The following is a 55654-nucleotide window of genomic DNA, read 5'->3' on the forward strand; positions in this document are numbered from 1 at the left end:
TCCGAAAGTCGCCGACGACCTCCGGGAGGCCGCCCCCGACGACGTGACGTTCATGCTGTCGGGCCAGCCGTGTTACGGCGCGTGCGACCTCGACACGTACCTGATGCGCCGGACCGACGTGTTCGTCCACTTCGGTCACACGCCGATGAAGGAGTCCGACAGCATCGTCTACGTGCCGCTGTTCTCGAACGTCGACCCCTTCCCGATCATGGAGGAGTCGCTCGAGGAGCTGCCCGACCCCGAGGAGGACCCCGACGTGGGGCTCGTCACGACGGCCCAGCACATGAACCGCTTCGAGGAGATGACCGACTGGCTCGAGGAGCGCGGCTACGAGGTCCACACCCGCCGGGGCGACGACCGGCTCACGAAGGAGGGGCAGGTGCTCGGCTGTAACTACGCCTCCGCGGACATCCCCGCCGACCAGGTCCTGTACGTCGGCGGCGGCAAGTTCCACCCGGTCGGGCTCGCGATGGAACACCCCGAGAAGACGGTCGTCATCGCCGACCCCGTCAACAACGCGGTGTCGATCGCCGAACACGACCAGTTCCTCAAACAGCGGTACGCCTCGGTTCACAAGGCGATGGACGCCGAGAAGTGGGGCGTCATCTTCTGTACGAAGATCGGCCAGGGCCGCTGGGAGACCGCCCAGGAGATCGTCGAGAACAACGACGACGCCTACCTCATCACGATGGACGAGGTGACGCCGGACCGCCTGCGGAACTTCGACATGGACGCGTTCGTCAACACCGGCTGTCCCCGGATCACCACCGACGACGGCCCCCGGTTCCACAAGCCCATGTTGACGCCGGGCGAGTACGAGGCCGCGATCGGCGAGCGACCGCTCGACCAGATCGAGTTCGACACGTTCCACGACACCTGGTAGGCGGCCGCCCCGACCGACCCGTCACTCGAATCCCGGCGGGTCGTGGTCGTCCCGGAGGAAGTAACTGTCCGCGTCGGGGTCGAAGTACACCTGTAGTGCCCGGATCGACCCGGCGAACGCGGCGAACGCCACCAGTCCGAACCCGACGACGCCGTAGAGGAGGACTATCGCGATCGACATCGGGTCGACTTCTCGGTCGAGCCGATCATTTTTTCCGCCGATCCGGTCACGGGCCCGGTCCCGTCTCCGTGACGGCCCGTTCGGCGTACTCCGCCGCGGCCGCCGGCGAGTCGACCGCCTCCACGCCCTCCACGTCGTGGGTGTCGAGTCCGGCCACCGGTCGCCCGTGCGCGAGCGCGAGGCCGATCTCCGAGAGCGTCCCCGGACCGCCGTTCACCGCGATCGCGGCGTCGCCATTCATCACGACGAGCGCGTTGCGCGCGTGACCCAGCCCGGTCGCGATGGGGGTCGTGACGTGCGGGTTCGCGTCCGTCCGCCGGTCGGTCGGGAGGATCCCGATCGTCTCGACCCCGTCTCCTGGCTCGGCCTCGTCTCCAGTCTCGCTCCCGTCTCCCCCCTCGCGAGCGCCACGACACACCGCCTCCATCACGCCGCCGAGGCCGCCGCAGACGACGGTGTGGCCGCGTTCTGCGAGTTCGATCCCCAACTCCTCCGCGACCGCGGCCGTGTCCGGCGGAATCGAGCTTCCTCCGATGACGCTCACGCGCATGTCGGAACTCCCCCGCGGAGGCACAAAAACCGGCGGTTTCACCGGACCGCCTCGATCGGCGTCGGCCGCGTCACTCCGGCCCGATCGGCACGGGGTCGTCGACCGGGCACGCGACGCGACTACGAGTCGACTACCCTGATCTCGACGTCGTGGACGCCGTCGCGGAGCGTCGCCCGTTCGACCTCGCGAAGCTCCTCCGCGGTCGCGTCGACCGTCGCGAAGTGGTTGCCGGCGAGTTCGCCCGCGGGACTCTTGAAGCAGGTCGGTCCGCAGGGGAGGAGGATCTCCTGTTCGTTCCGATACCCCGGGTACAACAGGAGGTCGCCGCGCGACGGATAGACCGTGTGGTTCTCCCGGGGGATCTCCGGGAGGTCGATCTCGTCGATGTTGATCCAGGTGGCGATACCGCTCCAGCGAACGTGCATGAGCTCCGACTCCAGCGGCAGGAACTCGCGAACCGCCGCGACCGACTCGGGCGCTCGATCCTCGTGGAGTTCGGCCGTGAACGTGGTTCCGTCGATGTCGATCTCTATCATGGGTAGTTCGTGTCGTGTGTGCTGTCGGCGTCGCCGATCTTAACGGTGTCGTCGCCGTCGGTCACGGATCGTCGGGGTCGCTGGTGGTACCGTCGCCGTCGGTTACGGTGTCGCCGTCGGTCCCGGGCTCGTCGCCACCGGCGGTGCCGGTCGTCGCGAGCCGTGCGAGCGACTCCGCGAGTACGGTCGCCGCGGCGGCGCAGTCCGCCCAGTCGGCCCGCTCCTTCGGCGAGTGGGAGTGGCCGTCCTCGGACGCGACGAAGAGCAACGCCGCGTCGGTCACGTCGGCGACTCGCATCGTGTCGTGGCCGGCACCCGAATGGACGCTCAGCGTTTCGACGCCGGCGCGGCGCGCGGCCGCCTCGACGACCGCACGGCACCGGTCGGAAAGGGGCGTCGGCGGCACGTCGTACGGACACTCCAACGACGTGGAGACGCCGCGATCGGCCTCAACCGACTCCAGGACGCGCCGCACCGCGTCCAGCTGGCGGCGGATCTCCGAGCGATCCACGGAGCGAAGGTCGAGGCGAAGCGACGCCGACCCCGGAACGACGTTCACGGCGTTCGGGTCGACGTCGAACTCGCCGACCGTCCCGACCGCGGTCCCGCTCCCCGCCGCGGCCGTCTCGGCGGCACGCTCCTCCGTCGCGAGAACGACCTCGCTCGCCGCCGCGAGCGCGTCCGTCCGATCCGCCATGCTCGTCGTTCCGGCGTGGTCGGCCTCGCCCTCGATCCTCACGTGGCACCGGACGGTACCGGTGATGTCGGTCACGACGCCGAGCGGGACTCCCGCCTCCGCGAGTCGATCGGTCTGTTCGATGTGGACCTCCAGCCAGGCGTCCCACTCGCTCGCGTCGACTCGGCCGGTACCGCGGTAGCCGATCCGCTCGAGCGCCTCCTCGAGCGTCACGTCGCCGTCCGACAGGGCCATCGTCTCGTCGACGCGTCGCTTGCCGGCGGCCACGGAGGACCCGAGGACGCCGTCGGCGAAGCGAGTCCCCTCCTCGCCGGTGAAACAGACGACGTCCATCGGACGGGCGGGAGAGACGTCCGCGTCGTGGACCGCGCGAACCGCCTCCAGCGCGGCGTAGACGCCGAGCGGTCCGTCGAAGATGCCGCCGCGAGGGACCGAGTCCAGGTGGCTGCCGGCCGCGACCGGGGCCGCCGCGGGGTCCGCGGTCGGCGGCGTCCAGCGCCCGACGACGTTACCCACGGCGTCGATGCGGACGTCGAGGCCGGCTTCGTCGAGCCGATCGACGAGGTAGTCCCGGGCTCGCGCGTTCGCGGCGTCGGCCGGGAGGGCGGTCCGTCCCTGGCCGTCATCCGCGTCCACGGCCCCGAACGCGGCGGTTCGTTCGAGGTGCGTTCGAAGGCGCTCGCCGTCGACCCGAACGCGGGACGTCACGCGATCACCCGACGGAAAGCGGCCGATCCACGTCGGCCGGCGACCGGACGGCGATCCGCCCGCGAACCCACTCGTCGGCCGACCGAGGGCGGTCGCCTCGTCGACGGGTCACCGAAACCGGGACGCGACCGCGGGAGATGCCGGTTCACTCTATCACCGAAGCCAGCTATTTCAGCACGCACTGAAAAGGATACCGGCCATCCGCCTCCGAGCGGCACCCGTTGCCGAGATGAAACGCTTTTAAGTATCGAGCGAGGACGGACCGTATGAGATACGATACCGTCGTATTCGACAACGACGGTGTTCTCGTCGGTCGCACGCGCTTCGACGTGCTCCGGGAGGCGACCCGGGACGCGTTCGAGGAGTGCGGCGTCGACGACCCCGACCCCGACGACGTAGAGCGGATGACGATCGGCGCGACCCCCGGCAGCGTGGGGACCGTCTGTCAAACGTACGACCTCGACCCGGGGTCGTTCTGGCGGACGCGCGACGACGTGGTCTCGAGAGCCCAACAGCAGGAGGCGCGCGCGGGCCGTAAGACCCCCTACGACGACCTCGACACGCTCGACGACCTCGACGTGAAGATGGGCATCGTCTCCTCGAACCAGCAGGCGACCGTCGACTTCCTCGTCGACCACTTCGAGGGCTTCGAGGAGTTCGGCGCGGCCTACGGCCGCGAGCCCACGATCCACAGCCTCCAGCTCCGGAAGCCGAACCCGCACTATCTCGAGCAGGCGCTCGGCGACCTGGACGCCGACTCGGCGCTCTTCGTCGGCGACAACGAGTCCGACGTGAAGGCCGCACAGAACGCCGGCGTCGACTCCGCGTTCATCCGGCGGCCCCACCGTCGCGACTGGGAGCTCAACGTCTGGCCCACCTGGGAGATCGAGACGCTGGACGACCTCTTCGACGTCTGTGGCGTGTGACGGCCGGGAGGGTTCCCGGCGGGCCGTGACCGGCTCCGGAGCCCGCCGACCCCGACCGGCATGACGGGGAGGACCTTCGGCACGCTCTGCGGACTCGTTTTCCTCATCAATCTCGGACGCGTCGCGTTCGCGCCGCTCGTCCCGACGATCGGCTCGGAGTTCGGCGCGAGCCCCGCGGTCGTCGGCTCCGTCACGACGCTGGTGTGGGTAGGATCGGCGCTCCCGCGGATCCCGGTCGGCTACCTCCTCACGAGGGTCCCGAGACACTACGTCGTGTTGGGGTCCGGGATCGCGCTCGCCGCCGCCGCGACGGTCACCGGCAGCGCCGGCTCCATCCGGGCGCTCCAGGTCGGCGCCCTCTCCATCGGGCTCGCCTCGGGGGCGTACTTCGTCGCCGCGGTGCCGCTCGTCGCCGAGCTGTTCCCGAGCGGCCGCGGCCGCGCCATCGGGATCCACGGGGCCGCGAGCCAGCTCGCGGCCGTGATCGCTCCCGGCGTCGTGGTCGGTATCCTCCTCGTCGCGGGCTGGAACGACGTCTTTCGACTGCTCGCGATCACCGCGCTCGCCGTCACCGCCGTCCTGTTCGTCGTGCTCCGACGGGAACCGCTCCCCGAGAGCGCCGGCGCGGACCGCGACTTCCGGTCCGCGTTGCGCCACTGGCGGGTCATCCTCCTCGTGGTCGTCGTCGTGGCCGCACCGGGCTTCGTCTGGCAGGGCGTGTTCAACTTCTACGTCACGTATCTGACCGGGACCAAGGGGCTCTCCACGGGGTTCGCGAACGCGCTTCTCACGGTCGTCTTCGCGGCCGGATTGCCGGCGTTCTGGTTCGGCGGTCAACTCGCCGACCGGCTCCCGCAGATCCCGTATCTCCTCGGGATCCTCGTCTCCTTCGGCGGCTCGATCCTCGCGCTCGTCGTCGCCGAATCGGCCGTAACGCTGGTGGTCGCCACCGTCGCGATCGGCTTCGTGGCCCACGCGATGTTTCCCGCAGCCGACACGTTCCTGCTCGATTCGCTTCCCGCCGACAACCGCGCGAGCGCCTACGCCGTCTTCAGCGGGATCGCCCTGCTCTTCGAATCGACGGGTAGCGGCACGCTCGGCGTCGCAGCCGAGCGGATCGGGTTCGACGCCGCGTTCGTCGCGGGCGGGGCCGGAGTCCTCGTGGTCGCCGCCGTCCTCGGGGCGCTCCACGCCAGCAGGGGGCTCCCCGGCGGGCGCGGGACTGCCGAGTGAGTGACGTCGACCCGACGGACGTGCCTCTGAAGGTTTAACCGGAATCGGGCGTAACCCGGTCGTAGTGACGAACGATCCGCCGTGGGCCGACGTCTTCGGCCACGAGGAACCGTACCCCGAACAGGCGGACGGCATCGACGCCGCGGTCGACGCCGCCGAGGACGGCGGGTTCCTCGCGCTCGAGGGCGCGTGCGGGACCGGCAAGACGATGTTGGCGCTGACCGCCGGGATCGACCGCGTCCGTGACCCCGATTCCGACTTCGAGCGCGTGTTCGTGCTCACCAGCGTCAAACAGCAGCTCCGGCAGTTCGAGACGGACCTCGACACGATCAACGCGAACCTCCCCGACGACTACGACCCCGTCTCCGGGCTGACGCTCGTCGGCAAGGCGGACGTCTGCCCGTACGCCCGCGAGAACCGCGGCGGGATCGACCGCGAGAACGTCTACGAGCGGTGTGAGGGCCTCCGCGAACGCACCCGGAACCTCGTCGGCGAGGGCGGCGAGACGACCGCCGGAACCCTCGCGAGCGAGGCGCGCAGCCAGCAGGTCGGCCTGATGGACTCGGGGACCGCGAGCGGCTCCGACGGCGGCCCGACCGGCGGCGGAGCCGCAGCCGACTACCTGACCGTCGACGGCGAGCCGACGCCGTACCCTCCCGACACCGAGACGTTCGGGGAGACGGAGTTCTGTCCCTTTTACGCCGGCTTTCTCGACGACGTTCCCGACGACGGCGGCGATCCGGCCGAGGCGGTCCCGTTCGACGTGGCCGAGCTCGGCCACGTCGACGCCGACGAACTCGTCCGGCTCTCGGCGAGCCGCGGGTCGTGTCCCCACTCGGTGATGGGCGCGCTCGTGCCGGAAGTCGAGGTCGTGATCGGCAACTACTACCACGCGTTCGACCCGACCACGACCGCGACGTTCACGGGCGCGCTCATCGACGACGCGACGTTCCTCGTCTGTGACGAGGCGCACATGCTCGAGCCGCGCGTGCGTGACCTCGTCAGCGACGCGGTCGCCGACGCGAGCCTCAGGGACGCCGTCTCGGAGATCACCCGCGTCGTTCAGCCGCTCTCGTTCGAACGCGAGGGGGCGGAGTCCGACGACGCCGAACTCGTCCGCGGGGAACTCGAGGACGGCGACGTGACCGTCGAGGAACTGGAGGCGGTCAGGGAGTTCTACGCGACCCTCCGCGAGGAGCTGGACCGTCGAGTCACCGCCCACCTCGACCGCGAACGTCCGGACTGGCGCGCGTCGATGCGCGAACTCGACGACGACGAGATCCCGCTTCGGGACCCCGAGGAGCCCGGCGAGGACGCGATCACGACGTGGGCGAGCGAGGCGGGATACGGCGACCGGGTCTGGTCGCGCGCGCCCGCCGTCGGCGCGACCGTCAAGCGCGTCCTCGACTCGCTCTCCGATGAGGACAAACGGCGGGCCGCCCCCGGCGTCGGGCGGACGCTCAACGCGTGGTATCGCGAGGGACACACGGACTTCTTCCGCGCGATCGACCTCGAACGGACCTTCGACGAAACGGAGCCGCCCGACTCCTGGCGGCGCGCGTACAACGGGAGCCTCGCGCTGTACAACTGCCTCCCGAGCGAGCCGATCGGCGAGCGGCTCGGGGAGTTCGGCGGCGGCGTCGTGATGAGCGCGACGCTCGAACCGATGGACGTCTTCCGGGAGGTGACGGGTCTCGATCACCTCGCGGAGCGGGGTCGTCCCGTCGTCGAACGGACGTACGGGCTCTCGTTTCCCCCGGAGAACCGCGCGAGCTTCGCGGTCGACGCGCCGAAGTTCACCCACGCCAACCGCGGCGCGCCCGGCGAGCGGACCGATGCCCGGCTCGCCCATCTCGACGCGGCCGCGGCGGTCGCGAGCCGCGAGGGCAACGTGCTTGTCGGCGCGCCGAACTACGCCGAGGCGGCGTGGTTCGCCGAGGAGCTGGACGCGCGTCTCGAGAAGCCGGTGCTGCTCGACGAGTCCTCCGGCGACCGCGAGACCGAATCGCTCAAGGACGCCTTCTTCGCGGGCGAGGGGAAGGTCCTCGTCACCAGCCTCCGGGGAACGCTCACGGAAGGGGTCGACTACCGGGGCGACCGGCTCGCCGCGGCGGTCGTCTGTGGCGTCCCCCTCATCAACACCGCTCGGCCGCGAACGCGGGCGGTGATCGCGGCGTACGACCGACGCTTCGAGTCGGGCTTCGAGACCGCGCTCACCGTTCCCGCCGTTCGGAAGGCCCGACAGGCCGTCGGCAGGGTCATCCGCGGACCCGACGAGCGCGGCGTCCGCGTCCTCCTCGACGCGCGGTACGCTCGGGAGTCCTGGAATGGCGTCCGCGAATACCTCCCGGAACACGAACGCGAGGAGTTCCAGCCGGTCAGCACGGACATGCTCTCGGTCGCCCTCGACAGGTTCGAAACGGGGAGATAGGGTATGGTTACCGGCCGATAACGGGCGCTTAATTAATCGGGTCGAGGTCGGAAGGGCGCGTATGGAATCACCGAAGCGATCCCGATTGTACCACGCCGTCTGTCGCGAGTGTTTCCTCGAGGAGGTCTTCGACTCCGCGGACGCGGCCGACGCGTTCGTGACCCGCCACGTCGAGGAGACCGGCCACACGGCGCTCGCGGAACGGGTGGACTGACGAAAGACGGACTCGAGACGGAGTCGAAACGGATTCGAAAGGGTTCGGCCGCCGTCCCGACGCGTTCCGCGAGAGCCCTCAGTTCTCCCGGCGGGCGAACGCGAGGTTGCCCGAGACGTTCTTGATGTACGCTCGAACGGTGTCGCCCTCCTGCGCGCCGGGAACGAAGACGGTGTACTCGCCGCGCTCGGCGACGCCGTCGCCCTTGCGGCCCGTGCCGACGATCTCCAGCTCGTAGGTGTTGCCCTCCTCGATGGCTTCCTCCTGTCGCTGGGTGTTCGACGTCGTCTGTTTCGCGACCGGCCGGAACGCCCCGCAGGCCTCACACCGGAGCATGGGCGTCCGGTTCTCCGTCTCCAGTCGCGTGTCGGGCAGGCCACACTCGGAGCAAGTGACGAACGACTCGATGTACGAGTCGATCGCCGCCTGGAAGTCGCGCTCGCGGAAGTTCCCGCTGTAGCGCGCGCGACCGTCCTCGTACTGGCCGGCCGTCCCGAGCTCCTGTTGGATCTTCGAGTGGACGTGCTCGGGGTCGCGGCTCAACGCATCGGCGATGGCCGAGAGGTTCGTCAATCGGGTGAACGCGCCGTCCTTTTGCGTTTCGGGGTCGGGGACCGACAGCCGCTCGTCGGACCCGTCGAAGTCCGGAACCGCGTCCATCGCGCGGTCGAGGCTCGATTCGTATTCCATACGTGAGGGAACGCCGGGCCGACGGAAATCGCTTCCGGGTTTCGGAGGGGATCCTCGCTCACCTCGTCGCGTTCACAGGGCCGTCTGGAGCAGCCCGACGGCGAGGACGCAGGTGAGGAGGTAGGCGAGGACGACGAGGACGTTCCGCTTGGGAGCGTTCGTCGCCGCTCCGGGCACGTATCTCGTGAGCGAGCCGGGGGGAACTGGACGGTTCTCGGAGCGGTGATCCGGATCGTCGTTCCCGTTTTCGTCTATCACGTCCGTACGGTCCCGTCCGTGACGCTTAGCTATACACGGGGGTAATCCGGTCTAAGACGCCGTTAACGACCTCTACGCGCCGGCTCGTCTCTCTCCAACGGCTCGTTTCGTACGCCGTCCCCGAACGAGGGCCGGTCGGTCGACGATCCCGCCTCACGGGCGGTTAGGATCGGCTTTCACGGGATCCGTCCGGCGGCTTCCGCGTCGGAACCTTCGCTTACCGTCGAGTACGGTGACCCGGACGAAAAACAACCTCGGATTGGTGGCACAACAGGCTGCTCAGACTAGTAACGGTCCCTTCCCTCGTGTCTCGTGAGTGCTCGGGGTCGACACGGCGGATCGACCGTTCGGGCGTCGGTCCGCGTGCGGACCCGGGTGCTACACAGGTGACAACACCATGCAACGACGCAAACTCTTGGTCGGAATGGGATCGCTCGCCGCCGGTGGGGCGGCTACAATAGGTACTGGGGCGTTTTCATCAGCCACTGCCGAAAGGGCGATCAGCACCCAAGTTAGGACAGATAGCAATGCATATCTGGGAATCACTGGGGATTCTGACTACACCACAGAAACCAACGGGACGCTGGAGATCAATTTCGATAGCAACGGAAATGGAACCGGACTCAATGCGAATGCGACAACCGAATTCACCGATCTTCTTACCGTCACCAATCAGGGGACGGAGCTTGTGCTGGTCTGGTTGAATCTCAATGATTTGAACGCACTAATCGGTCCGGATCCCGGTACCAATGACGGTTCCTATGCCACGGCCTACCTCTCCATGCAGGCTAATGCGTTAGCAAACGGCACCGGGGGTGGCATGGATGGTGGAGATGGTACCTCCACAGGCCAAGGAACTAGCGGGGCTCCCGGGCAGTGGGGTGTGTTCGTCCCATCCGGTGAGAGCGTGGATATCGCGCTTGGGTTCTACAACATCCCTGCGGGTGATGTCGGTCAAGTATACAACGCCGATATTGAAGTGAACGCCGCTGCTGAAGATTCCGAGTACTTCAAAGACGTCGTTCCTGAGTACAGCTTCCCGAACAATCCCAGTCGACCGTACGTCCCGTAACGTACCGAAAATCATCCTTTATTCAATCCGTTCGGGCTAGTACTATTCTCGTTTGCTGTCTCAGACACTTGAAACGATCATGAGCGGAGATTCAGTTTGGACGGCCGTGTTGGATCACTGTGATCGTTTTCATAACTCGTGGGTAGGTAGTCGAGTAAACGTCCGTGAACGGCTTGAACAGTTCGCACACTGCTATAATCACCAACGACCGCATCAGTTACTGGATAAACGAACGCCATCTGTAGAGGTGCTGACCTAGACAGTACCTGTCTGAATATTGTCGAGAAAATTCGACATTTCCATGATAATCACTGTGAATTAGTGAGTATGGTTATCATGTTGAGAATAAATCTCTCCTTTCTGATTAAACGCGTTACATAACAATATGCGTCCACTTCGGATATTTCCCTGGACAGGGCGACTCGGTACAGTCGATGCCGACGACGAGTCGATCGGTCGTTGACGAGTCTCACCGGTCGAAACAGCGGTCCGGATCAGTGACGGAGGGGAGGAGAGAGGACGTGATTCAGGAGATACGGAGCCAACAACCGGACGATCCCGATCCGACATCCGATCGGGACACGACGACGGGAACAGCGCGCGAAACCGAACTCGACCGCGAGGACATCTTCGACGTACTGAGCAACGAGCGGCGGCGATACGCGATCGAGTATCTCAAGGGCCACGACGAGGGCGAGACGATCGAACTCGCCGACCTCGTCGACTACATCGCCGCCCGCGAGAACGACACCACCGTCGGGCGGGTGAGCTACAAACAGCGAAAGCGGGTGTACTCCTCGCTGCGCCAGACGCACCTGCCGAAGCTGAGCCACTGCGGACTGATCGAGTACGACCGAGACCGGGGCACGATCGCGCTCGCCGACGGAGTCAGAGAGGTCCAGATGCACTTGGAGTACGTCCCGGAGGACGACATCCCGTGGTGTTACCACTACCTCGGACTGGCGTCCGTTATGGGGGCGGTCGTCGCCCTCGTGTGGCTCGGCGTGTACCCGTTCAGCGACCTGACGACCGTCGGATTCGGGACGATCCTCACCTCGGTGTTCGGGATCTCGGCCGCGGTCCACACGATCCACACCAAGCGAAACGAACTGGGTTCGGATCTGGAGGTCGACCGATGAACCGGCGGCCGACGGACCGGCCTTCGACGCCATGACCGGCGCGTTCCGAACGCTCGCTACCGGCCTGCTCGCGGTCGGACTGGTGTTCGCTCTCGTCGGGACCGGCGGGTTCTCCTCGGCGATGACGGACCGCGAAGTGACGGTCGCGACCGCCGCCGACGAGCGCGCCTTCGTCGGCTACGACTCGCCCGACGAGATCGCGATCGGTACCGACGGGAACGCGACGAACGGAGGCGGAGCGAACCGGAGCGAAACCGTGACGCTCGTCACCGTGACGAACCGGTTCGACGTCGAGGTCGACGTCACCGAGGTCGATGTCGACGAGAAGCCCGACGACCTCAACGTTACCGTCCGACCCCCTCCGTCGGACGTGTCACCCGGCGAGTCGGGGTCCGAAGCCGTCGTGGCGGAGCTCGAATGTGCGGACGCCTTCGAAGCCGAGCGGCTGTCCGTGACGGTTCGCCTCCGGGGGAACGGCGTCGAGGCGGTCGTCTTCGGCGATACGGAGAGTCGAACCATCTCGGTTACCTGTCGGACGGGGTCCTGATACCCCGTCCGCTCCGTACCGTCCGACCCCGAGCTACTCTCGCCGTGACAGCCATCCCGAATCCCGACTCTCAAGGACGAGAGCGTTCAGAGGGCGGCTGATATCGGGGCGTCGAAGAGAAGTAGCGGGAGGTAGATTTGAACTACCGATCTCCGGGTTATGAGCCCGGCGGAATCTCCTGGCTATCCCATCCCGCTATCGTGATCAAACCGCGGTGAACTGTTAAGGGTTCTGATCCCGTCGCCGGTGTGCGGTTCGCTCCCGCACGAGTTATAAACGAATCGGGAGGGTTTCCGGCGTGAACGACGACCCTACTCCTCACCGAGCAGGCTGTCGACGAGCGCCTCCGGGTCGAACCGCGTCAGGTCGTCGTAGCCCTGGCCGGTCCCCAGAAAGAGGATCGGCTTGCCGGTGACGTACGCGACGGAGATCGCCGCGCCGCCGGAGGAGTCGGCGTCCGCCTTCGTCAACACCGCGCCGTCGATCTCGGCGGCCTCGTTGAACTCCTTCGCGCGGTTGACCGCGTCCTGTCCCGCGACCGCCTCGTCGACGAAGAGCGTCATGTCGGGGTCGACGACGCGGTCGATCTTCTCCAGTTGCGCCATCAGGTCGTCGCTCGTGTGGAGTCGACCGGCGGTGTCGCCGAGGACGACGTCAACGTCGTTCGCTCGCGCGTACTCGACGCCGTCGTAGATCACGGCCGCCGGGTCGCCGCCCTGGTCGTGGGAGATCAGCTCGCGGTCGAGCCGGTTCGCGTGCTCGGCGATCTGTTCGTTCGCGCCCGCCCGGTAGGTGTCCCCGTTCGCCAGCACCGACGAGTAGCCGCGATCCTCGAGCCACTCCGAGAGCTTGGCGATGGTCGTCGTCTTCCCGACGCCGTTGACGCCGGTGAAGACGATCGTCAACGGCTTTTCCGCCTCGGCGACTCGCTCCTCGAAGTCGAACTGCCCGACCGCGATCACGTCGAGGAGCGCGTCGTGAAGCGCCCGTTCGACCAGCTCGCCGGTCGTCTCGACCTGTTTTCGCGACTCGCCGAGCATCGTCTCACGCACCGTCTCGAGGATCTGCTCGGCGACGCTCATCTCCACGTCGCTCTCGAGAAGCGCCATCTCGAGGTCCCAGAGCGGTTCCTCCAGGTCCTCCTCCTCGATGATGATCCGGCCGGTCGCGAACGCCTTCGCGCGCTGGAAGGTGCTCGGTTCCGTCGAGCCGTCCGTCTCCTCGTCAGCCTCCTCTTCGGTCGAGGCGACGTCCGCGGAGGATCCGTCGGCGTCGGCGGCGGAGTCGGCCTCGGCCGCCGTGGCGGCGGAGTCGGACGCGGGTTCCGCGGCCGCGTCGGCTGCCGCGTCCTCTCCCTCCGGGACCTCCTCGGCGTCCGTGGATTCCTCTACGTCCTCACGAAAACTGCTCAGCTTGTCCTTCAGTCCGTCGAACACGGTCGGCTACCTCACTCGTCGCCGGACTGCTCCTGCATCTGTTGCATCTGCTGTTGTTGCATCTGCTGTTGCATCTGCTGGGCCTGCTGTTCGAGCTCCTGGCTCTCGTCTTCCAGCTCGTCGATCTCCGCTTCGGTCTCCTCGATGCGGTCATCGAGCGCGTCCTGCTTGCGGCGGAGCACGTCGATGGCGTCGTCCTGGTCCTGCTCGGCCGAGTAGTTGCCGCCGAGCGAGACGACGATCTCGTCGATGTCCTGGACTTCCGCACGGACGTACGCGCCGCCGCCGAGCGGCACCTGGACCGTCGCGCCGGTCTCGAGGGTCTCGATCGCCTCGACGGCCTCGTCGATGTCGGACTTCTCCTGGCGGTACTCCTCGACTTCCGTCTCGAGTGCCTCGATCTCCTCGTCGAGGGCCTGAAGCTCCTGGGAGAGCTGCTGGAGTTGCTGTTGTCCGCCACCCATCATGCCGCGGACACCTCCTCGATCTCGATCTGCGTGCGCTTCCGGTTGTGCTGGCTACCCACCTGCGTGTAGATGCGCTCGCGCGCGAGGTCCTCGTTCTCCGCGTCGACGTCCTTGGTGAACGGCTGGAAGCCGTCTCTGCTCTGGAACCGCCCGCTCACGGTGTAAGTACTCATGTCCCGTTATCCGGCAGGGACAGGGAAGTATCTTCCTAAAAACGGACGACGAAGCGGTGTCGGAGATCTCGGAGAGAACGGGGTCGAGAACCGCGCTATCGTCGGTCAGTCGATGAATCCGAGCGTCTCCTCGATGCGGCCCAACTCGGGGCCGGTCGTGTCCTCGCCGACGACGTAGCCGTCGTCGCTCGCGATGAGCCCGGAGCCGACGAGCGGCGCGCCGTAGTTGATCGTCCCGAGGTCGGCTCGGACGTCGAGGGCCTCCTCGACGGCCTGGAGCTCCGATTCGCGGGACTTTGGGTGACAGAGGACGCCCGTGTCGTTCGCGACCGCGGCGGTGCCGACCGTTCGAACGTCGGCCAGGTCGCCGCGATCGACGGGGACCGAGAGCGTCTCCTTGATCGTCGTGATCGCCTCGCGCGACAGGTCCGGGTGGACGTACGCGCCGTAGTCGTTGGCCAGAACGACGTTGCCGGCGGCGTTGATCCGGCCGGGGAGCTCGCTCACCTCGCGGTCGGCGGCCTCGGCGATGCGCTCCTTCTCGCGGTCGGTCGCACGTTCGGAGACGAGCACGCCGTTCTCGTTGCCGGCCGCGAGCGACCCGACGGTGTTGGAACCCCCGACGGTGGTCGCGAGCACGTCCGCGCCGAGCTCCGCACCGAGGTCCTCGGCGAGGTCGTCGTCGACGTCCGGCCTGACCAGGAGGAGGTCGTCGACGACGCGGGCGAAGACCCCCACGTACGACGAGCCGGTGAAGGTCGCCCGTAACACGTTATTCGGCGTGCTCGGCTTCGACGACCGGCTCGCCGTCCTCGACGAACCGGGCCGCGCGGACGCGGAGCTTGCTCGGCGGGTTCTGCCGGCCGTTCGCCCAGACCGCCTCGTTGACCGAGGCGTCGAGGATCACGTCCTCGCCGTCGACGGAGAAGTGTTTCGCGAGGTGCTCGCGGACGATCTTCACGGCGTAGTCGGCGCGCTGCTGGACCGGCTTCTCCTTGGCGTCGCGGAGCGGGACGGTGACGACTCGCTCCTCGAAATCACTCGTGCTCATTTACTCGTCGAGGTCGTTCCGACGCCAGTTGCGCCGCTTGGGGTTTCGCGTGACGTTCATGTCGGTCTTCATCATTACCCACGCAGGGACGCGGGTGTTCTGGCGCTCCGCCTTCGCCAGACGCTTCTTTTTGGCCTTCGATTTGTCTCCCATAGTGGGCCACACTTCCGCCGGACCGCATAAAACCCCTTCCATACGACCCCGCGTGAACGAGTCGTCACGGCGGCGGGGTGATCGACCGTCACGGCGGCGAGCCGGTCACCACTCGCGTTCCGCGAGCCCCGTGTAGATCCCGCGACACCGCTCGAGCACGTCGATCGAGACGCTCTCCGTCTCCGTGTGCGCCTCGCCGGGCTCGGAGGGCCCACACACGAGACACTCCGTGCCGGCCTCCGACAGCCACCCCGCGTCGGTGGCGTGCGGTTTGGTGACGTGATCGGGCCGGTCGAGCCCGCGCTCCTCGTGGACCTCGCCGGCGACCGAGAGCGCCGCGTCGGCGAACGCGTCATCACCGCAGCCCATCGGCGGGAGGTCTTGGTCGACGGTCCACTCGACGCCCGCGATCGACTCGGCACGCGCCAGATCGGCTCGCTCGCCGGGGACCGTCCGCTCGTCGATCGTCACCTCACACCGGTCGGGGATCACGTTCCAGGTGTCGCCGCCGTGGAACATCGTGACGACGACCGATCCCTCTACGACCTCGCCGAACACCGTCGTCTCCGGCGCGTCGAGCCCGCGGACGACGTCGACGGCGTCGGAGGCGCGGTAGACCGCGTTCTCGCCCGCCTCGGGTTCGGAGGCGTGTGCGGAGGCCCCCTCCGCGACGAGCGTCGACGCGCGTCGACCCTTGTGCGCGACGACGACGTCGGTCACGTCCGGTTTCGAGTAGTTCGTCGACCCCTCAGCGACGAGCGCGTGATCGGGAACGAACCCCTCCGCTATCGCGTGTCGTGCCCCCTCGCCGCCGGTCTCCTCGCCGACGAAGGAGGCGACCGCGAGCTCTCGACCGGCGGGCGGCGTCGCGTCTCGGAACGCGAGCAGACAGGCGGCGACCGCGCCCTTCATGTCCGCCGTCCCGCGGCCGTAGATCCGGCCGTCGCGGCGCTCGACGACGTACTCGCCGTCCGTCCCCTCGCCGGTCGTCTGTCGCTCCGCGGGCGGGACCACGTCGTGGTGGCCGACGAGCGCGAACGTCTCCGCGTCGGGATCGGTTCCCGACCCGCCGTCGAGAGGGTCCCCGCTACCGCCCGCCCGCTTGTACGCGAGCACGTTGCCGACGGCGTCGCGCTCGACGGCGGCGTCGGTCTCCGATCGGAGCCACTCCTCGATGGCGTCGCCGGCGGCGGCCTCGTCCTCGTGGGAGGGGATCGAGACCAGCCGTTCGGTCAGGTCCGCGAGTTCGCTCATACGGGCCCGTCGGAGGACGACTACTTAAATACGGCCGAGAGGCTTCGTTGAAATCCTCAGAAAATGAGAGGTTCCATCTCGGTGCGGTCAGTACAGGGAAACCTGATACAGTGCCCAGTAACAATCTTTATTGCGAATTGCCTACAACTCGCTACTAACAATGGCAACCAAAGAAGCAAACTGGGATACTCCCCTCGATACGGGCGGTGAAGCATTCGAGCTCCTCGGAAACGCCCGTAAAGCATGGATCTATACGTATATCCACCACCATCCATCAACAACAATTCAAGACATCGTCGAGACGCTCGAGCTTCCACAACGGACGGTCTACGAGTATATCGACGATCTCGAAACCGCGGGCTTCATTGACCAGTCAAACGACGGCCGCCCAGCAGAATACACGGCTCATGACATCGATCTCCAGTTAATAGATGGCGACACCAAACGGCAGATCACACCTGAGCTAGTTGAGGCGATTGCCCGTCGCACACGAGACGAAGATATCGATACGTACGTCGATCGTCACGGGTTGGATGGGCTCGCCGTCGCGCTGGAATACGCTCGCGAATACGTCGATGGATCGGTTACGCATCAGATTATGGCTCGAGAACAAGAACTCTCGTCCCTCGAAGCAGGCGTTATCTTGGATGCTCTCCGACCTGTCTTTGAGGATTAACTCGGGATGAAATACGACGAAGCCGTCGTTTTCATCGACTCGTCCGTCCTCATCAGCTGTGGTCGGCGCGAGAGTACACGCTTTCAGGCTCTTGCTCGAGAAGCTCGCCAGCGCGAAACGGTCTTTCGTATTTCGCCACAGGTGTATGCAGAGGTGACTGGGGATCCATCTCTAGATGAATACACAGCGGGTGATTCTGCTGTTGACAAAGCACTCCAAGAGGGATGGATGAAAGTAACTGAAAGCCCGTCCTATTCGGACTCGGATATCTCAACAGTGATGGATCAGGCACGGGATTCATCGCGAATGCCAGTAACCGATCAGAAGATCTCATCGAAAAAGCGGATACGGAAATGGTCGGATTAGCGCTTGAACTGCTTCGTAATGATACTGTGGATCGGGTGATACTCGTAACGAACGACATCCCACTTGGCGAAGCGGCTGAATCGTTACTCCCACAAGATGGGTCGACAATTGGCAAATCACTTGGCTTCGCGGTGGCGAACTTGCGGATGAGCTCGGCGAGGATTTTGTATCCGAATTTGACTGAGTCAGTCGTATAGCCTCTTTGAACTGGCAGAACTATCAGTGATCAATAAGCACTCTTCAGCGACCAGCCGGTTCGGACGAAAACATGTCTGAAGAAGAGGGTTTCAACGGAACCGGTCGGGAGGGCTCACGCCGGTACGGTCCGGTCACGTCGTGAACAGTTCGGTGTCGTCGGGGACCGCGAACAGCCCCATCCTGACGCCGGCGTCGAGCCAGCCGTAGCCGTACGAGTAGGACGCGAGCGCGTTGACCGGGTCGCCGTTCGCCCGGAAGTGGCGGCCGTCCTCCAGGTAGGACGCCGCCATCTCGGCGACGTCGGCGGCGGCGTCACCGAGCGGGGTGTCCGCCGGCGGTCGGGGGTCCGCCGCGTCGAGTGCGTCGGCGAGCATCCGCTCGTACCGGTCCGTCTTCTCCTCGAGGTCGGCGCTCATACCGTTCCGTTCGCGGGGACGACCAAAAGTCATCGTCACTCCCATCACCTCCTCGCCCGGCGTCCCGGTTTCCCCACCCTCCCCGCCTCGGTTTCCGCTCAGCGGCGTCCTTTGATCATTCGAGTGAATGACGGATCCCTTTTCGGTCGAGCGACGACGTGTTCCCGGTCGGTGTGCCTCTGACAAACACGTCCGACCGCATCTTTTTCGAACGTCCTCGGTTCACGTCCGATCGCTACGTTCCGGACCGAACACGGAGCTATAGGACCCTCCGGCGTGTAGTCGACGGCATGTCCGAGCCCGACGTCGTCGAGTCGACCGACGAGATCGAGCGCGCGCCTCGCCGAACGGGGCGGCATGACTGACCGGCTGCGCCGCCTCGAGCGCTGGTTCCTGTTGCGCGCGAACCGGTTCCTCGTCGCCGGGACGCTGACCGCGGCCGTGTTCGTCGCGTTCGTGCTCGTCGTCTCCGAGCTCCCTCCGCCGTTCGTCGAGCGGATGAGTTCGAGCGACCCGGTCGAGACGCTGTTCGGAACGATGATCACGGTCGTCGTGACCGGGACGACGCTCGTCGTCACGATCGGCCAACTCGTACTCACCCAGGAGAACGGCCCGCTCGGCGACCAACAGGACCGAATGCGCAACTCGATGGACGTGCGGGAGTCCATGGCCGAACTGATCGGCTCCCCCGTCTCGACGGACCCCGCCGTCTTCCTCGGCGACATCGTCGAGACCGTCGCCGACCGGGCCGAGGAGCTTCGGACGTCCGTCGGCGGCTCGGACGACGGCGACTTCGGGAACGAGATCGAGGCGTTCACCGAGGACGTCGTCCAGAACGCAGGCGCGGTGACGGAACGACTCGACGGCGCTCGATTCGGTTCCTTCGACGTGGTCTCGGCCGCGCTCCACTTCGATTACAGCCGGAAGCTCGCGCGGATCGAGCACCTCTCGGCCGAGTACGAGGGGTCGATCTCGGAGAACGAGCACGTGCTGCTCGACGATCTGGGGGCGCTGTTGTCGCTTTACGGTCCGGCACGGGAACACGTCAAGACGCTGTACTTCCAGTGGGCGCTCATCGCCCTCTCACAGCAGATCCTCTACGCGGCCGTGCCCGCCGTGGTCGTCGCCGGCGTCACCCTCACGGTCGTCGACGCCACGACGTTCCCGGGAGTGACGCTCGGGATCGACCACGTCGTCGTCGCGGTCGGAGCGGCGTTCGCCGTGACGCTACTTCCGTTCATGCTGTTCGTCTCGTACGTCCTCCGGATCCTCACGGTCGCGAAGTGGACGCTCGCCATCGAACCGCTGGTCCTACGGGACGAGTGACCAGGTCCGCGTTCCCTCCTCCCCTCGACATGAAAGCCGACGTTTTATATCCCGGCTGAGCGATGGCTCTCGCATGAGCATCGGGAAGATCCTCAGCGGAGAAGACCTCACCATGCGACGCGCGGGGATCATCATGGTCGGCTGGATCGCGTTCGTCTGTATCGTCTCGGTTCTGCTCCTCCTCTTCACGGCATTCAGAGTCTGAAACGCCGGCCGCCCCGCAGTTCGAGACCCGAACCGACCGGGAACACGTCGACGGACCCGAGAGGCCTCGACGGACCCGAGAGGCCTCGACGGACCCGAGAGGCCTCGACGAGCCCGAGACACCGTCTATTTGTGCGTCGCTCCCGTACCGTTCCCATGAGCACCGGATCGACGGCGACGCTTCACACGGCCCCACGATCGGCGGTCAGCCAGGACCAGGGGAAGTTCCGCACGCGGTTCAACTTCCCCGGCCGGCTCCGTCCCGACCACGACGACCACGGGTACGGCCCCCTCTCGACGGTCGTCGAGTCGTTCATGGACCCGGGAACGCTGATCCCGATGCACCAACACCGCAACGAGGAGATCGTCTCGTGGGTGCCCGCGGGCGTGATGCGTCACGACGACCGCCTGGGCAACGAGCTCGTCACCGACGCCGACCACCTCATGGTTATGAACGCCGGCGATGGGTTCTGGCACGAGGAGCGCACCCTCGCCGACGACCCGCCCCTGCGCATGCTCCAGATCTTCGTTCGCCCGCACGAACTCGACCTCCCCTCGGGGATCCAGCACGAGCCGATCCCGGAGCCGGTCGCTGGCGAGTGGCGACACCTGTTCGGTCCCGAAGGTTCCGACGCCCCGCTTTCGGTCCGCAACGAGGTCCACCTCCACGACGTCCGCCTCGAGGCGGGCCAGCAGGTCGATCTCCCAACCGAGGACGGCTGGGACACGTACTTCTACGTGTTCGACGGGACCGTCTCCGGGGGCGGCGAGACCCTCGAACCGACCGAGAGCGGGCTGCTCGTCGGCGACGGGGCCGAACTCACGCTGACCGCCGACGCCGACGCGACGCTCGTCGCGTTCCGCATCGACCCCGACGCGCCGGTCACCCGCCAGGGGACGATCGGCCGCTGACCCGGCACGGGACGATCGACGGATCGGGGAGCGGTACGGTTTTGTCGATCCGTCGGCTCGACCGACCATGGATACGGGCGCCATCCGTTCGGTCCTCGCGGGATCGAAGGTCAGGATCGCTCTCCTCGGGATACTCGTCGTCGTCGGGAGCGTCGGCGGGGCGTTCGCGCTCGGCGTGCTCGGGACGCCGAGCGTCGCGGCGGTCGACAACACGTTCGGCGACGTCACGGCGGCGGAGACGACCATCGAGACGGACCTCGTCGTCTCGAACCCCAACCCCGTCGGGATCGGGCTCGGCGGCGTCTCGGTGAACTACACGGTCTCGATGAACTCGATCGAGATGGCACAGGGCGGGCGCGAGGGGATCCGGATCGGAACCGGGAACTCCACGCTGGCGTTCGAGACCCGGATGCGAAACGACGCGATCCCGGCGTGGTGGACCAGCCACCTCCGAAACGACGAACGGACGACCGTCGAGATCGACGCGACCGCCGCCTCGGACCGGCTCGGACGGGGCGTGGACTTCACTCGAACCCGCGGGATCGAGACGGACCTCCTCGGCGCGTTCGACTCCGAGGAGACGCGGCCGGTGAACGCCGGGAGCCCCCTCGTCGACGACCCGGTACTCTACGTCAACGAGACGCGCGGCCGGTGGGGATCGGTCTCCGAGGCCGAGACGCCGATCGACATGGCGTTCGTGGTCTACAACCCGAACCTCGAGCCCTACGTCGTCACCGAGATCGGCTACGACGTCACGATGAACGACGTCGAGATGGGATCCGGACGGACCGACGAGGAGTACGTGATCCCCTCTCGGAGCTCCGAGACCGTCGAGCTCACTACGGTCCTCGACAACGAGCGACTCGACGAGTGGTGGGTCACCCACCTCGACGAGGAGGTTCACGCCCACCAAGTGAGCGAGCTCCGGATCGAGTTCTACGTCGTGATCGAGGGCCCGACCGGCGAGGAACTCACCGTTCCGCTGGACGCACTCACCTACGAGGAGACGATCGAGACCGACGTCTTCGACGAGGGCGAGGACGTCCGCGACTCCACGAGCGCGAGCGACGGTGGAACCGAAACCGGCGGCGACGGCGGCTCCACCGACGCGGACGGTGGATCTTCCGACGACGGCACGACCGACGGCAGCACCGACGACGGAAACGAGACGGGCTCTGACGACGACGGCGTCCTCCCGCTGTGATGGACGGGGAACTCGAACGCTCAGCTCCCGCCGTGCCGCTGTAACAGAAGCGTCGCGACGCCGAAGGCGAGGCCGCCGAACGTTCCCGTGACGACGGCGTCGACCGCGCGTCCGTCGGCGAAGGTGAACTCGACGACGCCCGCGACGACGATCCAGACGACGACGGTCGAGAGGAGGTACCGAAGCGGGTTCGAGCGATCGAGATCGAGGGAGGGCGTCATCCCGAGAACTCGGTCTCGCTCACCCGGACGACGAGCGTCTCCTCCACGTCACGGAGGTCGTACTCGGGGGTCTCGCCCTGCGTCCGACGGACGAACAGCGGCTCGACCGGCTCGCCGTCGACGAGTCCGAACACCTTCAGTCGCTGGTCGGTCTCCTCGGGCGGCACCTCGCCGTCGCGGACCTCGCGTGCGAGGTCACGGGAGAGCCACTCGGTTCGGGAGACGGACGGTTCCAGGACGATCGCCTCGGCGACGAAGCGGACGAGATACCACTCGAGGTCGTTGAGAAGCGACACCGCCGAGCCGAGGCTCACGGTGTCGACGGCGACGCTGTTCGCGAACGGCTCGGCGATCTCGTAGGTCGCGAGCGCTTCCCGCGCGGTCTCGCGGGACAGCAACTCGTAGCTCAGGTTCACGTCGGACTCGCCGAGGAGACACACCCGCGTCACGTCCGACGACTCGCGGGGACCTCCCAAATCGGTTCCGGTCGACGAACCCAACTGATTTATGTCCTTCTTCGTATGGGTATCCGTGTCGTCCCCACGTGAACGGGTCCGTCCACAGCACGCCGTGTACCTGTTGGGCCTCCTCTCTCTCGGACTCGGGATCGTTCACCTCCTCACGGAGGGCGAGGGGTTCGGGACGGTCCTCGAGGCGTTGGTGATCTGTAGCCTCTCCGCGTTCGTTCTCTTCACCGGGTACGAGTTCCCGGACCGACCGATCTCTCGAGCCGGCCGGTGGCGAGCGGTCCGGTTGGCGGTCGGCGTGACGGTCGCGTTCGCGCTTCTGGCGCTCGCCGTCTGGAGCATCTGGATGCTGGAGGGCCACTCGGACCAGTTCTCGTTTCTCCTCTCGTTCGCGACTGCCCTCGGGGCGACGGTCGGGATCCGGGGCGCGATCCACGCGGTCGAGTCCGAGGAGCGGCTCGAGGAGGCCGAGGACCTGACGAAGCTCCTGACTATCAACCAGCGCGTCCTCCGGCACAACCTTCGAAACGAGCTCTCGATCGCGCTCGGACACCTGGACAACGTCGAGTCCGCCGACCGCTCGACAGACACGAGCGAGGACGTACGCGTCATTCGGGATCATCTGGAGCGGCTGCTCGAGACGACCGATCGAACCCGTGAGATCGTGTCGATATGGAACGCCCATCGGACCGTCGAGCACCGCCTCACGTCGCTGGTCGAGGAGCGGATCGCTCGGGTTCGAGAGACGCACCAGGACGTCGAGATCGCGACGCGCTTCGAGGCGGACCCCCGCGTTCGCTCACATCCCGCGCTCGGAAGAGCGGTCGAGGAGGCGCTGCGGAACGCGATCGAGCACACGCCGTCCGACGCGTCGGTCTCCGTCACCGTTCACACGGACTCGACGGGGAGCGCGGTCCTGGAGGTCGCCGACACGGGCGAGGGGATCCCGAAACACGACCTCGACGCGATCGGGAGCCCGGCCGAGACGCCGCTCGTTCACACCCAGGGGCTCGGCCTCTGGATACTCTACTGGACCCTGAAGGCGTCCGATGGAACGCTCGAACTGGTCGAGAACCGGCCCACCGGAACGATCGTCCGGATGACGTTTCCGACGGAACAGTAGCGCGCAAGCGAATCGCGAGGACGTGACGGGCGCGCGAACTCAGAACGTCGAGACGTCGCCGTCGATGACCCGGCGGGTCACGCCGGTGACGTCGGCGAGCTCGTCGTCGACGATCGCGACGACCTCCTCTTCGATCGCCGACAGCTCGACGCCTTCCTCGGTGACGATCTGCGCGTCGGCGACGTGGGGCTCGTCGATCGGGCGACCGATCTGCGAGAGCAATCGGATCTGGAGGTCGCGGATCCCGTCGACCTCGTCGGTGACCGTCTCCGCGACGTGCGTCGACAGCAGGTTGTAGATCTTCCCGATGTGGTTGACCGGGTTCTTCCCGGAGGTGGCCTCCATCGACATCGGGCGGTTGGGGGTGATGAGCCCGTTCGCGCGGTTGCCACGCCCGACGGAGCCGTCGTCGCCCTGTTCGGCCGACGTGCCCGTGACGGTGAGGTAGATCGATCCCTCCTCGTAGTCGTCGGCCGTGTTGACGTCGACGTTGACCTCCCGGTCCGTGTGGTCCTCGGCGAGGCCGGTCACGAACTCGCGGACGCCGTTCACGGCGTCGTCGTACTCCTCGAGGTCCGCGACGTGGGCGTCCACCATCGCGGCCGCGACCGTGATGTCGATGCGGTCGCCCTCGCGTTTGCCCATCACCTTCACGTCGGGGCCGAGTTCGGGGTGGTCGGCGTAGTAGGTCGTGTTGAGCTCGCGTTCGGTCTCGCGGACGATCGTCTCGGTCTCGGTCAGCGGGGCGTGGCCCACGCCGAAGGAGGTGTCGTTGGCCATCGGGACCTCCTGGGTCTCCTCGCCGAAGACGTCCTGGAGGTCGCCGGAGCCCTCGCCGAGCCTGACGTCGACGACCACGTCCGTCCCGTACTCGAGCTCCGGGAGCGCCTCCGAGAGGTACTCACGGGCGGCCGCGAGCGCGGTCGAGTCCACCGGGAGCTGCCGCCCCTCGTACTCCTTCGTGGCGCGGCCGACGATCAGGATGTAGATCGGCTCGACGACCTCGCCGCCGCCGAACGCCGGGGCGGCGCGACCCGCGACGAGCTGCGTCTCGTCGGTGTTGTAGTGGAGGACCTTCCCGACGCGGCCGAGGTAGAGCTGTGAGAGCGCACGGGAGACCGACTCCGCGAGACCGTCACAGATCGAGTCCGGGTGTCCGATACCCTTCCGCTCGACGATCTCGACCTCCTGGTCCTCGACCGCTCGTCGGTCGAGGCGGCTGACTTGGATGTTCCGGCTCATGTCGACACCGTCGTGTCCCGGCGGCAGTATAACTTGCGGAAACCACTCGCGACCGAATAATGTCCGTTAGTAATTACCTACTGGAGGGCCTCGTACGCCTCCGCCATCGTCGAGATCGCCTCTCGGAGGTCCTCCTCGTCGGTCGCGTACGAGACGCGCGCGTGCCCTCGTCCGCCCTCCCCGAACGCCTCGCCGGGGACGACGATCACGCCGCGGTCGAGACACTCCTCGACGAACCCCTCGGGGACCCGGGGCATCGCGTAGAACGCGCCCTGCGGGACCGGACACTCGATGCCGGCGTCCGCGAACCCCTCGAGGAGGACGTCACGGCGGCGCTCGAAGGAGTCGGTCATCTCCTCGACGACGTCGCGGTCGCCGCGCAGCGCGGCCTCGGCCGCGTACTGGGCGGGTGCCGAGGCGCACGCCTGTGCGTACTGATGGACGCGGACCATCCGATCGACCCGCTCCGCGGAGCCGTACACCCACCCCAGCCGCCAGCCGGTCATCGAGAACAGCTTCGAGGCGGAGTTGACGACGACGACGCTGTCCTCCTCGGCGAACTCCATCGGCGAGTAGTGCTCGCCCTCGAAGACGGTGTACTCGTACACCTCGTCGGAGATACAGAGCACGTCGTGTTCGTCGGCGATCCGCGCGAACTCCCGAACGTCCTCCTCGGAGGAGACCGCCCCGGTCGGGTTTCCGGGCGAGTTGACGACGAACGCGACGGTGTCGTCCGTGATCGCGGCCTCGACCGCGGCGGGATCGAGCGTGAGGTCCTCGCGCAGGGTGACCGGAACCGGTTCCCCGCCCGCCAGCTTCGTCAGCGCGTCGTAGGAGACGAATCCGGGGTCGGGGATGACCACCTCGTCGCCGGCGCTCACGTGCGCCTCCATGGCGAGGTGGAGCGCCTCGCTGCCGCCCGCGGTGGCGACGACGTTCGCCGGATCGAGGTCGACGCCCTGGTCGGCGCGGTGCTTCTCGGCTATCGCCTCCCGGAGCGGGGCGATCCCCTTGTTGGCGGTGTAGGCGTCGGCCTTTCCCGCCTCGATGGCGTCGACGGCCGCCCGTCGGGCGTGTTCCGGCGTCGGGAAGTCCGGCTGTCCGATGCCGAGGTTGATCGCGTCGTCGCCGGCCGCCTCGAACACCTCGCGGATCCCGCTTATCTCGACCCGTTCGATCCTGTCGGAGAACTTCGGCATGGCGTATCGAGGTCCCCGCCCGGAGTTAGTTCTTGTCACGTGGGTCGTCGCCGCCGCTTTCCAGTCGCGTCGACCGTCGCCGCCGCTTTCTCGTCCCGCCGACCGTCGCCGCCGGAGTCACCGACCACCGACAGTTCCTTGCCGGACGGTCGTGATCGACTCCCATGGACACGCTCGTCACCGACACGCTGCTCGTCACCATGGACCCGGACGTACCGGGCGCGACGGGCGACCTCGGGATCGTCGACGACGGCGCGGTGGGCTGGACGGACGGGGAGATCACCTACGTCGGTCCCGCCGACGGCGTCGAGACCGGAGACGCGGAGCGGACCGTCGACGGAGGCGGTCGTCTCACGCTTCCGGGACTCGTGAACGCCCACGTCCACGGCCACCACACCGTGTTGCGGGGGGCCGCCCAGGACGTCCCGGAGATCGAGTGGATGACCCGCTCGCTGGGGCCGATATCCGCGCACGCGACGCCCGATGACGGGGTCGTCGGCGCGGAGCTCACCGCGATCGAGGCGCTCGCGTCCGGCACGACGACCATCGGCGAGTACGCTCACGACGTCGGCAAACTCGTCAGGGAGGTGTACCGCCCGCTGGGGCTCCGGGTCGTCGCCACCGAGACGATAAACGAGGTGCCGGAGGACCGCTCGGACGTCGGCCCCGACGAACCCTATCCGTTCGATCGCGACGGGGGTGAGGCCGGACTCGCGCGCGCGGACGACCTCGTCGCCGAGTTCGACGACGACCCGCTCGTCGAGCCGGCGTACGGCCCGCAGGCGCTGGACATGGTCTCTCTGGACCTGCTCGAGACGATCACCGAGCGGGCTCGCGAGGAGGACCGAACCGTCCACATGCACGTGGCGCAGGGCGACCGGGAGCGGAGGCAGATCGCCGCCCGGTACGGCGAGGGCGAGACCACCGTCGGTGTCCTCGACCGGGAGGGGTTGCTGGGCGACCACCTGCTCGCGGCCCACCTCCACGGGGCGACCCCGGCGGAGCGCGCCTCGCTCGCCGACGCCGGCGTCCGGATGGTGGGTTGCCCCTCGTCGATCACCGCGATCGACGGGATCGTCCCGCCGGTGGTCGAGTACCTCGAACACGGGGGCTCCGTGGGGATCGGCACCGACCAGGCACCCGGCCCCGGCGGACACGACGCGCTCCGCGAGGCGCGCACGACGGCGATGCTGGCGAAGGCCGATCGAACCGACCCGACCGCGCTCGACGCGAGCGCCGTCCTCGAGTTGATGACGGTCGGCGGCGCTCGCGCCCTCGGGATCGACGACCGCGTCGGCTCGCTCTCGCCCGGGAAACGCGCCGACGTGGTCGTCTGCGACCTGGAACGCCCGGGGATCGCGCCGACCGTCACGAGCCCGTTCCACACCGCGATCCCCAACCTCGTGTACGGCGGCGGCAGCGACGCCGTCAAGGACGTGTTCGTCGACGGGGTCCAGCTCGTCTCCGCGGGCGGGATCGTCGGCGTCGACGTCGACGCGGTCGTCGCGGAGGCGGCCGAACGGGCCGAGCGTGTCTTCTCCGACGCGGAGGCGGACTGGCGTGCGGCGGGGTCGGCGCTCGTCGACGCCGTCGACGAGGGGCGGCTGTAAGCCGGGAACGGCTCCGAGTCAACGTCGCCTGTCCCACACCGGCCGGTCGTCGACCCGCGCGCCGCCGACTCCGGATCCGCCGCTACCGTCCGCCGCCTCGAACAGCTCGCGGACCGCCGGCAGGAACGCCTCGGCGTCGACGCGGTAGAGCGTCTCGTCGACGGCACGGAGGCGGTAGTTCGGCCTCCCGACTCCCATCGGCACCTTGATCGACTCGACGAGCCCGCGCTCCTCGAGGTCGCGCCGCGCCGCGGAGAACGTCTGTTTCGGCGCGATCCCGACGGCGTCGGCCCACTCGCGCACGTCCGAGAAGAGGTGGTCGTGGCGGGCCGCCAACGCGACGAGCAACGTACGGTCGTCGATTCCCGCGGAGCGGTCGAGCGCCGACGGGTCGGCCCCGAGCGTCGAGAGGACGACGGCCAGGTCGTCCGCGAACCGGTCGTCGAGGGCCTCGCGGGCCGCCGTCAGCAGGCGAGTCCGCGACGGCATCCCGATCGACGCCGGCTCGGCCGTCTCGAAGCGCGTCTCGACGGCCTCCGCGGCGGCGGCCGCGCGGTCCGGGTCGGCGTCGGCTAGCAGCGTCCGGTCGCCCGCGGGCCCGACGACGGCGTCGACGCGGCCGGGGCTCGCGAACAGCGTCCGGTCCGGTCGCGGACCGGTCCCGGTACGCAGCGCGAGCGTACCGCGCGCGCAGGCCTCGGCCGCGGCGCTCCCGAGCACGAACGTGCGACCGAGGTCGTCGACGACTCCCGGCGGGCACGCCGCCCGCCAGCGACCGCCCTCCTCCCCACCCTCTCCCCCGTCCTCGCGACGAGCCGAGAGCAGCGCGGAGAGGAACTCGACGTCGACGCCGACGGCGACCACGTCGTCCCGCCCGGCGAGCGCGGTCTCGACGTCGTCGACGATCGACATACCCCTCCTGACCGTCGCGGCGGAAAGAAGGTTGCCCCGGCGTCGGAGGGACGCGAGGAGTGCCCGGTCAGGGCGCTCTGGCGATCACGAGGTAGCCGGTGTGGCCGACGCCGCGGGTGGAGGGCCGGGAGCCGCGGTCGGAGAAGTCCATCTCGCGCTGGATCGTCTCCAGCGTCTCGATCTCCGCGAGTCCGGCCTCCCGCGCGGCCGTCACCGCCTCACGGGTTCCCTCGACGAACGGCGAGTAGACGGCGACGAACCCGCCGGAGACGAGGACATCCGGGGCGCGGGCGACGACCGCCGGCGCGTCGCCGGTGTCGAGAGTGAGCACGTCGAAGGGGGCCGGAGGTTCGGCGGGCTCGGCCGCCTCGTCGTCGTCCCCGTCGTCGCTCCCGTCGACGAGGGCGTCGATCTCCTCGGCGAGGTCGCCGGTTCGGACCTCGACGCGCTCGGTGACGCCGGCGACGCGCATGTTCTCGCGCGCGACGTCCGCGAACTCCGGGTCGATCTCGTAGGTGGTCACGTCCGCGCCGACCCGGCCGAGATGGGCCGCGAGGATCCCGGTCCCCGTGCCGGCGTCGAGGACGCGGTCGCCCGCGGAGACGCCGGTCAGCCCCATCACGAGCCCCACGTCGCGCGGCATCATCGGCGCGCCGGTGCGCTCGAGGTGGTCGAACAGGTCGGGACCGCGGAGTTCGCGCACCTCGAAGGCGGTTCCGAGGTGGCTCTCGACGGTGTCGCCGGCGGCGACGTCCTCGGGGACTTCCAACACGCCGAGGTCGGTGCCGAACTCCTCGCCGGGCTCGAGGAGGTACTCGCGGTCCTCGTGAACCAGGAGGTATGCGGCGTCGGTCACTCGAGTTCGGCGATCGCGGCGGCGAGGTCGCCGTCGTGCGCCTCGAGCGACTCGCGGGCGAGCGACTCGGGGACGCCCGCGCGCTCCGCGACGAGCGCCACGTCGTCGTCGGGGATCCCGCCGGCGGAGCCGGCCCCCTCGTCGGCGTCCGCGGCGTCGTCACCGGCCTCGATCGCGCTCGCGCCGCCCGCCCCCGCGTCGTCGACCTCGTCGGGGTCGCCGACGATCTGGTAGGTCTGTTGGCCCTGCGCGTCCATGCGCGTGACCTGCGGGCTCTCGAAGACGAGGTCGCCGTCGGCCGTCTCGACGACGACCCGCTCGGCGTCGAGCTCCTCGACGTCGATCCCCATCTGTTTCATCATCTGTTTCATCTTCCGCGGGTTCATGCCGCCTCCTCCGAACATGTCACGGAGTTCGGTCGGGCGGTACAAAAAGGGTGACGAAGGGCCCCGAGGTCGGATCTCGGGTCCCGAGACCCCCCGACGGGCTGCCTCCTCACGGGGTTTGATACGGACCGAGTTCCACGAGCGGATATGTATCTCGCGGACCACACCTGGCCGGAACTCGGCGACCGACTCGAGGACTCCTCGACCGCCATCGTGCCGCTCGGCTCGACCGAACAGCACGGACCGCACCTCCCGCTCGCGACCGACCACCTCATCGCCGAAGGGCTCGCGACCGCGGCCGCCGAGGAGACGGGACTTCCCCGAACGCCGACCGTCGACATCGGGGTCAGCCCGCACCACCGTCAGTTCCCCGGTACGCTCTGGGTCGACCCGCCGGAGTTCCGCGACTACGTCGAGAGCTTCACGCGGAACCTCGCGTACCACGGGATCGACCGCGTCGTCTACGTCAACGCCCACGGCGGCAACGTCGACCACCTCCGCGAGGTCGGTCGCCGGCTCCACGAGGACGGGACGATGTACGCGGTCGAGTGGATGTGGGACGAGTCGATCCCCGAGCTCGTCGACGACCTGTTCGCTCAGAACGGGCCCCACGCCGGACCCAAGGAGACCGCGATGATCACCCACCTCGCGCCCGACCTCGTCCGTCCCGAGGAGTTCGAGGCCGCCCGCGACGGCGGGCTCCCCGACCTCGAGGACTCCGACACAATGGTCCACGGCGCGCGCACGTTCTACGACGCGGTCGACAACTCCGCGAACGGCGCGTTCGGCGACCCCACCGACGTCACGCCGGAGAAGGCGGAACGACTCTTCGAGGCGGCCGCGGACCAGCTGGTCCAGCTGCTGGAGTGGCTCGAGGCCCGCGAGTTCGAGGCGCTGATGCCGGAGCCGCGGGTGGAGTGACGAAGCGTCGAACCCCGTCGAACGCGCAGCGGGTGACGCCGGGACGGTCAGGCCGATCGGTACGGACGGGGGCGTGAGTGGTCCTGCGGTGGCGTCGCCGGCGCTCGGCGCCTCTGGCAGCCGGCGGCGTTGCCGCCGGCGACGAGGCCGGGGAGCCGTGAGGTGCGGTCGGCCGCGTTCCCGCGTAGCGAAGCGAGTGAGACCGTCTTTCGGAGGTCCTCGCATGGGAATTTGGCGGTGTCCACCGCGCCAGCAACCGTCCCGTCTCGATCGGGACCTACCGAACCGGCCGCCCCTCACGCCGGTTCGCGTCCAGTCGCCGGAACGACCGGCTCGCGAGCCACACGGAGAACGCGGCGATCCCGAGCGTCGCGGCCGCCAATCCGATCCCCGGCTCGTACAGGAGCGGCGGGTAGTAGCCGACCCAGTAGTCGACGACGACGTTGGCGACGCCGAGCGCGCCCGAAAGCGTCAGCGCACCGCGGGTCGTCCGCCCGAACGCCGGGAACAGCAGCGCGAGGCCGACGAAACACAGGTGCGTCCCCAACACGCCCCAGTAGTAGATCCAGGCGTCGGGAGCGGTGACGTACGACTCGAACGCCAGGTTCAACGAGACGAGCGGCCACAGCCCGAACTGGACGAGCCAGACGAACGAGACGGTGTGGAGGTACGCGAGCGCCCGGTTCGTCGGCGTCTCGGTCACCGGGTCGCCGGAGCCGACGGTCGGCAGAAGCGTCGCGAGCGAGAGCGCGCCGAGCGCGACCGCCACCGCGGAGTCGGCGTAAAGCGGCCACAGGACCGTCGGAACCCCCGTGAGGGTGTCGGCGTAGTAGTCGACGCCGATGAGGAACATGAACGCCGTCAGCCCGAACACGGCGGCGAGGCTCCGAGCGTCCCCGAGCAGCTCCCCGGCGATCGCGTCGCGTACCCGTCGACGAACCCCCCGATCACGGAGCCGACGGAGGCGGGTCACGTCCCCGAGTGAGCGGTGACGTGGCTAAAACCTCACGCTCCCGACACCGGGGTTATCAATCGCGGATATTTGCCAGACACCTTTTTCAACGGTCGAGGAGTGTATCGCTCCATGAACGGAGGGGACGCCGAGCGCTCGCCCGCCGCCGACGGGGACGGCGACGGATACCGGAGAGCGCCGCCGGCGTCCCGCGGTCCCGTCAGCGTCGGTCGATACACGTGGCGGAGGTTCCTCACGGAACGCGGCTACGACGACGCCGCCGCGGAGCTCTACGAGTGGATCCCCTCGGCCCCGTCGGTGCCGGCGAGCGCGGTCACGGGACGGTTCGACGAGTTCGAGGGCGTCGTCCGGGCGGTCGGCGTCGACGAGCCCTTCCTGTCGGACGGAAGCACGGCCGTGGACGGTCACGGAACCCCGCCGGAGCGGACGCTCGTCGTCGGCGACCGCGACGTCGTCGTCGACGGTCGCGCCGTCTTCGACGACCGTCCCCGCGAGGCTGCCGTCTTCGATCATCGATCCGGCGAGGCCGACGAGTCCGCCGATGCCGACGGCGATTCCGCCGATGACGACGACGATTCCGCCGATGACGACGCGAAGGCCCGAGACCGGTTCCCCGCACTCGGCGGGGCGGCGGTGGATCCGACGGGCGTCCCCGGGTCGGTCGTCGTCGCCGGCGCGGACGTCGAGCCGGTTCCGGCCGGCCCGCCGACGGACCTCGACTGGGAGCGGATCCCGCTCGACCCCGTCGAGTTCCTCGGGTTTCACCCGACTGAGACGCCGGAGCGGATCGAGTCGGCTGCCGCGATCGGAGAGGTGTTGTGGGACCGGTGTCACGCCCGGTACGACCAGTACGAGGTGCCGGTGCTCAAGGGGTACTACACGTGGGACGACTACGCGGACGAGTACTTCTACGACGAGGAGGGGAACCCCCCGACCGACGAGGAGGGCGAGCCGCTGGCGTTCACCCACGAGGACAGGGTCGACGCGCTGGGGTTCGATCCGGACCGGATCGGCGAGGCGCTCTCCGCCGGCGGGGACGCGGCCGCGGAGCTTTCCGAACTCGTCGACGAGCGGACCGTCGACGTGGACCCCGAGATCGACGAGGACGCGTTCTTCTCGACGGCCGACGGGTCGACCACCCTCGTGAACCGCTACGACCTCGAGAAGGCGGTCCCGATGCCGAAGAAGACCCACTTCCGCGAGGAGGAGCGCTACTGGGTGAACGAGCCGTACGCGTTCGTGATCGTGTTCCGCTCGACGAAGGAGAACGAGCGCAAGTACTACGCGGTCCAGCCGTACCTGACGCGGATCGAGACGGACCTGATCGAGTTCCTCACGGGGAAGCTCCGGACGTCGATCAAGTACGCCGACGAGTCGATCGCGGGCGGCGACGAGGCGTTTCGCGAGGGCGTCATCGCCGAGGAGACCCGAACCCTGCTGGACCGGTACGGCCTCTACGAGGAGACCTCGGGGTCGAACGAGTTCGTGACCGACCTCCTCGATCGGGTCGACCTCGATCGGTTCGAGGCCGGTCTCGGCCGGTTCGAGGCCGGTCTCGATCGGTTCGGGATCGATCCGACCGAGGGGATCCCGGGACGGCTCGCCGAGGCGATCGGGTACCGTCGGACGGACGCCCGGAGCGACGGTGACGCCGAGGACGCCGAGGACGGCCCCGTGCGGATCAGCGCACGCCCGGAGCCGGCGGTGCTCGAGGAGGACGCACGGACCCTCTCGGCGTATCAGGTGGAGAAGCTCCTGTACTACCTCAAACGCGACTTCATCGGGTACGAGCGGATCGACCCCATCAAACACGACATCAACGTCGAGGACATCTCCTGTGACGGGTACGACTCGCCGGTCTTCGTCTACCACGCCGACTACGAGCAGATCATCACCAACGTCTACCACGGGACCGACGAGCTCGACGACTTCGTGGTGAAGCTCGCCCAGCGCTCGGGCAAGGGGATCTCGAAGCGTCGCCCGCAGGTGGACGCGACCCTTCCGGACGGCTCGCGGGCCCAGCTCACGCTCGGCAGGGAGGTCTCCGACCACGGGACCAACTACACGATCCGACAGTTCAACGACATCCCCTTCACGCCGATCGACCTGATCAACTGGAAGACGTTCTCGCTCGACCAGATGGCGTTCCTCTGGCTGTGTATCGAGAACAACAAGAACCTGATCTTCGCGGGCGGGACCGCCTCCGGGAAGACGACGAGCCTGAACGCGGTCTCGCTTTTCATCCCCTCGAACGCCAAGATCGTCTCGATCGAGGACACCCGGGAGGTCGAGCTCCCCCAGCGCAACTGGATCGCCTCCGTCACCCGACCCTCCTTCTCGGACGACGACAAGGGCGACGTCGACGAGTTCGACCTGCTCGAGGCCGCGCTCCGGCAACGCCCCGACTACATCGTGATGGGCGAGATCCGCGGCGAGGAGGGCCGGACCGCCTTCCAGGTGATGTCGACGGGCCACACCACCTACACCACGTTCCACGCCGACTCCGTCGGCGAGGTGCTCAAGCGCTTCACCACCGACCCGATCAACGTCTCGAAGACGATGTTCACCGCCCTCGACCTGGTGTCGATCCAGACCTCGACCCGGGTCCAAGGGAGGAAGGTACGCCGGAACAAGTCGCTCACCGAGATCAACCACTACGACGCCGAGAACGACGAGATCAACGTCCAGGACGTCTTCCAGTGGCAGGCCGAGACCGACGAGTTCCTCCGGATGGGCGACTCGAACGTCCTCGAGGAGATCATGTTCGACCGGGGGTGGAGCCGGGCGACCCTCGACGAGGAGATCCGCAAGCGCCGGATCGTCTTAGCCTACCTCATCGACCGCGGGCTCAACAGCTACGCGCAGGTGGCCGCGACGTTCCAGGCGTTCATCAACGACCCCGAGACGGTCCTCGCGCTGATGGCCAACGACGAGTTGGAGCGGTCACTGGAGGACCTCCGGGAGATGGAGTCGGTCCTGATCGACGTCGACCGGGACAAAGAGGAGATGGTCCCGCGGCCGGATCCCGACGAGGCGGGTCGCGAGGAGGCGGCCGCGATCCTCGCGGACGCCGAGGACGTGTTCGACACCTACCGCGGCACGGTCCCGGAATCGGTCGCCGACGCGCTGCTCGCGGTCGAGCCCGCCAGCGGCGTCGAGGCCCGCCCCGCCGCCGAGCGCGAGACCCTCGCCGAGATCGCGGCTGACGCCGCCGAGTTCGAGGCGGAGGCGGCCGGACCGCCCGACGGGAGCGACGACCTCACGGCGGATCGGGGAGACGCGGACGGGGACGCCGACGGCGAGATCGATTTCGGTCGACCGTTCGACGACGGGATCGACGTGATCGGTCCGGTGGCGGAGGACGACGCCGAGACGAAGGATCTGATCGGGGGCGTCGAGCCGAACGGGACGCCCGCGGAGACGATCGACCGCGAGTGGGCGGACGGAGATGAGGAAATGGACCGGGAAGGCGAGGGCGAGGACTTGGAAGGGGACGACTGGGAAGGCGAAGACGAGGACTTGGAAGGGGAAGACCGGGAAGACGAGGACTTGGAAGGCGAGGACGAGGACCGGGAAGGAGAAGAGGAAGACCAAGAAGGAGAAGACGAGGACGCGAGCGACGGCGAGGACGTCGACGACGGGTGGGGATTCGAGGCCGTCGAGCCGGCCAAGGAGGGGGAATGACGCTATGATTCCCGACCGGAGGGGGCGATGAGTCTCGACGCGGGGGTCGGCGGCGACTCGGTCGACGGGGACCTCCTCGGACAGCTGTTCTACCCCGTGTTCGGGCTGCTCTTCGATCCCGACGGCGACCTGATCGGCGACGTCGAGCGTAAGCTCGCGGAGGCGCGGATGCCCGACACCGTCGAGATGTACGTCTCCCGGGCGCTCGGCGTCGGAGTACTGGTCGGGCTCGCCTTCGCCGTCGTCGGGACGCTCCTGGGGTACGGCGTGTTCGCGCTCGGGCTGATCTCGCCGGAGTCGCTCTCGCTCGGGATCCCGGTACCGAATCCGGGAACCCGGCAGTTGCTGCGGTCGCTCGTGGTTCCGCTCGCGGTCCTCACGAGCGGGGTCGTCTTCGGCTCGATCGGGTTCGCGACGGGGTTCGGCGGGCTCCTCGCGGTCCCGTACTCGCGCTCGTCGAGCCGGGAGCGGGAGATCAACATGCTTCTCGCCGACTCCGTCTCGTTCATGTACGCGCTCTCCGTCGGCGGGCTCAACCAGCTCGAGATCCTCCGGGCGATGGCGACCGCCGAGGACACCTACGGGGAGGTCTCGAGGGAGTTCCAGAACATCATCAACGAAACCGAGTACTTCGGGACCGACTACCGGAACGCGATCCGGACGCAGTCGATGGAGACGCCCTCCGAGGAGCTCTCGCAGTTCCTCGCGGACATGCTCTCCATCGTCAACTCCGGCGGGGAGATGGAGCCGTTCCTGAAGGACAAAAAGGAGAAACACCTGCGGACGTCCAAACAGGAGCGCGAGATGACCCTCGAGACGCTGGAGCTGTTCGGGGAGATGTACATGACGCTCTCGCTTTTCCCGCTGCTTCTCATCATCATCCTCGTGATCATGGGGATGATGGGCGAGGCCGACGACCGGCTGCTGTACGCGACGGTGTACGTCCTCATCCCGCTGACCGGGATCGGCTTCCTCGTGTTGGTCTCGACCGTGAAACAGGACGAACCGGGCGACGGCTTCCTCCGGCCGGACGGCGGCAGCGATCGGCTCCGGCAGACGAGCCGCGAGGGACTGCTCCACTTCGGGCTGATCGAGGCGTTCATCGGTCGCGCGAGCGTCTTCGACCGGATCCGTGACCGCGAGGGGACCTACAAGACGAAGCGGATCCTCGCCGCCCCGCACCACTTCCTGCGGGACAACCCGTTGTACACCCTCGCGATGACGGTCCCGGCCGCGCTGGTACTCGTCGGGGTCGGCGTCGTTTCGGGGTCCGCGCCGACGACCGTCGACGGCTGGATCGACCGCCCCGTCTGGTCGGCGTTCATCTGGGTGTACGTCCCGGCGTACCTGACGCTGATCCCGCTCACGGCGTTCTACGAGTGGGACCAGCGCGCCAAGCGCTCGGTCACGGGGAAGCTCTCGGAGAACCTCCGGAAGCTCTCGTCGGCCAACGACACGGGCCAGACGCTTCTGGAGTCGATCCGGACCGTCGCGGACACCTCCTCGGGAACCCTCTCGGAGGAGTTCGAGGTGATACACGCGAAGGTGAACTACGGGATGAGCCTGCGGGACGCGCTCGTCGAGTTCAACAACAAGTACGCGGTCCCGCGGCTCGCCCGGACGGTGAAGCTGATCTCCGAGGCACAGGAGGCGTCCTCGCAGATCACGGACGTGTTGACCACCGCGGCGCAGGCCTCCGAGAACCAGGACGACATCGAGCGCGATCGCCGGTCGCGGACCCGGATGCAGGTGGCGATCATCGTCATGACCTACGTCACGCTGCTCGGCGTGATGGCGATCCTCCAGACGCAGTTCATCGACGTGATGGGCGGGCTGGCCTCGCAGGCGGACGGGGGGTCGAGCGGGGCGGCCGCCGGCGGGGGCTTCGGCGGCGGCGGGGTCGACCCCGACGTGCTCTCGATGTTGTTCTTTCACGCGGTGACTATCCAGGCCGTGCTCTCGGGCTTCATCGCCGGGTACATCCGGAACGCCGAGCTCCTCTCCGGAGTGAAGTTCGCCGTCACCCTGATGACGCTCGCGCTGGGGGTGTGGATCTATGTCGGGTGAGCGGTCCTCGGAGTCCGTCGACGCGGAAGGGACCCGCACGGACTGTCGGGACCACCGGGACCGCCGGGGACGTCGAGGCCGCCGAGGCCGCCGAGACCGCCGGGGACAGACCCAGATCGACTTCGCCGTCGGCGCGGGCGTCTTCCTGCTCGCGCTCGCGTTCGTGGTCGGCTTCGTTCCGACGCTCTTCGAGCCGTTCGCCGTCGCCGAGACCGCGTCGCCCCTCGTGTCCGACCGGATCGCCGCCGGCACGGTCGACCTGCTCGGTGCCTCTCCGAACCCCTCCGGCGGCGCCGCGGTCCACGCGCCGACCGAACCGGGCGTCCTCTCGCCCGCGTGTACGGTCGCGTTCTTCGCGGCGAACGGGACGCTCGCCGACGACGCCGAGTGTCCGTTCGACGCCGACACCGACCCCGCCGAACTGTTCGGCGTCGACGACGACGTCGAGGTCGTGATCCACGAGCTCGACGAGCGCTCCCCGGCCGAGAACCCCGCGGTCGTCGACGTCGAAACCCGACACGGGACGATCGAGGACGTCCCGTTGAACCGAACGAGTACCGACCCGAGCGCCACCGTCGACGACGTCACCGTCTCCGGCCGCGTCGTCTCGCTTCGAGGGGTCCAGTACCGCCTGACGGTGCGGGTGTGGTGACGATGCCTCCTCGCCTCTCCCGCGGTCCGGCCGACGCCGACGACCGCGGACAGGCGCACACGCTGGAGGCGTTCGTGGCGGCGATCCTGCTCGTGGCCGGGCTCACGTTCGCGCTTCAGGCGACGGCGGTGACGCCGCTGTCGGCGAGCACGTCGAACCAGCACATCGAGAACCAGCAGCGCGCGGCCGCGACCGGTCTCCTCGAGACGAGCGCCACCAACGGCGACCTCCGCGAGGCCGTCCTCGACTGGCACCCCGGCAACGCGACCGTCTCGCCGGGCTTCGATCCGAGCACCGAGGAGCGCGACCACTACGCGCGGGGCGGCCCGCCGAACGCCTTCGGCGACGCGCTCGACCGGACCTTCCTCGACCGACGGATCGCGTTCAACGTCTACGTCCAGTACCACGTCGACCCGACGACGTACGACGAGACGCCGGTGAAACGACAGCGCATGGTGTACATGGGAACGCCGAGCGACAACGCGGTCTCCGCGAGCCGGACGGTCGCGGTGTCGAACGACACCGCGCTCACGGCCGAGGGGTTCGAGGACCGATCCCTCGAGGCGGTGGCCGCCGACCCGAACGAGACGTTCTACGCGCCCCCGGTCGACGGCGGCCCGACGTACAACGTGCTGGAGGTGTACATCGTCACATGGCGGATGTGAGCATCGACGCGCCGGACGGGGACCGGCTTCGCGAGGCCGACCGCGGCCAGCTGCTGGTGGTGACGGGGCTCGTGATGGCGGTCTCGCTCGTGGCGCTCGTCGTCCTGTTGAACGCCACGATCTACAGCGAGAACGTCGCTACTCGGGGGATCGAGGCGGACGACGGCGAGGCGGCGGCGTTCAGAGCGAGCGCGGTCGAGGGCGTCGGCGAACTGGTGGACGCGACCAACCGGGCCGGGCCGCCGCCAAACGCGACCGTGAACGACACCGTTCTAACCGGAGTCGAAGATCTCGACCGACGGATAGCACGGAGCTACGCGGAGCGCGGCGGCGTGACACGGATCGAGACTGACGCCTCGGGGCTCACCCGAGGGACGTACCTCGACACCGACGGCAACGCCACGTCGCTCGCGAACGCCACGAACGCGACGGCGTACGGGTTCTCGGGGGAGATAGAGCGAACGCGAGGGTTCGTTCTCGACCTCGACGCGGACGCGCTCGCGACGACGACCGCGGGCAACGCGACGAGCGAGGCGTTCCACGTCGCGTTCGACGGCTCCGCGCTCTCGGAGAGCAGCGAGGTGTACGTCTACCGGAACGGCGGCGGCGAGGTCGTCGTCGCGAACGGGACCGGCGGTACCGCCCCGACGCCCCGCTGTTCGGTCGCCGTCGATCCGGGGGATCGGGTGAGCCTCGATCTCACCGCCGAGCGTCTCGAGGAGACCGCCTGCGTCGGCGTCTGGCCGACGGAGCTGATCGCGCCGACGGACTCGTACGCCGTCGACTTCGGGAACGCCGACGCGGCCGACGGGACCGCGATCGCGACCGTTCGACCGGCGGGGACGGGGGCCGCTCCCGATCACGCGGACGTCTCTCCCGCCGTCTACGACGCCACGGTCGAACTCCGCTACCGGACGACCGAGCTCCGGTTCGGAACCACGGTCCGGGTCGCTCCGGGTGAGCCGCGTGCGTGACCCGAACCGGTCGGTCGGATCGGTCCGCGCCGACTCCCGCGCGGTGAGCACGACGGTCGGCTACGTGCTGACGCTCGCGATCGGCGCCGCGCTGCTCTCGGGCGTCGTCATCGGCGTCGGCGGCGTCCTCGACTCGCAGACGGACCGAGCGGTGCGCGGGGACCTGAGCGTCGTCGGACAGGAACTGGCCGCGAACCTCGAGAGCGCGGATCGGATCGCCCGGCTCGCGGAGGCGGGGCGGACCGATCCGGACGTCGATCCCGCCGACGGGACCGCGGTCGCCACGGTCGACGTCGACCTCCCGACGCGCGTGGCGGGGGTCCCGTACAGCGTCGAGATCACGAGCGGTTCGGACCCGGCGGTGGTCGTCGCGACGACCCGTCCCGAGGCGAGCGTTCGGGTTCCCTATCGGTCGCTCACCCCGATCGAGGAGACGACGCTCCGCGGCGGCCCGGTCCGGATCACGTACGTCGCCGACGGGACCGACCCGAGCGCCGGGACCCTGGAGGTGACGGAGCGATGAACCCGGCGGTGACGGAGCGATGAGTCACGGCCGCCGCGACGGGACGGGCGGATCCGGGGGGTGGCCGTTCGCCCCCGACGACCGGGCCGTGAGCGACGTGGTCGGGTACGTGCTGGTGTTCGCGCTCGTCACGGCGACGATCGCGTCGGTGTTCGCCGTCGGCATGACCGGCTTGGAGGACAGGCGGAACGCCGAGCGCGTCGAGAACGTCGAGCGGGCGTTCGACGTGTTCGACGACAACCTCCGGGACGTCCAGCGATACGGGGACCCGAGCCGCGCGACCGAGATCCGGCTCAGCGGCGGGGAGCTGTCGCTGTCGTCGACGACGAACGTCACCGTCGAACAGGTGGACTCGAGCGGGGCGCGGATCGGCAACCACACCACCCGGACGGTCCACGCCGTGACGTACACTCGCGGGGAGACGACGATCGGCTACGACGCCGGTGCGAGGTTCCGGACCGACGGGGACTCGACGCTGTTCCGCTCGACTCCGCGGTTCGTCTCGACGGCGGGCGAGACGAACCGGACGGTCCTTCCGGTGGTCCGAACCCGCCCCGGGGACGGCCCGTCGGCGGCCGACGGCGAGGGAACGGTTCAGATCACCGCCACCGCGAGCGACGTGAAACGGTTCGAGTTCCCGGAGGAGGGCCTCGATCCGCACGCGATCCGGATCCGGATCGAATCGCCGCGAGCAGACGCGTGGGAGCGATACCTCGACGAGACCGAGGGGTTCACGGTCGATTCCACGGAGACGTCCGGCGACGTGGTGGTCGCGGACATCGACCGCGACGAGGCCGTCTACGTGCGGGTGATCGTGGTCGACGTCTCCTACCGCCGGTGACCGATTCCACGGGTCGGTCGCCTCCCGTCCGACGGCTCGTCCGACGGCTCAGTCGAACCGGACCTCGATCTCGTTCCGACTCACGTGGAGGTACGTGATCGGGTTCTGTCCCGGACCGCCGGTGATCGTCAACTCCAGATCGGTCAGGTCGGCGTCGTACTCCATCTCGGAGCTCCCGCCGAGGTCGAGCCGCTCGAACACGAACGCGCCTCTGAGCCTCGGGTTCCCGTTCGCCTCCACGTCGGCGTTCGGCGCGTAGACGATCGCGTCGATCTCGGCGTTCCCGATCCCGTTGGTGTTCTCCGCGATCCCGCCGTTCACGTAGAACTGGGTCCGCTGAGCATCGACGGATGACTTATTCGTGGTCCCTATCGTCGGGTTGTTGAGATCGACGCTTCCGTTGACGTAGTACTTGACCACGTTGTTCGTCTCGTCAGTTATCTGTAGATCGTTACCCCCGATGTCGAAGTCCCCGTCGATCGCGATCGTCACGTTTCCGCCGGTGGTGTCGAACTCGACGTCGTCGCTCAACGAGACGTCGCCGCCGGCGTGGTAGATCCCCGCGGTACACGTCCCGCCGCCGAAGCAGTCGCTGACGTTCCGCCCGTTCGTCGACGCGTTCTCGATCCGCTCGTCGATGACCGCCGACGGCGACGGGTGTGAGGCCCCGATCTCGTACTCGTCCTCGTGAAGCGGGATGTCCGTGTTCGTGTCCTCGCTCCCGAGCGAGAGCGGCTTGTCCAGCGAGACCTCTCCCGGGACGACGAGGCGAGCCGTCGCCGTCCGGTTCGCGTCGTCTTTCGTCACCTCGCCCTCCGCGCGCTGGCTGAAGAAGTCGTACCAGCCCTCGTAGTAGTCGCTTCGGACCTCCACGACGACCGTCCCGTTCTCGAGCGGGTTCGAGACGTTCGGGAAGACCGCCTCGCCCGCGGTCCGTCGACGGACGACGCCGGTCCCGCGAGCCGAGACGGTCTCCTCGCCGGTCAGTTGAACGATCGGGAACGTGAGCGTGGCGTCGCGATAGTGATACTCCGGCGGCGACACCATCCGCCCGCGGGTGCCGTCGCTCGACCAGACGCCGCCGCCCTGGACCGCGACCTCCCGACCGTCGCCGGCGTACACCAGCGCCCCGAGCGGATACGATTCGTTCGTCACGTTCCCGTCCGGTCGCTCGATCCGGACCTCGACGCGGCCGGCGTCCTCCTCGAGCCGGAGGTCGCCGCCGTCGACCGAGCCCAGATCGAACCGCTTGGCGTCCGTCTCGCCGAGCGCGACGAGGCTCGACTGCGACGTGAACTGCGACATCCCGTTCTCGACGCCGGCCGTCTGCGCCTCGTCGGTGACGGTCGCGAGCGCGGCGCTCCCGGTCGCCACCGTGACCGTCACGGCGGCGATCGTGATCCCCAAAAGCAGCACGGTCCCGAGCACCTCGCTCTGGGCGCGCTCGCTGCGGTACATGCCGGACCTCGGCGCTCGAGACGGTTAAACGCCCCCCGTCGGATATCGAGTCTGATAGCGACCCGTTCTCGGCCCCGATCGGGGCCCGCGCCGGGACGCACCACTTAACATCGATGACGAGCCACGTTCCGATATGACGGCTCCCCGGCCCGGCGACGAGAAGCGACGGTTCAGGCGAGCGGCCGGGGTGAACGTCCTCGGCAACGCCGCGAAGATCGTCGCCGAGGGGGCCGCGGGGCTCGCGTTCGGCAGCGTGGCGCTTCTGGCCGACGCGGCACACTCCGTCGCCGACCTCGTCGCAAGCGGCGTCGTGTTCGTCTGGGGCGGGTCCCGCTACGACGCCGCCGACGCGGAGCACCCGCACGGCCACCAGCGGATCGAGCCGCTCACCGCGCTGTTCGTCGGCGCGGTGATCGTCCTCCTCGGACTCAATCTGCTGTGGAGTTCGATCGAGGGTATCCGGTTCGGCACCGACGTGCGGTTCAGCCGGCTGCTGCTCGCCGCGCTGGCGTTCGCGCTGATCGACATGTACGTCCTCTACTGGTACACGATGCGGGTGAACGCTGACCTGGGATCGACCGCGCTCTCGGCGCTCGCGGTCGACTGCCTCAACGACATCTATACCACCGTCGCCGCGGTGGTCGGCGTCCTCGGCGTGTTCGCCGACCTCCCGATCCTCGACCCGATCGCGGGCGCGGTCGTGAGCGTGCTCGTCGTGTACCAGGGCGTCGAGATCGGCCGCGAGAACGTGACGTACCTGGTCGGGGCGGCCCCGCCGGCGGGCGACCGCGACCGGATCACCGAGTCGCTCCGAGGTCATCCCGAAGTCGTCGGCGTCCACGACCTCCGCGTGTTCTACGACGGGACCGACCTGGAGGTCGAAGTACACGTGGAGGTCGACGGCGAGATGGCGCTCCGACGGGCTCACGACATCGAGACGGAGCTCGTCACGCGGCTCCGCGGGCTGGAGGACGTCGGCGACGTCCACGTCCACCTCGATCCCTCCGGCGTCGGCGAGTGGAAGGACGCGGACGACGAGGGGAAAAGCGGGAGGGGCGGCGACGGGAGCCGGTGACCGTTTACGGGGCAGGCCGTTCTACGGGAACAGCCCGCGGTACTCGTGGGCGCTCGCGGTGCGCTCGAGCGCGAGGGTGTAGGCGGCGGTCCGGAGGTCCGGGACCGCGCCCTCGTCGTAGCGCTCGATGGTCTCGTCGAAGGCGGAGCCGATGCGGCGCTCCAACTCGACGTTGACCGTCTCGAGCGGCCAGGAGAACTCCTGGGAGTTCTGGACCCACTCGAGGTACGAGACGATGATCCCCCCGGCGTTCGCGAGGATGTCCGGCACGACGGGAACGTCGCGCTCGGTGAGGACCTCGTCGGCCGCCACCGTCGTCGGGCCGTTGGCCGCCTCGACGACCGCGCTCGCACGGACGTCGTCGACGTTGTCGGCGGTGATCACGCCCTCGACGGCCGCCGGAATGAGCACGTCGACGTCGAGCGACAACAGCTCCGCGTTCGAGACGAGTTCGGCGGCGTCCTCGGGCGCGCCGTCGGGCCCCGTCGCGCGGACGTCGCCCTCGACGTACTCCTCGATCATGCCGCCCGCCTCCACGTGTGCGCCCAGCGCGGCCACGTCGAGCCCACCGGGGTCGTACGCGGCACCGGTCACGTCGGAGGTGGCGACGATCCGCGCGCCGGCCTCGTCGAGCAGACGGGCCGCGTTCGATCCGACGTTCCCGAAGCCCTGGATGGCGATGCTCGCGTCGGTGAGGTCCCGCTCTAAGTACTCGAAGAGCTTCTCGGTGATGAGGGAGACGCCCCGACCGGTCGCCTCGACGCGACCCGGCGTCCCGCCGATCTCGAGCGGCTTGCCGGTGACGACCTTGGGGACCGTGTACCCCTCGTACATCGAGTAGGTGTCCATCATCCACGCCATCGTCTGCGGGTTGGTGTTCATGTCCGGCGCGGGCACGTCGATGTCCGGGCCGATCATTCGTCGAATGCCCTCGGTGTACCGTCGAGTGAGCCGCTCGAGGTCGCGCTCGGTGAGGTCCTTCGGTTCACAGATGACGCCGCCCTTCGCGCCGCCGTACGGGAGGTCGACGAGCGCCGCCTTCCAGGTCATCCACCCCGCGAGCGCCTCCACCTCGCGCTGGGAGACGGTCGGGTGGTACCGGACGCCGCCCTTGAACGGCCCGCGCGCGCCGTCGAACTGGCACCGGAATCCCTCGAAGACCTCCACCTCGCCCGACTCCAACTCGACGGGAAGCGTGACCTTCAGCGTCCGTTCGGGGTGTTTGAGCCGCTCGAAGACGCCGTGATCGACGTCCGCGTACTCCTCGGCGCGGTCCATCTGTGCGAGCATGTTCTCGAACGGATCGTCGGCCATCATCGTGGAGTCCTCCATGATCGATTATATTCTTTTCGCAAATATTGCGAGGGCGTGTAAATAACACGCATGGAGTGGGGTCCGCCTCCTCGGCCCCCAGTTCCGCCGGGTCTTATAAGCGCCCGTCGACAACGGTGCCCCATGAGCCCTCGACACGCGACGGAGGCCGGTCGATGACGACGAAGCGACTCCATCCCCGCGTGCGGATCGTCTGGATCCTCCGTGCCGTCCTCGCCGCCGCGATACTCACCGCCCCGGTCGTCGGCGGGTTCTACTTCGGGTACCTCCCCGAGTGGGCACCGGTCGTCGCCGGCGCGACCTTCCTCGCGCTCGGGGTCACCCACGCCCTCCTCCGGTACCGGCGCTGGAGCTACGAGATCCGCGAGGACGCGCTCTATCTCGACCGCGGCGTCGTCACGCAGGTCCGGACGACCGTTCCGCTCGTGCGCATCCAGCACGTCGACTCGCGGCGCGGCCCCGTCGAACGGAGCGTCGGGCTGGCGTCGTGCGTGGTGTACACCGCCGGCTCTCGCGGGGCCGACGTCCGCATCCCCGGGCTGACGCCCGACGGGGCGAGCGACCTCCGCGAGGAGTTGAAGCGACTGGCGATCCGCGCCGACGGGGAGGACGCGGTGTGAAACTCGCGCCCCAGTCGGTCCCGTACCGCGCGCTCCAGAAGGTCGCCGGGATCGTCGTCGTCCTCTTCTTCGTCGTGAACGACAGCGGGTGGGGCTTCCCGGCGGCCGCCGGCGCGACGGGCGCGGTCCTCCTCGTCGCCGCCGCGTACGAGATCGCGTACTACCGCCGGTTCGAGTACGAACTCACCGAGGACACCCTCGACATCCGGTCGGGCGTGATCTCCCGTCGCGAGCGTGAGATCCCCTATCGACGGATACAGAACGTCGACGTGAGCCGGAGCGTGATCCAGCGCGCGATCGGGGTCGCCGCCGTCGACTTGGAGACCGCAGGCGGGTCGAGCACCGAGGGATCGATCCGGTTCGTGACGCCCGAGGAGGCCACGCGGCTCCAGCGAGAGGTTCAACGACGGAAATCGGCCGGGTCGACGACGGACGCCGGCGACGCGCCCGGCGAGGACACCGGACCCGCCGAGGAGGACCTGTTCGCCATCTCGCCGCGCGAGCTCGCGCTGGTCGGGGCGCTGTCGTTCGACGGCCGACTCATCGGGTTGCTCGCGTTCGCGGGATCGGGGTCCGTTCCCGTGTTGTCGGGGTACCTCCCGGCCGCCTCCGCGCTGGCGCTCAGCGCGGCCGCGGTCGTCGCCGCCGGCGCGCTGTTCCTCGTCTCGTGGGCGATCGGCGCGGCGGTGTCGTTCTCGAACTACTACGGCTTCCGGCTCTCCCGCGCCGGCGACGAGCTCCGGTACGAGCGCGGGCTGTTCCGGCGGTACAGCGGGTCGATCCCGACCGAGAAGGTCCAGACGCTGACGGTCTCCGATAACCCCGCGAAGCGCGCGCTCGGATACGCGACCCTCTCGATCGAGACCGCCGGCTATGCGCCCGGACAGGGCGGCGAGTACGGCAGCGAGGCGGCGATCCCCATCGCGAGGTCCGGTCGCGTGTACGAGTTGGCCCGCGAGATCGAGTCGTTCGGCGAGCCGTCGTTCCGCCGGCCGCCGCGGCGGATCCGCTGGCGGTACGCGTTCCGGTACGTTCTCCTCCTCGCCGTCCTCGTCGGCGTCGCCTTCGCGGTCGACTGGTACGTCGCAGCGGACCTTCCGTGGTTCGCCCCCGCCGCGCTGCTTCTCGCGGTGCCGGCGGCAGCGCACCTGAAGTGGAAACACCGCGGCTACTGGCTCGGCGAGGACCACCTCGTCACCCGAAACGGGTTCTGGAGCCGCAGCGTGCGGGTGGTCCCGTACTACCGGATCCAGAACGTGATCGACAGCCGGTCCGTCTTCCAGCGACGGTGGGGGGTGGCGACCGTGATCGCCGACACCGCGGGAACCAGTTCGCTCGTCGGCAGCGACGCCGCGGCGGTCGACTTCGACGTCGAGGAGGCCGCCGACCTCCAGGTCGAACTCGGCGAGCGGCTCCAGCGGTCCCTTCGCGACCGCCGGGAACGCGGGGCGTCCTTCGAGTGGATCGAGGGAGGCCGCGACGCGGACGTGGAGAACGACGATGTCACGGACCGCGACGGTGCGGGCCACACTGCTGACACGACTCCGGAAGACGGCGACGACGAGGCGGTCGAGGTCCCCGACGAGGGCGTCGTGCGCCCCGACTTCTCGACGACGGAGCGCGACTACTCCGAGCCGGCGGAGCGCGTCGACACCGGCGAGTACGCGGTCGACCGGTTCCCCTCCGACGCCGAGGTCGCCCACCGACCCGACGCGGAGGGGGACTCGGGCACGAACGATGCCGCCGAGGACGGCGACGACGATCCGGACGAGAGTGGAGACGTCGGTTCGGCCGAGAACGACGACGGCTCCGACGGCTCCGCCGGAGACGACGCGTCCGGCGGCTCGAAGGACTGATCGACGCCTTCGCGTTCGACGATCGAACGCCCCGATCTCTCCTCACCCGTCGGCGTCGACGTCGCCTGGTCAGCCGCGACGCGTCCCGCGAGGCTTTTTTATGGGTCGTACCGTAACTACGGACAACTGAATGAGCGGACGAGAACACGACACGGCCGATCCCGACCTCCAGTGGTGTCACGAGGCGGTTCAAGGCGTGTCCCGTACCTTCGCGTTGACCGTGGACGTGTTGGAGGAGCCGATGGCCTCACAGATCTGTCTCGGCTACCTCCTCTGTCGAGTCGCCGACACCGTCGAGGACGCCGGCCACATCCCGCCCGAGGAACAGACCGCCGTCCTCGAGACGTATCGAGAGGCGATCGATCCCGACGGCGACGCCGAGATCGCGGACTTCCGGACGGCCGTCGACGAGTGGCTCCCCGCGCCCGAGGAGCGCAACGAGGACTGGGAGGTCGTCGCCGAGTCCCCGACGATCGTCGCGACCTTCGAGGACTTGGATCCCGAAGCGCGCGAGGCGATCGTTCCGCCCGTCCTGGAGATGGTCGACGGGATGGCGATGTTCGTCGACCGCCACGCCGACGAGGGCGGCCTCCGGATCGACGACCGCGACGAGCTCGAACAGTACTGTTACTACGCCGCCGGGACCGTCGGGAACCTCATCACGAACCTCCTCACGCGCGGCGAGGTCGGCGAGGCGCGAGCGCGGCGGCTCCGCGAGACCGCCGAGGAGTTCGGGCTCCTCTTACAGCTCGTGAACGTCTCGAAGGACGTCTACGACGACTTCACCGAGGAGAACAACGTCTACCTCCCCGCGAAGTGGCTCGAGGACGAGGGCGTCGACCAGGACGCGGTGATCGACCCCGAGAACCGCGAGTCGTCCGCCCGCGTCGTCGACCGCACCGCCGAGTACGCGCGGTCGTTCCTCGACGACGCGCAGGCGTACCTCGAGACCATGCCGCTCTCGCACGGGAACACCATGGAGGCGTGGACCGTCCCGTACCTGCTCGCGGTCGGCACCCTCCGCGAACTCCGCTCCCGGCCGGAGGACGCGCTGACCGAGAGCGGCGTGAAGGTCTCCAGACAGGAGGTGTTCGCGGTGATGTCCGTCGCCGGCGAGGCCGGCCGCGACTCGCTCGCGGAGCTCAGGGAGACGATCGCGGACACGCCGTACCACCGGGCGGTCGAGCCCGCGGACTGAACCGGTCGATCGGTTCCCCCGTTTCCACTCAGATCCGACTTCTCGCCCGCGTCACCGCCGGCACCGAGACGCCGACCGTGTCCGCGAGCGCCTCCGCCGCGCTCAACAGCCACTCCGCGCGCTCGACGCGCGAGTCGAGGTCGCCGGGACCCAATCGGTACGCCTCCACCAACTCCTCGACGGTCGCGCCGCCGATCCACTCGTCGAGGACCCGCGCGGTCTTCACCGACTCCAGCCATCCCTCGAAGTCGTCGGGCTCGCTCATCCCGGTCGTCAGCTGTGCGGCCTTCGACCGGGCGAACCGGTACATCTCCGCGCGCTCGCGGTTCCCGAGGTACGTGTCCTGCATGTCCGGCGTGTCACAGATCACCTCGAAGACCGTGAGCGTCGTCGCGTTCGCCATCCCGGCCGCGGTCCGGAGCCCGGCGACGATCCGCGCGCCGGTCTCCGGGCGGACGTACTGTCTCGAAGTGGTCTCGCCGACCGGCGTGGCGACCAGTCGGTAGGTCTCCACGTCGCCCCGCCGCCGCACCATTCCCGCGTCGACGAGGTCGTCGACCGCGACGGCGACGGCGTCGGCCAGGCCTCCGGCACCCGTCTCCCGCGCGTAGAACGTGCCGTCGAGGACGTCGAGGATCTCCGCTTCCGTCTCCGCGAAGCCGCTCGCGACCGCCGAGAGCACGTGCGTCCGGAGCGAGGCGGGGTCCGCGAGCTTCGACTCGACCGCCTCGGGGTCGCCCTCGACGTATCGGTCCACCAGCTCCTCGCGGGTCGACGCCTCGCCGACGAGGATCGCCTCGCCGTACGGGTCGAGCCCCGGCCGGCCCGCTCGGCCACACATCTGGTGGACCTCGAGCGTCGGCAGCCACTCCATCGACGAGCCGGTGTACCGCTTCTGATCGCGAACGACCACGCGGCGCGCGGGGACGTTCACGCCCGCCGCGAGCGTCGGGGTGGCACAGATACACGCGACCGCCCGGTCGCGGAACGCCGCCTCGACGGCGGCGCGGTGACCGGCGCGGAGTCCCGCGTGGTGGAACGCGACGCCCGCCCGAAGGCAGTCCGCGAGGTCACGACCCGTCACCGTCTCGTCGATGTCGGCCACGTCGTCGGCGACCGTCGTCGCGGCCGACCCGATCCCCATCCGATCGGCGAGTCCCTCCCCGGCGAGCCGCTCGGCGAGCGCCGCGGCCTCCGTCCGCGATCGGACGAACGCCAGACACTGACCGCCCTCCGCGACCGCGTCGACGACGAGCGCCGCCGCCAGGTCCGTCGCGTCGGGGCCGTCCTCGGCGGCGTCTCTCCCATCAGCGCCGGACTCGGCGTCCGAATCACCCGCCTCGACGTGGCGCGTCGTGTCGTCGTCGAAGGCCACTTCACCGTCGACGCAGACGCCGGTGCGGAGGTCGACGGGCCGCCACTCCGACTCCACGAGGGTCGCGTCGAGCCAGTCGGCGATCTCCTCGGGGTTGTCGACGGTCGCCGAGAGCGCGACGATCTGGATCGACGGGTTCCGCCGACGAAGCGTCGCCAGCGTCACCTCGAGGGTCGGTCCGCGCCGCTCCGCGCCCAGTAGGTGGACCTCGTCGACCACGACGCACGCGAGGTCGTCGACCCACTCCGCGCCGTTGCGGATCGCGGAGTCGACCTTCTCGCTCGTGGCGACCACCACGTCGTGTCCCGCGAGCTCCTCGCCGGTCGCCTCGAAGTCGCCCGTCGAGATCGCCACGTCGACGCCGGGAAGGGCCGCGAACGCCTCGTACTTCTCACGGGCGAGCGCGCGGAGCGGGCAGACGTACAGCCCCGGTCCGTCGGCGGTCAGGAGGGCAGACTGGGCGATGAAGGTCTTCCCCGACGCGGTCGGGACCGCCGCGACGACGTTCGCGCCGTCACAGACGCCGGCCTCGACGGCGGCGACCTGCGGCGGGTACAGCTCGCGGATCCCCCGATCCGCGAAGTGGTCGACGAACCGCTCGGGAAGCGGCAGGGAACGAACGCGCATCCGACCGTGAGTTCGGCGCGACCGTATTTAAAAGGTGTCCGGCGGGCGGCGGTCGAGGGAGCGTTCGAACCGGCTCACTCCTCGGCGTCGAACTCCCGGAAGAGGCCCTCGAAGTCGTCCTTCTCCGTGACCGCCTCGAGCGAGCGGTCGACGTCCTCGCGGAGGCTCTCGATCCGGGCGGTCAGCTCCTGGTACTCCTCGTTGTCGGCGAGCTCGCTGGCGCTCTTTTCGGACTCGAGCATCGCCTTCTTCGAGGTCAACGCGAAGAGGTCCTGAACCCCGGCGTCGTACTCCCCGCGCCGCAGGAGGCCCTCGACGGTCTCCCTCAGGGTGTCGCTCGCGACGGGCTTGACGAGGTAGTCGTCGAAGCCCATCTCGAGGATGTCGAAGTCGGGCTCGACGGCGGTCACCATCGCGACCCGACAGTCGATCCCCCGCTCCCGGACGGCCGCGAGGACCTCGTCGCCGGAGAGTCCGGGCATCCGTCGGTCGAGGAGGATCGCGTCGACGTCGTCGTCGAGGTCGTCGATTGTTTCGAGTGCCTCGTGTCCGCCGTACGCCGTCCGAACCCGGTACTCGTCGCCGAGCCAGGCGGCGTAGAGGTCTGCCAGGTCGGGTTCGTCCTCCACCACGAGGACGAGCGGCGGTTGTTCGCTCATGTGGTCACCCGAGCGACGACGAGTTCGCTCACACGTTTCGTCTCGCCGCGGACTATATTAAAATACCCCTTCGGCACCGTCCGGGGGACGCGGACGACGCGGGAGGCGGGCGGCGAGAAGCGATCGAGGCGGCCCGAACGTCCCGTCATCGTCACGCGTCGATGCCCCCCGGGATCGCCCCTTCCGGTCCGTCGTATCCGGTGACGGTGATGCGTCTCGCCTCGATGTCCTCGACGACCGCGCCCCAGCCGCCGACGGTCCACCGCCGGTCGTCGGCCGACACCTCGACCGTCACCTGTCCGGCGAGCTGTCCGATCGGGATCTCGCCGTCGTTCCGCGGCTCACCCGCGTACACCACGTCGGTGACGGTCCCGGAGACGCTGACGGCGTCGCCCGAGCCGATCTCCGATCCCTCGACGGTGACGTGGACGTCCGCACCCTCCGCGAAGAGCGGCTCGATGTCGCGCACGAACCGGCGGAGGTTGGCGTACACGAGCGGCGGGTCGTCCGGGCGGCCGTCGTAGACGACGTCCCAGACCTCCCAGAGGCTGGTGTCGAAGTACCAGCGGAAGACGTACGTCAGAGAGAAGTCGCGGACGAGCACGCCGTACTCGTTCACCGAGCGTCGGTGCGGGGCGAAACACGTGATGGTCCGGTCCACGATGGCGACGAACGGCGTCGGGAGCGTCCGATGGCGGACCTCGGTCGCGACGCCCTCGTAGTTCGCCGGGATCCCCTCGCTCCCGTCCGCGGTGTGGATCGACGCCTTCACGACCGCTCCGTTGTCGTGAGCCGCCGCCAGCGACTCGCGAAGCTCGTCGAAGTTCTCGGGGGTCACCGCCACCTGTACCTCCGTCTCGGCCTCGGCGATGGCCTCCCGAGCGTGTTCGAACACCGTGTCGAACCGGGTGACGATGTCGACGCGGTGATGCTCCAACGCGGGGGCCTCCCAGCGCGTCTCGATCTCGTCCGCGGCCTCCGAGAACTCCTCGGAGCGTCGTCGCAGATCCGAGAGGACGGTGTCCGGTTCCGACGCGCGGGCCCGGAGCGTGTCGCCGTCGTACGTCTCGACGTATCCCTTCTCCTCGAGGTCCCGGAGGACGTCGTAGATCCGCGCGGCGGGGACGCCGCTCTCGTCCGCGAGTTCGGTCGCGCTCGCCGTGCCGAGCCGGAGGAGCGCGGTGTACGCCTTCGATTGGTATTTCGAGAGGCCGGCGTCACGCAACACCCGGCACAGCTCGGATGCGTCCATGTCCCCGTACACAGGCACGCGCGCATTAAGTCCAACGTGTGGGAGACACCCGCGTCCCGCCGGATCGAACTCACTCCCGAGGACTGCCGATCGGGGTCACTCCTAGGAGCTGTAGTTCGGGGTCACTCCTGGGGGCTGTAGTTCGGTGCCTCGTCCGTGATCATCACGTCGTGGGGGTGGCCCTCGGTCTGGCCCGCGCTGGAGACGCGGACGAACCGGGCGGTCTCGTGGACCTCCGGGATCGTGTCGGCCCCGACGTATCCCATCCCCGAGCGCATGCCGCCGGTGAGCTGGTGGAGCTCCGAGGCGAGCGTCCCCTTGTACGGGGTCGCCGCCTCGACGCCCTCGGGGACGAACTCCTCGTCGCCGTCGTCGTCCTTGAGGTAGCGGTCGCCGCCGCCGGACTTCATCGCGCCGACGGAGCCCATCCCGCGGTACTGTTTGTACTTCTTCCCCTGCATCGTGATGACCCGTCCGGGGGCCTCCTCGGTGCCCGCGAAGTACGAGCCGAGCATGACCGCGTCGGCGCCGGCCGCGATCGCCTTGATCGCGTCGCCGGAGTACCGGATCCCGCCGTCGGCGATGACCGGCACGTCGCGTTCGGCGGCGACGTCCGCGACCTCCGAGACGGCGGTGATCTGCGGCATCCCCGCGCCGCTGACGACGCGGGTGGTACAGATCGAGCCCGGTCCGATCCCGACTTTGAGCCCGTCCGCGAAGCCGACGGCCGCCTCGGCGGCTTCCCGCGTCCCGACGTTTCCGACGACGACGTCGGCGTCGACGGTCTCCTTTATCGCCTCCGCGGACTCGAGCACGTTGAGGTTGTGCGCGTGTGCACAGTCGATGAAGAGCACGTCCGCCTCGGCCTCGTCGGCGGCGACCGCGCGCTCCTCCTCGAAGGGACCGACCGCCACGCCGGCGAGCAGGCGGCCGTCCTCGTCTCGGGCGGCCTGCTCGTGTTCGCGGCGCTGTAAGACGCCCTGCATCGTCACGAGCCCGACGAGGTGGTCGCCGTCGTCGACGACGGGGACGCGCTCGATCTTGTGGTCGTACATCAACTCGAGCGCCTCGCGCGCGTCGACCGACTCGGGGGCGGTGATGACCTCGTCGGTCATCGCCTCGCGGACCGCATCCTCCTCGCCGACCTCGAGGTAGGGACGGATGTCGGTCCCGGAGATGATCCCGAGGACGGAGTCGTCGTCGTCGACGACCGGGGCGCCGGAGACGCCCTCGTGCTCCATCAGTCGGTCGGCCTCCCGTACCGTGTCGTCCGGCGAGACCGTGACGACGTTCTCGCGGCGGATGACGAGCTCGTGGGCGCGCTTGACTCGTTCGACCTCCGCGGCCGTCTCCTCGACGGTCATGTTGCGGTGGAGAACGCCGAGACCGCCCTCGCGGGCCATCGCGATCGCGAGGTCGCTCTCGGTGACCGTGTCCATCGCCGCCGAGAGGACGGGAACGTTGAGCTCGACGTTCTTCGAGACGCGCGAGGAGAGGTCGGCGTCGTCGGGCTCGACGCGGCTCTCCATCGGGCGGAGCAGCACGTCGTCGAACGTCAGCGCTTCCGGAACGTCGAGTTTCGTCGAGAATCGGTCGGAATCTGTCGCCATGTAAACCGTCGTGAGAGCGGAATCAAAAACGTTGCGAGTCAGCACGGATGTGGAGGTTATTCACATCCGATCCTGCCCGGTTGATCAGGATCGTGGATTGATCCGGTCACCGTGGTCGAACCGGGGTCCGGGATCGATCCGAGGTTCGGGATCGATCCGACGTTCGGCCACGAGGAGGTCGCCCGGTGGGAGGATCGATCCGAGATTCGACAGGATCTGGATCGTTTCTCATGGTATCCGTTTACCGAAGGATGTTCGAATAATCTCGGGTATCTCTCGAACATCGTCACCGCCCTATATAAACAAAGATTTCGAAACGACCGAGTCGTGCGATCAATCCTCACACAACGTTTAACCCAACCGCAACACGTAATACGGGTATGGACTCCGACAGTCCCGTGAACGTGCGTATCGCCGGTCAGCCGACGCTCGAACTCGGCGCGTCCTTTACACCCGGCAATACGTACTCCGCCTTTACACGGACTCGTCGGACCCCGGTCGGCTCCGACTCCGATGACCGATCCGGTCATCGGAGGTCGTCCGCTTCCCGCCGCGTGCCCCATGGTCACGGGCATCGTCCCTGAATGAGCGTCTCACGTCACCCGGTCGCGCTCCGCCTGGAGCGACAGGTGGGCGGCGCGACGAAGCTGCTCGCGACCGTGATGGCCCTGCCGCTCGTCGACGGGATCTTCCCGGCGCTCGTGGTCGCCGGCGTGTTGAGTTCGGCGGCGGGCGTCGTCGAGACCGGGATCCTCATCTTCGGCGGCTCCGCGACGATCGCCGTGATCCTCGCGGAGATGGACGGCACCCGCAAGGAGATGGTGACCTCGATACTGCTCATCGGCGCGGTCATCATACCGGTCGCCGCCGTCGAGGCCGCGTTCGCGCCGACCCTCCGCGGGTTCTTGGAGCTCGCCATCTTCGAGCGGTTCGCCGGCCTCGTCATCCTGTCCATCGCCGCGAAGACCGCCAGTGCGGAGTTCGGCGAGTACCTGCCGAGCCCCGCCGTCATCATCGGGTTGGGGCTCGTCGCGAGCTTCGATCCGACCGGATTCGCGGTCGAGACGTCGATGGAGTACGTCGTGAACGGCACCGCCGCGGCCGCCATCGGCGTCGGCTTCGCGCTCTCGGTCGCGCTGTTGTCCCCGCACCTGCGCGGCCGCGTCGACATCGACCGGTTCCGGTTCGGGTCGGCGGTCGCGCTCGGCGTGCTCGCGCTCCCCATCCTGTTGCGGCCGTTCGGGCTGATGCAGACGGAGGCTCCCATCGCGCTGGCGGTGCTCGGCGTCACCGCGCTGTTCGCGTACGACCCGGACGCCGACGGCGTCGGGGGCCCCGACGCCGACGACGAGGACGACGACGGCTCGGCCGGCGCT

The 55654-nt window shown here is 68.4% G+C and carries 57 protein-coding genes, 1 tRNA gene and 1 pseudogene (2 of these 59 running past the window's edge); 29 read left to right on the plus strand and 30 right to left on the minus strand.

Annotation, left to right across the window (positions count from 1 at the left end):
- Nucleotides 1-883, plus strand: partial view of a diphthamide biosynthesis enzyme Dph2 gene (gene dph2, locus F3H10_RS08665; RefSeq protein WP_149784381.1) — the 3' portion only. It extends 158 nt beyond the left edge of the window; the window shows 883 of its 1041 coding nt (coding positions 159-1041); the start codon falls outside the window, past its left edge; its stop codon occupies nucleotides 881-883.
- Nucleotides 884-904: 21 nt separating this feature from the next.
- Here dph2 and F3H10_RS16070 read toward each other — a convergent pair whose 3' ends face one another.
- The 4 genes from F3H10_RS16070 to F3H10_RS08680 all read right to left on the minus strand — a co-directional run bounded on the left by F3H10_RS16070 (nucleotide 905) and on the right by F3H10_RS08680 (nucleotide 3554).
- Nucleotides 905-1063 (minus strand): hypothetical protein, encoded by a 159-nt coding sequence (locus F3H10_RS16070; RefSeq protein ID WP_188127907.1) that lies wholly within the window; start codon nucleotides 1061-1063, stop codon nucleotides 905-907.
- Nucleotides 1064-1109: 46 nt separating this feature from the next.
- Complete coding sequence (locus F3H10_RS08670; protein ID WP_149784382.1) at nucleotides 1110-1613, minus strand: SLOG cluster 4 domain-containing protein; 504 nt, start codon at nucleotides 1611-1613, stop codon at nucleotides 1110-1112.
- Nucleotides 1614-1732: 119 nt separating this feature from the next.
- Nucleotides 1733-2149 carry a DUF3830 family protein gene (locus tag F3H10_RS08675; RefSeq protein ID WP_149784383.1) on the minus strand — a complete coding sequence of 139 codons (417 nt, stop codon included), beginning with the start codon at nucleotides 2147-2149 and terminating at the stop codon, nucleotides 1733-1735.
- A 61-nt stretch (nucleotides 2150-2210) separates the two neighbouring features.
- Nucleotides 2211-3554: a Zn-dependent hydrolase gene (locus tag F3H10_RS08680; protein WP_149784384.1), complete on the minus strand. Its 1344-nt coding sequence runs from the start codon at nucleotides 3552-3554 to the stop codon at nucleotides 2211-2213.
- 266 nt (nucleotides 3555-3820) lie between these two features.
- Between F3H10_RS08680 and F3H10_RS08685 the strand changes: the two genes are divergently transcribed.
- The 4 genes from F3H10_RS08685 (at nucleotide 3821) to F3H10_RS16075 (ending at nucleotide 8358) form a co-directional block, all read left to right on the plus strand.
- Nucleotides 3821-4480 (plus strand): HAD family hydrolase, encoded by a 660-nt coding sequence (locus F3H10_RS08685; protein ID WP_149784385.1) that lies wholly within the window; start codon nucleotides 3821-3823, stop codon nucleotides 4478-4480.
- 60 nt (nucleotides 4481-4540) lie between these two features.
- Nucleotides 4541-5713: an MFS transporter gene (locus F3H10_RS08690; protein ID WP_149784386.1), complete on the plus strand. Its 1173-nt coding sequence runs from the start codon at nucleotides 4541-4543 to the stop codon at nucleotides 5711-5713.
- A gap of 64 nt (nucleotides 5714-5777) precedes the next feature.
- Complete coding sequence (locus F3H10_RS08695; RefSeq protein WP_149784387.1) at nucleotides 5778-8144, plus strand: ATP-dependent DNA helicase; 2367 nt, start codon at nucleotides 5778-5780, stop codon at nucleotides 8142-8144.
- Nucleotides 8145-8205: 61 nt separating this feature from the next.
- Nucleotides 8206-8358 carry a hypothetical protein gene (locus F3H10_RS16075; RefSeq protein WP_188127908.1) on the plus strand — a complete coding sequence of 51 codons (153 nt, stop codon included), beginning with the start codon at nucleotides 8206-8208 and terminating at the stop codon, nucleotides 8356-8358.
- Between the two features lie 78 nt (nucleotides 8359-8436).
- Here F3H10_RS16075 and F3H10_RS08700 read toward each other — a convergent pair whose 3' ends face one another.
- A complete protein-coding gene (locus F3H10_RS08700; RefSeq protein ID WP_149784388.1) occupies nucleotides 8437-9048 on the minus strand; it encodes a translation initiation factor IF-2 subunit beta in 612 nt (203 codons plus the stop codon).
- A gap of 72 nt (nucleotides 9049-9120) precedes the next feature.
- Entirely contained in the window at nucleotides 9121-9306 is a 186-nt protein-coding gene (locus F3H10_RS08705) for a hypothetical protein (protein WP_149784389.1), read from the minus strand.
- 397 nt (nucleotides 9307-9703) lie between these two features.
- Here F3H10_RS08705 and F3H10_RS08710 point away from each other — a divergent pair, with 397 nt between their 5' ends.
- The 4 genes and pseudogenes from F3H10_RS08710 to F3H10_RS08725 all read left to right on the plus strand — a co-directional run bounded on the left by F3H10_RS08710 (nucleotide 9704) and on the right by F3H10_RS08725 (nucleotide 12064).
- Nucleotides 9704-10378, plus strand: a complete 675-nt coding sequence (locus F3H10_RS08710; protein WP_149784390.1) for a hypothetical protein — start codon at nucleotides 9704-9706, stop codon at nucleotides 10376-10378.
- A 121-nt stretch (nucleotides 10379-10499) separates the two neighbouring features.
- A pseudogene (locus F3H10_RS08715) lies at nucleotides 10500-10637 on the plus strand (integrase core domain-containing protein); the annotation flags it as partial.
- Nucleotides 10638-10899: 262 nt separating this feature from the next.
- Complete coding sequence (locus F3H10_RS08720) at nucleotides 10900-11517, plus strand: DUF7344 domain-containing protein (protein ID WP_223174276.1); 618 nt, start codon at nucleotides 10900-10902, stop codon at nucleotides 11515-11517.
- Between the two features lie 31 nt (nucleotides 11518-11548).
- Nucleotides 11549-12064: a hypothetical protein gene (locus F3H10_RS08725; RefSeq protein WP_149784392.1), complete on the plus strand. Its 516-nt coding sequence runs from the start codon at nucleotides 11549-11551 to the stop codon at nucleotides 12062-12064.
- Between the two features lie 122 nt (nucleotides 12065-12186).
- Here F3H10_RS08725 and F3H10_RS08730 read toward each other — a convergent pair.
- The 8 genes from F3H10_RS08730 to F3H10_RS08765 form a co-directional block, all read right to left on the minus strand.
- Nucleotides 12187-12261, minus strand: a tRNA-Met gene (locus tag F3H10_RS08730).
- A gap of 114 nt (nucleotides 12262-12375) precedes the next feature.
- Nucleotides 12376-13500: a signal recognition particle-docking protein FtsY gene (gene ftsY / locus F3H10_RS08735; RefSeq protein ID WP_149784393.1), complete on the minus strand. Its 1125-nt coding sequence runs from the start codon at nucleotides 13498-13500 to the stop codon at nucleotides 12376-12378.
- 11 nt (nucleotides 13501-13511) lie between these two features.
- Nucleotides 13512-13964, minus strand: a complete 453-nt coding sequence (pfdA, locus tag F3H10_RS08740; protein ID WP_149784438.1) for a prefoldin subunit alpha — start codon at nucleotides 13962-13964, stop codon at nucleotides 13512-13514.
- Nucleotides 13964-14140, minus strand: a complete 177-nt coding sequence (gene rpl18a / locus F3H10_RS08745) for a 50S ribosomal protein L18Ae (RefSeq protein WP_142985973.1) — start codon at nucleotides 14138-14140, stop codon at nucleotides 13964-13966. Before rpl18a ends, pfdA begins: the two co-directional genes overlap by 1 nt.
- Nucleotides 14141-14245: 105 nt before the next feature.
- Nucleotides 14246-14911: a translation initiation factor IF-6 gene (locus F3H10_RS08750; RefSeq protein WP_149784394.1), complete on the minus strand. Its 666-nt coding sequence runs from the start codon at nucleotides 14909-14911 to the stop codon at nucleotides 14246-14248.
- A gap of 1 nt (nucleotide 14912) precedes the next feature.
- Complete coding sequence (locus F3H10_RS08755) at nucleotides 14913-15191, minus strand: 50S ribosomal protein L31e (protein WP_066415670.1); 279 nt, start codon at nucleotides 15189-15191, stop codon at nucleotides 14913-14915.
- Nucleotides 15192-15344: a 50S ribosomal protein L39e gene (locus F3H10_RS08760; protein ID WP_023498294.1), complete on the minus strand. Its 153-nt coding sequence runs from the start codon at nucleotides 15342-15344 to the stop codon at nucleotides 15192-15194.
- A gap of 105 nt (nucleotides 15345-15449) precedes the next feature.
- The gene (locus F3H10_RS08765) at nucleotides 15450-16598 is read right to left on the minus strand and encodes a M20 family metallopeptidase (RefSeq protein WP_149784395.1); all 1149 of its coding nucleotides are present in this window, start codon (nucleotides 16596-16598) and stop codon (nucleotides 15450-15452) included.
- A 160-nt stretch (nucleotides 16599-16758) separates the two neighbouring features.
- On the opposite strand from F3H10_RS08765, the gene F3H10_RS08770 reads away from it, so the two are divergent.
- The gene (locus tag F3H10_RS08770; RefSeq protein ID WP_149784396.1) at nucleotides 16759-17274 is read left to right on the plus strand and encodes a winged helix-turn-helix domain-containing protein; all 516 of its coding nucleotides are present in this window, start codon (nucleotides 16759-16761) and stop codon (nucleotides 17272-17274) included.
- Nucleotides 17275-17969: 695 nt separating this feature from the next.
- On the opposite strand, the gene F3H10_RS08780 is transcribed toward F3H10_RS08770, so the two are convergent.
- Nucleotides 17970-18254: a DUF357 domain-containing protein gene (locus tag F3H10_RS08780; RefSeq protein ID WP_149784397.1), complete on the minus strand. Its 285-nt coding sequence runs from the start codon at nucleotides 18252-18254 to the stop codon at nucleotides 17970-17972.
- A 357-nt stretch (nucleotides 18255-18611) separates the two neighbouring features.
- On the opposite strand from F3H10_RS08780, the gene F3H10_RS08785 reads away from it, so the two are divergent.
- From F3H10_RS08785 to F3H10_RS08795, 4 genes are all read left to right on the plus strand, one after another.
- Nucleotides 18612-19580 (plus strand): hypothetical protein, encoded by a 969-nt coding sequence (locus F3H10_RS08785; protein ID WP_149784398.1) that lies wholly within the window; start codon nucleotides 18612-18614, stop codon nucleotides 19578-19580.
- A 73-nt stretch (nucleotides 19581-19653) separates the two neighbouring features.
- Nucleotides 19654-19785: a hypothetical protein gene (locus tag F3H10_RS16455; protein ID WP_262488567.1), complete on the plus strand. Its 132-nt coding sequence runs from the start codon at nucleotides 19654-19656 to the stop codon at nucleotides 19783-19785.
- A gap of 155 nt (nucleotides 19786-19940) precedes the next feature.
- Nucleotides 19941-20696 carry a pirin family protein gene (locus F3H10_RS08790; protein WP_149784399.1) on the plus strand — a complete coding sequence of 252 codons (756 nt, stop codon included), beginning with the start codon at nucleotides 19941-19943 and terminating at the stop codon, nucleotides 20694-20696.
- Nucleotides 20697-20763: 67 nt separating this feature from the next.
- Nucleotides 20764-21900, plus strand: coding sequence for an LEA type 2 family protein (locus tag F3H10_RS08795; protein ID WP_149784400.1), 1137 nt, complete (start codon nucleotides 20764-20766; stop codon nucleotides 21898-21900).
- A 20-nt stretch (nucleotides 21901-21920) separates the two neighbouring features.
- Here the strand turns inward: F3H10_RS08795 and F3H10_RS08800 are convergent, their stop codons facing one another.
- Together F3H10_RS08800 and F3H10_RS08805 are read right to left on the minus strand one after the other, a co-directional pair.
- The gene (locus F3H10_RS08800; protein ID WP_149784401.1) at nucleotides 21921-22121 is read right to left on the minus strand and encodes a hypothetical protein; all 201 of its coding nucleotides are present in this window, start codon (nucleotides 22119-22121) and stop codon (nucleotides 21921-21923) included.
- The gene (locus F3H10_RS08805) at nucleotides 22118-22570 is read right to left on the minus strand and encodes a DUF5804 family protein (RefSeq protein ID WP_149784402.1); all 453 of its coding nucleotides are present in this window, start codon (nucleotides 22568-22570) and stop codon (nucleotides 22118-22120) included. The genes F3H10_RS08800 and F3H10_RS08805 overlap by 4 nt, the downstream gene beginning before the upstream one ends.
- 82 nt (nucleotides 22571-22652) lie before the next feature.
- Here F3H10_RS08805 and F3H10_RS08810 point away from each other — a divergent pair, with 82 nt between their 5' ends.
- Nucleotides 22653-23711: a sensor histidine kinase gene (locus tag F3H10_RS08810; RefSeq protein WP_188127909.1), complete on the plus strand. Its 1059-nt coding sequence runs from the start codon at nucleotides 22653-22655 to the stop codon at nucleotides 23709-23711.
- Nucleotides 23712-23750: 39 nt separating this feature from the next.
- Here the strand turns inward: F3H10_RS08810 and F3H10_RS08815 are convergent, their stop codons facing one another.
- Together F3H10_RS08815 and F3H10_RS08820 are read right to left on the minus strand one after the other, a co-directional pair.
- Complete coding sequence (locus F3H10_RS08815) at nucleotides 23751-24953, minus strand: methionine adenosyltransferase (RefSeq protein ID WP_149784404.1); 1203 nt, start codon at nucleotides 24951-24953, stop codon at nucleotides 23751-23753.
- 77 nt (nucleotides 24954-25030) lie between these two features.
- Nucleotides 25031-26152: a pyridoxal phosphate-dependent aminotransferase gene (locus F3H10_RS08820; protein WP_149784405.1), complete on the minus strand. Its 1122-nt coding sequence runs from the start codon at nucleotides 26150-26152 to the stop codon at nucleotides 25031-25033.
- Nucleotides 26153-26316: 164 nt separating this feature from the next.
- Here F3H10_RS08820 and F3H10_RS08825 point away from each other — a divergent pair, with 164 nt between their 5' ends.
- Nucleotides 26317-27762 carry an amidohydrolase family protein gene (locus tag F3H10_RS08825; protein ID WP_149784406.1) on the plus strand — a complete coding sequence of 482 codons (1446 nt, stop codon included), beginning with the start codon at nucleotides 26317-26319 and terminating at the stop codon, nucleotides 27760-27762.
- 18 nt (nucleotides 27763-27780) lie between these two features.
- Here F3H10_RS08825 and F3H10_RS08830 read toward each other — a convergent pair whose 3' ends face one another.
- The 3 genes from F3H10_RS08830 to F3H10_RS08840 form a co-directional block, all read right to left on the minus strand.
- Nucleotides 27781-28674, minus strand: a complete 894-nt coding sequence (locus F3H10_RS08830; RefSeq protein WP_149784407.1) for a transcriptional regulator TbsP domain-containing protein — start codon at nucleotides 28672-28674, stop codon at nucleotides 27781-27783.
- Nucleotides 28675-28741: 67 nt separating this feature from the next.
- Complete coding sequence (locus tag F3H10_RS08835; RefSeq protein WP_149784408.1) at nucleotides 28742-29530, minus strand: methyltransferase domain-containing protein; 789 nt, start codon at nucleotides 29528-29530, stop codon at nucleotides 28742-28744.
- A complete protein-coding gene (locus tag F3H10_RS08840) occupies nucleotides 29527-29934 on the minus strand; it encodes a nascent polypeptide-associated complex protein (protein WP_149784409.1) in 408 nt (135 codons plus the stop codon). The genes F3H10_RS08835 and F3H10_RS08840 overlap by 4 nt, the downstream gene beginning before the upstream one ends.
- A 129-nt stretch (nucleotides 29935-30063) precedes the next feature.
- Here F3H10_RS08840 and F3H10_RS08845 point away from each other — a divergent pair, with 129 nt between their 5' ends.
- Complete coding sequence (locus F3H10_RS08845) at nucleotides 30064-30837, plus strand: creatininase family protein (RefSeq protein ID WP_149784410.1); 774 nt, start codon at nucleotides 30064-30066, stop codon at nucleotides 30835-30837.
- A 277-nt stretch (nucleotides 30838-31114) separates the two neighbouring features.
- Here F3H10_RS08845 and F3H10_RS08850 read toward each other — a convergent pair whose 3' ends face one another.
- Complete coding sequence (locus F3H10_RS08850; RefSeq protein WP_223174277.1) at nucleotides 31115-31810, minus strand: DUF1405 domain-containing protein; 696 nt, start codon at nucleotides 31808-31810, stop codon at nucleotides 31115-31117.
- Nucleotides 31811-31921: 111 nt separating this feature from the next.
- Between F3H10_RS08850 and F3H10_RS08855 the strand changes: the two genes are divergently transcribed.
- From F3H10_RS08855 to F3H10_RS08885, 7 genes are read left to right on the plus strand one after another with little or no spacing between them, the layout of a single operon-like run.
- Nucleotides 31922-35494 (plus strand): type II/IV secretion system ATPase subunit, encoded by a 3573-nt coding sequence (locus F3H10_RS08855; RefSeq protein ID WP_149784411.1) that lies wholly within the window; start codon nucleotides 31922-31924, stop codon nucleotides 35492-35494.
- 27 nt (nucleotides 35495-35521) lie between these two features.
- Nucleotides 35522-37561, plus strand: coding sequence for a type II secretion system F family protein (locus tag F3H10_RS08860; RefSeq protein ID WP_149784412.1), 2040 nt, complete (start codon nucleotides 35522-35524; stop codon nucleotides 37559-37561).
- Nucleotides 37551-38213 carry a DUF7287 family protein gene (locus F3H10_RS08865; RefSeq protein ID WP_223174278.1) on the plus strand — a complete coding sequence of 221 codons (663 nt, stop codon included), beginning with the start codon at nucleotides 37551-37553 and terminating at the stop codon, nucleotides 38211-38213. The genes F3H10_RS08860 and F3H10_RS08865 overlap by 11 nt, the downstream gene beginning before the upstream one ends.
- A 2-nt stretch (nucleotides 38214-38215) precedes the next feature.
- A complete protein-coding gene (locus tag F3H10_RS08870) occupies nucleotides 38216-38878 on the plus strand; it encodes a DUF7288 family protein (RefSeq protein WP_149784413.1) in 663 nt (220 codons plus the stop codon).
- Nucleotides 38866-39852: a DUF7261 family protein gene (locus F3H10_RS08875; RefSeq protein WP_149784414.1), complete on the plus strand. Its 987-nt coding sequence runs from the start codon at nucleotides 38866-38868 to the stop codon at nucleotides 39850-39852. Before F3H10_RS08870 ends, F3H10_RS08875 begins: the two co-directional genes overlap by 13 nt.
- The gene (locus F3H10_RS08880) at nucleotides 39836-40375 is read left to right on the plus strand and encodes a DUF7266 family protein (protein ID WP_223174279.1); all 540 of its coding nucleotides are present in this window, start codon (nucleotides 39836-39838) and stop codon (nucleotides 40373-40375) included. Before F3H10_RS08875 ends, F3H10_RS08880 begins: the two co-directional genes overlap by 17 nt.
- A gap of 19 nt (nucleotides 40376-40394) precedes the next feature.
- Nucleotides 40395-41216: a DUF7289 family protein gene (locus tag F3H10_RS08885; RefSeq protein ID WP_149784415.1), complete on the plus strand. Its 822-nt coding sequence runs from the start codon at nucleotides 40395-40397 to the stop codon at nucleotides 41214-41216.
- Between the two features lie 48 nt (nucleotides 41217-41264).
- Here F3H10_RS08885 and F3H10_RS08890 read toward each other — a convergent pair whose 3' ends face one another.
- Entirely contained in the window at nucleotides 41265-42674 is a 1410-nt protein-coding gene (locus tag F3H10_RS08890; protein WP_149784416.1) for a DUF7289 family protein, read from the minus strand.
- 133 nt (nucleotides 42675-42807) lie between these two features.
- On the opposite strand from F3H10_RS08890, the gene F3H10_RS08895 reads away from it, so the two are divergent.
- On the plus strand, nucleotides 42808-43749 hold the full coding sequence (locus F3H10_RS08895; RefSeq protein WP_149784417.1) for a cation diffusion facilitator family transporter: 942 nt from the start codon (nucleotides 42808-42810) through the stop codon (nucleotides 43747-43749).
- 21 nt (nucleotides 43750-43770) lie between these two features.
- On the opposite strand, the gene F3H10_RS08900 is transcribed toward F3H10_RS08895, so the two are convergent.
- Nucleotides 43771-45063 (minus strand): Glu/Leu/Phe/Val family dehydrogenase, encoded by a 1293-nt coding sequence (locus F3H10_RS08900; RefSeq protein ID WP_149784418.1) that lies wholly within the window; start codon nucleotides 45061-45063, stop codon nucleotides 43771-43773.
- Between the two features lie 173 nt (nucleotides 45064-45236).
- Between F3H10_RS08900 and F3H10_RS08905 the strand changes: the two genes are divergently transcribed.
- The 3 genes from F3H10_RS08905 (at nucleotide 45237) to F3H10_RS08915 (ending at nucleotide 48755) form a co-directional block, all read left to right on the plus strand.
- On the plus strand, nucleotides 45237-45701 hold the full coding sequence (locus tag F3H10_RS08905; protein WP_149784419.1) for a PH domain-containing protein: 465 nt from the start codon (nucleotides 45237-45239) through the stop codon (nucleotides 45699-45701).
- Entirely contained in the window at nucleotides 45698-47557 is a 1860-nt protein-coding gene (locus F3H10_RS08910; protein WP_149784420.1) for a PH domain-containing protein, read from the plus strand. The genes F3H10_RS08905 and F3H10_RS08910 overlap by 4 nt, the downstream gene beginning before the upstream one ends.
- 130 nt (nucleotides 47558-47687) lie before the next feature.
- Nucleotides 47688-48755 (plus strand): phytoene/squalene synthase family protein, encoded by a 1068-nt coding sequence (locus tag F3H10_RS08915; RefSeq protein ID WP_149784421.1) that lies wholly within the window; start codon nucleotides 47688-47690, stop codon nucleotides 48753-48755.
- 28 nt (nucleotides 48756-48783) lie between these two features.
- On the opposite strand, the gene F3H10_RS08920 is transcribed toward F3H10_RS08915, so the two are convergent.
- The 5 genes from F3H10_RS08920 to guaB form a co-directional block, all read right to left on the minus strand.
- The gene (locus F3H10_RS08920) at nucleotides 48784-50757 is read right to left on the minus strand and encodes a DEAD/DEAH box helicase (protein WP_149784422.1); all 1974 of its coding nucleotides are present in this window, start codon (nucleotides 50755-50757) and stop codon (nucleotides 48784-48786) included.
- Nucleotides 50758-50831: 74 nt separating this feature from the next.
- Complete coding sequence (locus tag F3H10_RS08925; RefSeq protein WP_149784423.1) at nucleotides 50832-51416, minus strand: HalX domain-containing protein; 585 nt, start codon at nucleotides 51414-51416, stop codon at nucleotides 50832-50834.
- A complete protein-coding gene (locus F3H10_RS16080) occupies nucleotides 51413-51565 on the minus strand; it encodes a hypothetical protein (protein WP_188127910.1) in 153 nt (50 codons plus the stop codon). Before F3H10_RS16080 ends, F3H10_RS08925 begins: the two co-directional genes overlap by 4 nt.
- A gap of 2 nt (nucleotides 51566-51567) precedes the next feature.
- Nucleotides 51568-52668, minus strand: a complete 1101-nt coding sequence (locus F3H10_RS08930) for a TrmB family transcriptional regulator (RefSeq protein ID WP_149784424.1) — start codon at nucleotides 52666-52668, stop codon at nucleotides 51568-51570.
- 122 nt (nucleotides 52669-52790) lie between these two features.
- Nucleotides 52791-54278 carry an IMP dehydrogenase gene (gene guaB / locus F3H10_RS08935; protein WP_149784425.1) on the minus strand — a complete coding sequence of 496 codons (1488 nt, stop codon included), beginning with the start codon at nucleotides 54276-54278 and terminating at the stop codon, nucleotides 52791-52793.
- Nucleotides 54279-54862: 584 nt separating this feature from the next.
- Here guaB and F3H10_RS08945 point away from each other — a divergent pair.
- A protein-coding gene (locus tag F3H10_RS08945; protein ID WP_149784427.1) for a DUF5794 domain-containing protein crosses the window boundary here: on the plus strand, nucleotides 54863-55654 show its 5' portion. The gene runs 216 nt beyond the window's last position; only the first 792 of its 1008 coding nucleotides appear in the window; it begins with the start codon at nucleotides 54863-54865; the stop codon falls past the right edge of the window.

The sequence above is a fragment of the Halorubrum aquaticum genome (genome assembly GCF_900113615.1).
GTDB lineage: Archaea > Halobacteriota > Halobacteria > Halobacteriales > Haloferacaceae > Halorubrum > Halorubrum aquaticum.

Excerpts from the sequence above, each read along its gene's own strand:
- F3H10_RS08790 (WP_149784399.1), top strand. The coding sequence starts at position 19,941 with ATGAGCACCGGATCGACGGCGACGCTTCACACGGCCCCACGATCGGCG.
- F3H10_RS08765 (WP_149784395.1), bottom strand. The coding sequence starts at position 16,598 with ATGAGCGAACTCGCGGACCTGACCGAACGGCTGGTCTCGATCCCCTCC.
- F3H10_RS08890 (WP_149784416.1), bottom strand. The coding sequence starts at position 42,674 with ATGTACCGCAGCGAGCGCGCCCAGAGCGAGGTGCTCGGGACCGTGCTG.
- F3H10_RS08815 (WP_149784404.1), bottom strand. The coding sequence starts at position 24,953 with ATGAGCCGGAACATCCAAGTCAGCCGCCTCGACCGACGAGCGGTCGAG.
- guaB (WP_149784425.1), bottom strand. The coding sequence starts at position 54,278 with ATGGCGACAGATTCCGACCGATTCTCGACGAAACTCGACGTTCCGGAA.
- F3H10_RS08690 (WP_149784386.1), top strand. The coding sequence starts at position 4,541 with ATGACGGGGAGGACCTTCGGCACGCTCTGCGGACTCGTTTTCCTCATC.
- F3H10_RS08830 (WP_149784407.1), bottom strand. The coding sequence starts at position 28,674 with ATGTCGATCGTCGACGACGTCGAGACCGCGCTCGCCGGGCGGGACGAC.
- F3H10_RS16455 (WP_262488567.1), top strand. The coding sequence starts at position 19,654 with ATGAGCATCGGGAAGATCCTCAGCGGAGAAGACCTCACCATGCGACGC.
- F3H10_RS08895 (WP_149784417.1), top strand. The coding sequence starts at position 42,808 with ATGACGGCTCCCCGGCCCGGCGACGAGAAGCGACGGTTCAGGCGAGCG.
- F3H10_RS08900 (WP_149784418.1), bottom strand. The coding sequence starts at position 45,063 with ATGGCCGACGATCCGTTCGAGAACATGCTCGCACAGATGGACCGCGCC.
- F3H10_RS08795 (WP_149784400.1), top strand. The coding sequence starts at position 20,764 with ATGGATACGGGCGCCATCCGTTCGGTCCTCGCGGGATCGAAGGTCAGG.
- F3H10_RS08870 (WP_149784413.1), top strand. The coding sequence starts at position 38,216 with ATGCCTCCTCGCCTCTCCCGCGGTCCGGCCGACGCCGACGACCGCGGA.
- F3H10_RS08785 (WP_149784398.1), top strand. The coding sequence starts at position 18,612 with ATGACTGACCGGCTGCGCCGCCTCGAGCGCTGGTTCCTGTTGCGCGCG.
- F3H10_RS08780 (WP_149784397.1), bottom strand. The coding sequence starts at position 18,254 with ATGAGCGCCGACCTCGAGGAGAAGACGGACCGGTACGAGCGGATGCTC.
- F3H10_RS08675 (WP_149784383.1), bottom strand. The coding sequence starts at position 2,149 with ATGATAGAGATCGACATCGACGGAACCACGTTCACGGCCGAACTCCAC.
- F3H10_RS08925 (WP_149784423.1), bottom strand. The coding sequence starts at position 51,416 with ATGAGCGAACAACCGCCGCTCGTCCTCGTGGTGGAGGACGAACCCGAC.
- F3H10_RS08920 (WP_149784422.1), bottom strand. The coding sequence starts at position 50,757 with ATGCGCGTTCGTTCCCTGCCGCTTCCCGAGCGGTTCGTCGACCACTTC.
- F3H10_RS08860 (WP_149784412.1), top strand. The coding sequence starts at position 35,522 with ATGAGTCTCGACGCGGGGGTCGGCGGCGACTCGGTCGACGGGGACCTC.
- F3H10_RS08670 (WP_149784382.1), bottom strand. The coding sequence starts at position 1,613 with ATGCGCGTGAGCGTCATCGGAGGAAGCTCGATTCCGCCGGACACGGCC.
- F3H10_RS08760 (WP_023498294.1), bottom strand. The coding sequence starts at position 15,344 with ATGGGAGACAAATCGAAGGCCAAAAAGAAGCGTCTGGCGAAGGCGGAG.
- F3H10_RS08855 (WP_149784411.1), top strand. The coding sequence starts at position 31,922 with ATGAACGGAGGGGACGCCGAGCGCTCGCCCGCCGCCGACGGGGACGGC.
- F3H10_RS08915 (WP_149784421.1), top strand. The coding sequence starts at position 47,688 with ATGAGCGGACGAGAACACGACACGGCCGATCCCGACCTCCAGTGGTGT.
- F3H10_RS08700 (WP_149784388.1), bottom strand. The coding sequence starts at position 9,048 with ATGGAATACGAATCGAGCCTCGACCGCGCGATGGACGCGGTTCCGGAC.
- F3H10_RS08770 (WP_149784396.1), top strand. The coding sequence starts at position 16,759 with ATGGCAACCAAAGAAGCAAACTGGGATACTCCCCTCGATACGGGCGGT.
- pfdA (WP_149784438.1), bottom strand. The coding sequence starts at position 13,964 with ATGGGTGGCGGACAACAGCAACTCCAGCAGCTCTCCCAGGAGCTTCAG.
- F3H10_RS16075 (WP_188127908.1), top strand. The coding sequence starts at position 8,206 with ATGGAATCACCGAAGCGATCCCGATTGTACCACGCCGTCTGTCGCGAG.
- F3H10_RS08930 (WP_149784424.1), bottom strand. The coding sequence starts at position 52,668 with ATGGACGCATCCGAGCTGTGCCGGGTGTTGCGTGACGCCGGCCTCTCG.
- F3H10_RS08725 (WP_149784392.1), top strand. The coding sequence starts at position 11,549 with ATGACCGGCGCGTTCCGAACGCTCGCTACCGGCCTGCTCGCGGTCGGA.
- F3H10_RS16080 (WP_188127910.1), bottom strand. The coding sequence starts at position 51,565 with ATGACGGGACGTTCGGGCCGCCTCGATCGCTTCTCGCCGCCCGCCTCC.
- F3H10_RS08840 (WP_149784409.1), bottom strand. The coding sequence starts at position 29,934 with ATGTTCGGAGGAGGCGGCATGAACCCGCGGAAGATGAAACAGATGATG.
- F3H10_RS08845 (WP_149784410.1), top strand. The coding sequence starts at position 30,064 with ATGTATCTCGCGGACCACACCTGGCCGGAACTCGGCGACCGACTCGAG.
- F3H10_RS16070 (WP_188127907.1), bottom strand. The coding sequence starts at position 1,063 with ATGTCGATCGCGATAGTCCTCCTCTACGGCGTCGTCGGGTTCGGACTG.
- F3H10_RS08800 (WP_149784401.1), bottom strand. The coding sequence starts at position 22,121 with ATGACGCCCTCCCTCGATCTCGATCGCTCGAACCCGCTTCGGTACCTC.
- F3H10_RS08885 (WP_149784415.1), top strand. The coding sequence starts at position 40,395 with ATGAGTCACGGCCGCCGCGACGGGACGGGCGGATCCGGGGGGTGGCCG.
- F3H10_RS08875 (WP_149784414.1), top strand. The coding sequence starts at position 38,866 with ATGGCGGATGTGAGCATCGACGCGCCGGACGGGGACCGGCTTCGCGAG.
- rpl18a (WP_142985973.1), bottom strand. The coding sequence starts at position 14,140 with ATGAGTACTTACACCGTGAGCGGGCGGTTCCAGAGCAGAGACGGCTTC.
- F3H10_RS08905 (WP_149784419.1), top strand. The coding sequence starts at position 45,237 with ATGACGACGAAGCGACTCCATCCCCGCGTGCGGATCGTCTGGATCCTC.
- F3H10_RS08825 (WP_149784406.1), top strand. The coding sequence starts at position 26,317 with ATGGACACGCTCGTCACCGACACGCTGCTCGTCACCATGGACCCGGAC.
- F3H10_RS08685 (WP_149784385.1), top strand. The coding sequence starts at position 3,821 with ATGAGATACGATACCGTCGTATTCGACAACGACGGTGTTCTCGTCGGT.
- F3H10_RS08820 (WP_149784405.1), bottom strand. The coding sequence starts at position 26,152 with ATGCCGAAGTTCTCCGACAGGATCGAACGGGTCGAGATAAGCGGGATC.
- F3H10_RS08865 (WP_223174278.1), top strand. The coding sequence starts at position 37,551 with ATGTCGGGTGAGCGGTCCTCGGAGTCCGTCGACGCGGAAGGGACCCGC.
- F3H10_RS08755 (WP_066415670.1), bottom strand. The coding sequence starts at position 15,191 with ATGAGCACGAGTGATTTCGAGGAGCGAGTCGTCACCGTCCCGCTCCGC.
- F3H10_RS08710 (WP_149784390.1), top strand. The coding sequence starts at position 9,704 with ATGCAACGACGCAAACTCTTGGTCGGAATGGGATCGCTCGCCGCCGGT.